Below are 57,671 nucleotides of genomic sequence, written 5' to 3'. Positions count from 1 at the left end.
TGAACAATCCTAGTAGGGGTGGAACTCCCGCACAGTAAGTCAGCCGTGTAATCGTCGCCTATACCACTGGCAAATAATAGCAGGATTGGGAGCGTCTTAATTTGTGAAATATGTGGACTTCCGAAGAGTGGAAACTAGAAAAAACTAGGTAACGTCACAGCTAAACCATGCTAGTTTAGCCAAGTACGGTAGGGGACTTTTGACTGTCCCACAAGGTTATCCCTTGAAAGATGACTGTGGAGATTGATGGCTTTAGCCTCAATCAAAACAACAGTTTGAATCACCGTGACTTCAGTCCGGTGAGAGTCAATTACTTAAAATACAGGGTAGAAAATAAACTTTGTATTTCTACCCTGATATTGTATTTTCAAGATGAGTGAAAAGAGAATTTGGGGGAGCGATCGCAATTTCCTCAGCGTTTGGCTAATTCTGGTGTTCTTCCCTTCAAACCAATCATCAACTTGAGCATAAATACTTTTAGCGCGGGAACAGCACGCAAAAACCATAAACCCAAGCGACGCACAAACACCACTGGCGGGAATTGGTTAGAAAACATCCGGTCTAACATATCAGTGAAGCCTAAAATTGTGAGGTTCTCTATTTGTCGCCAGCGTTCATAACGTTTCAACACGCGGATTTTACCGATATCTTCACCAGCTTGATGGGCTTTTTGGATGACCTGCGCCAAAGCAGCGACATCTCGAATACCCAAATTTAAGCCTTGTCCACCTACAGGATGACAGTTATGTGCTGCATCACCAACTAATGCTAAACGGGGGAGGACATAGCGATCGCTTTGCATGAGTTGCACTTGAAAAACGAAGCGATCGCCGAGTAATTCCAACTTACCCATTTGATTACCAAAGCGTTGGCTGAGTTCTTGCAAAAATTGCTCGTCATTCAAGGCACACAAAGCTTTTGCTTCTTCGTGGGGAGCTGTCCAAACGATGCGGCAACGGTTCCCAGGTAATGGTAAAATCGCAAAGGGGCCGCTCGGCCAAAATCTTTCGTAGGCGGTGTTATTGTGGGGTTTTTCTGGCTTGACGAAGGCGACGATACAAGATTGCCAATATTTCCAGCCATGTGTTTTAATACCCGCAGCTTGACGAATTGGCGATCGCGAACCATCGGCGGCTACAAGTAATTTACTGCGGACTGTGCTTAATTGGTCGGCAATTTTGATTTCGATAGTTACTACGTCTTGGTGGTAGCTAGTACTTACCACCTCAGCCGGACAAAGATAAGTGACATTTGGGCAATTCTGGACAAATTCCTGCAAAGGTTCCAGTAAGGCTTGATGTTCGGCTACATAACCTAATTCTGGTGTGCCTATATCGTTGGGTTCAAACTCCACCACACCAGGATAATCAGCGTCAGAAAGGCGAATTTGGCGATACTTGGCAATCTGCGGCAGAATTTTATCCCAAATACCGATTCCTTTGTAGATTCGCGCTGACAGCATATGGACTGCATAGGCTTGTCCTTTAGCTACGGCTGCTGATGCGACTTTCGCCTCAATCAACAGTATATTTAAGCCAGAATCCTTTAATGCTGAGGCTAAAGTTAACCCAACAATTCCACCGCCGACGATGACCAAATCATAGTCGTATCCTCGCTGGTCTGGCGGTGTCGGTTGAGGAGAAATAGTTTGATTAAGCTGCGTTAGCGCCATTGTTAAGAGAAATTAAGCAATCTTAATTCTTATTCTTACGCGATCGGCTGTGTTTGGGCAAGGGGAAGGGGGAAGGGGGAAAGGGGAAGGGGGAAAGGGGAAGGGGGAAAGGGAAAAGACTATCTCCCCTGCTCCCCTGCTCCTCTGCTCCTCTGCTCCCCTGCTCCTCTGCTCCTCTGCTCCCCCACTCCTCTGCTCCTCTGCTCCTCTGCTCCTCTGCTCCTCTGCTCCTCTGCTCCCCTGCTCCTCTGCTCCTCTGCTCCCCCACTCCCCCAGTCCCCAGTCCCCAGTCCCCAGTCCCCAGTCCCTCACCCTAATCCCAATTCTCGCTTGAGTAGATTAATCGAATTTGTCCCTATGTAATTTTCTACCTTGATTAGTTTTGGTGGACGGATGATGTCTTCTGAGGCGGCTTGGACGGCGACTTGTACTGTGGTGTAACAGGCTTGGTCACAGATAATGACTTCGGCTCGCTTGACGATCGCCTGCATTTTGTAATTATCTTTTGGTTGGGCGGTCATGACTAATAATTCGTCACCGCGTAAGCCGTGGAGGATGACTTCGGCTTGGCGACCAATTCCTGAACTTAAGCTGACTATCCCAACACAGTTATCTTTGGGTAGGGTTTTCAGCAGGTTGATTTCTTTGTTGTAGTCGTAGATATCTAAGGGGATGACGCGGATGGCTTTAGGGGCGGCGATCGCTTCTACATCGTTGATAAAATAGCGACTGGTGACAACCGTTGCTGAGGTAGTCTTATCTAGTACAGAGGCTAATTCACCTATCGCTACTATCTGCACTGGGATTTTTAATTCTTCTTCTAACTCATAAGCCATTAATTCCCCGACACCCATATCTTGAGATGGTGATGCTACTAACACTCTGGCACTACAACGTAAGCGCCAGTCAATTTCCGCCAAGAAGATTTCCCTGGCTTGGCTGAGTGAATAGCCTTGATTTAGCAGTTCATCCAAGGCTTGCTGTAAAACTTTTGAGGCTTCGGGATGTTGTGTCAGAATTGGCGATTGTAGCCTGCTACCGCCTTCATGACCTTGAGCGCGGACATAAATCCCTGAGCCTGCTAAACTCTCAACAAAACCGTCTTCTTCTAGCTGACGGTAGACCTTACTAATGGTATTACGGTGTAGCCCCGTTTGCATCGCTAGCGCCCTGGTGCTGGGCAACTTGTATCCGGGTGGGTATTGGCGAGAAGCGATCGCAAACCGGATTTGGTTGAACAGTTGGGTTGATGCAGGAATCTCACTATCTGGCTGAATACGGAATTGAATCATCACCCAACCTCCTCAAAAATTCAAAATTCAAAATAAAAATACAACGTCTAATTGGGTATTTTCTGGTTTAAATTTTTTATGTGCTGACTATTAGTACTTGATTATCTGATAGAAGTAGCCTAGTTATATCAAATAATCAGAGAAATTAACCACAAAGCAAGGGTAAAAATTATTATGACTGAGCAAGCAGTAGTTACGGAGACAGTTCAACTTTCCCAAGATAATCTGCAAATAGCTGCTTACTTAGCACAACCACAAGCACCAGGTTCCTATCCCGGAGTTGTGGTATTACAGGAGATTTTTGGCGTTAATCAGCATATTCGGGAAGTAACAGAACGAATTGCTAAGTTGGGGTATGTGGCGATCGCACCAGCGCTATACCAACGCCAAGCACCAGGCTTTGAAACCGGCTACACACCCCAAGATATTGAGATTGGCAGAGATTATGCCATGCAAACCACAGCATCAGAGTTATTGGGCGATATTCAATCAGCCATTGATTATCTCAAAACTCTGCCCCAAGTCAAAAAAGACGGCTTTGGTTGTATTGGCTTCTGCTTTGGTGGTCATGTAACTTATCTTGCCGCCACCTTACCAGATATCAAAGCTGCTGCATCCTTTTACGGTGCAGGAATTACGACTCGCACCTTTGGCGGTGGAAATCCTACCGTTACCCGTACACCAGAAATTCAAGGTACAATTTACGCCTTTTTTGGTACAGAAGATGCCAGTATCCCTTTAGAACAAGTTGATCAAATCGAAAACGAGTTAGAAAAATACAACATTTCTCATCGTGTGTTCCGCTACGATGGAGCTGAACACGGATTTTTCTGTGACCATCGAGCCAACTATAATCCTCAAGCAGCAGCTGATGCTTGGGAACAAGTAAAGCAGCTATTTGGGACTGTGCTAGCAGGCTAAATCAGTGGACAGTGGACAGTGGACAGTGAACAGTGAACAGTGGACAGTGAACAGTGGACAGTGAACAGTGGACAGTGGACAGTGAACAGTGAACAGTGAACAGTGAACAGTGGACAGTTAACAGTGAACAGTGGACAGTGGACAGTGAACATAACCTGATAACTGATAACTGATAACTGATAACTGATAACTGATAACTGATAACTGATAACTGATAACTGATAACTGATAACTGATAACTGATAACTGATAACTGATAACTGATAACTGACAACTGACAACTGACACAAGAAGCGTAAATAAAAACAATTTAATTTCAATAGTCATGAATTCCGAATCGAAACTATCTCAAAAAGCCAGTTCGTCTTTCACGATGGACGACTTCGCTAAAGCACTAGAAAATCACGATTATCAGTTTCAAAAGGGACAAGTTGTTTACGGCAAAGTCTTTCAACTTGACCCTGATGGAGCTTACGTTGATATTGGTGGTAAGTCGTCGGCTTATATACCCCGCGATGAGGCTTCTTTGAGAGCAGTTACCGATTTAGCGGAAGTACTGCCGTTGAATGAGGAGCTTGAATTTTTGATTATCCGTGAACAGAATGAAGAAGGTCAAGTAACTCTCTCTCGACGGCAGTTAGAAATTCAGCACATCTGGGAAAAATTGGCGCAATTGCAGGAAAATTCCCAGACGGTGGAAGTGCGGGTGACAGGTGTGAATAAGGGTGGTGTCACCGTCGATTTCCAAACTTTGCGGGGTTTTATTCCGCGATCGCATCTCACAGAGCGTGATAATTTAGAAGCGCTCAAAGGTAAAACTTTAACGGCTGGTTTTTTAGAAGTAGACCGCAATAATAAAAAACTTGTTCTTTCTCAACGTTTGGTAGCTCGTTCTAGTAACTTCAGTCAGTTAGAAATTGGTCAGTTAGTAGAAGGTAAAGTTACTGGAATCAAACCTTTTGGTGTGTTTGTCGATTTAGATGGTCTGAGCGCCTTGCTACATATCAAACAAGTCAGCCAAAAATTTATTGAGTCTTTAGAAAAAGTCTTTCAAATTGGTCAAACAGTCAAAGCAGTTATTATTGATTTGGATGAAGGTAAAAATCGCGTTGCTATCTCTACCAGAGCTTTAGAAAACTTCCCTGGTGAAGTGTTAGAAAACTTTGAGGAAGTCATGGCTTCCGCCGAAGCACGCGCTCATCGAGCTGCTAATAAACTCAACGAGTAAGCATTTCTCTGTGTCTCTGTGGTTAACTTTCACCACAGAGACACAGAGGTATTAATTGAACGTGAGTTCGATGAACCTCACCCTCCCAACCTCCCTCTCCTAAAAGGCGTTCGCGTAGCGTCTCCGTCAGGAGAGGGAGGAGAAACGAAAAACCTCACCCCCGTCCCCTCTCCTCGTAGGAGAGGGGTTGGGGGTGAGGTCAAAACAACGCTTGTCGAACTCACGTTAATTGAGATTCTCTAAGCGATAGTTGCGACGGAGTTCTGCTAAAGCATCTTCACTAAAAGCAAATTTAATGCTCCCGACTAGTTCACCCCAACTGTGTAATACAGACTCACAAGGAGCTTGCCAAAATTCACTGAGAAAATATTCTTTCCACCATTGTGGCGCTTGCTTGCGGTGTGTCTGTTGCTTACGCCACCGTCTGCGCCATTTAATAAAATCTGCTCTGGTTGGTGGTTGTACTCCCACTGTTGGGGGAAAATCGGCATAGCTGACAAATGAACTCACTCCCTTGGCGTGGACGTAAACCACATAACGCCAACATTCTACAGTATAGATATCATCAAACCCAATCCGAAACATCAAACAAATTGCTTCTTCTGTGACAAATCTGGCTAGGGGATGAGGAGTTAAAGATTTATGAACAATTTTTGATGAGCGGATGACAATTGCTTTTGGATTAAGTGATGATACCATAAAAGATAATCCTGGTAAGAAAAAAGATAATCCTCGTAAGAAAAAATAATTCTTGCGAAAATAGATGATTCTCGCTTTTTACGGGATGGTATTTTACTACGATCGCTCTCTCAGTTTCCTAGGCCGGGGGGCGATCGTTTTATATGATACAATTATTAGGCGACTCATACAAGTCAGTTATGTAGTAATTATGGGAATGATTCGCCTGAAGATTCGCGAGTATGCGTCTGTGAGGGGTTGGACTTTGAAGGAAGTATCTGACCGTTCTGGTGTGGTTTATAGCACTCTGAGAACCTATGCGCGATCGCCTGGACTAGCGACTGTAGATTTTACCGCGATTCAAAAGTTAGCTCGCACTTTTGATGTAATGATTGAGGAGTTGGTTGAGGTGGTGCAAGAGTAGTTTATAGTTGCATTGCAGTAGGCGATCGTGATGTTATATGTCTTTTATTGATGAAATTAATGATGCCAACGTCTTGATTGTAGGAGCTAGCCAAGGCATTGGCTTAGGTTTTGTCAAAAAATTACTCCCAGATGGCAGATTCGCCAAAATTTACGCCACCTATCGCCGTATAGACTCAGCATCTGAGTTAATAGCATTGCAAGACAAAAATTCACCACAATTAACTTGTCTAGCACTAGATATTACTGATGAGTTACAGATAGCTGAAGTCTTACAAAATATCAGTAATGAAATTAATAAATTACATTTAGTAATTAACTGTGTAGGACTGCTACACGCAGGAAACTTACAACCTGAAAAGAGTTTGCGACAACTTAATTCAGAAAATTTATTGCATTATTTTCAAGTCAACAGTGTAGGTGCTGTTCTACTCGCTAAACATCTTTTGCCTTTGTTTAAGCATAATGAACAGAGTGTTTTTGCCACTATTTCTGCTAAATTGGGCAGCATAGGCGATAATCAACTCGGTGGCTGGTATGGCTATCGCGCTTCAAAAGCGGCGCTGAATATGTTTATGCGGACTGTAGCTATTGAGTATGCTAGAAGTTGTCCTAAAACTACAGTAATAACTTTACATCCAGGTACAACGGATACACGCCTTTCTCGTCCCTTTCAGAGAAATGTAGCGGCGGAGAAATTATTTACAGTTGAACGCACTGTTAATCAATTATTAGCTGTGATTGAGCAACTTCAACAAGGCGATAGTGGTCAGTTTTTTTCCTGGGATGGAACTAGATTACCTTGGTAACTGAAACTGAGGTTGAAAGAAAATTGGGACTTATTTGCAAATCACGATTAGCTATTTAGTGACATACTCCTACACTGATGCTTCGCATACAGTGTAGGCTTCCAAGACAATCCGGCTACTGCTTAGGAGACTCTTGGCTTTAAGAACGGAATGCCCTACCGCTCTATTTTTTATATTTATAGCTGCATTATGGTCACGGTCAAGACTGCACCCACAATTAGGGCAATCGTGCCAACGTTCATGCAGCTTTTTAGGAACTTTTACACCACAACTAGAGCAGTCTTGGCTAGTACCAGACGCTTTAACTGGAATAACCAACAAACCAGCTTTTTCGGCTTTGTTCGTCAGTATTGACAGAAAGCTTGACCATCCGGCATCAAGTACAGACTTTGCTAGTTTAGAGCGTGAAAGTCCTTTAACATTTAAATCTTCAACAGCTATAACGTCATACTTTTTAAGCAGATTATTAGCGGTTTTGAAATGAAAATCTTTGCGTTTGTCAGCAACTTTTTTGTGTTGTTTACCTAGTTGTTTAATGGTTTTCTGTCTACGCTTACTACCTTTCTTGCGACGTGAAACACGTTTTTGGATAACTCGTAAACGTTTCTGAGCTTTACGATAATGCTGTGGTATAGAAACAGTTTCACCATCAGCAGTAGTCAAAAACTCTTTTAACCCAACATCAACCCCTGTTATAGATTCGGAATTGAAATCAGGCTTAATTGTTGGAACTGTTGCATCTTCTAGGCTGAGAGTTAAATAATAACCACTTGACTCTTTTTTGGTTACAGACGCGGTTTTAATCTTGAAACCATCAGGGATAGCGCGGTGCAAAACAACCTTAATTTTGCCAAGCATTGGTAGACTAATTAAATTGCCTTGCAAACACCCATCTTTCATCTGAGGATAAGTAAAAGTTCTATAACGGTCACGAGATTTAAACCTCGGTCTACCGCTACGTTTACCATTACTATCCCCTTTCAAGAATCTGTCAAAAGTTACCTTAACCCGTTTGACTATATCCTGCAAAACTTGTGAATAAATCTCGCCGTAATGTGGATGAGTTTTTTTGAGGTTGGGTAAAGTTTTCTTTTGAGAATAATAGTCTGGATTGTCTCTTAATTCTGGTAAGTGGCAAACAAGGGGACAAGCGTTAATAGAGCAACGATTTTGCTCATACCAGTTGAACCTATCAGCCAGCAAATAATTATATTGAGCGCAAAGCATAGACAACCATTTATCTATGTTTTCAGCTTGTTGTTTTGTTGGACGCAGTTTGTATTGGTAAGCCGCCCTCACTTGTTTATTACCGCTTTGTTAAATCAGTGTTACTATTTTAGTATACACCAATTAATGTAAATATTCCGAAATTACTATGAAAAATGATTTTGTTTCAAAAGGCAGGTCTGTCAGCGACCTTAAGGCGCATTTGCTTTTGACAACAAAATATAGGCGAAAAGCCTTTACAGGTGAAATACTGGAACGATTACATTTCATCTTTGAGGAATTGTTAATCAAATGGGATTGCAAGCTTGTTGAATTTAACGGTGAAGACAATCACATCCACCTACTTTTTCAGTACCATCCTGACTTAGAACTTAGCAAATTAGTAAATAACTTGAAGTCTGTTTCTTCTAGGAAGTTACGTCAAGAATTTTCTGATCATCTAGAAAGGTTTTACAGTAAAGATGTTTTTTGGAATGGTTCTTACTTTATTGCTAGTTGCGGTGGTGTTACAGTATCAACTTTGAGAAAATACATTGAAAATCAAAATACTCCAGAAAGTGGCGATTCCTCATCGACCCCCTGCCCTGTTAATCCTGCGGATTAATTTGGTTGTGGGTCAATTCGTCATCGCCCAAAAATTCATCTCGTCACTCGTCCTTCGGACTGAGTGAGAGGCTTCTTTTTGTTCAAGCTAATAGTTAACACCAGGACTTATTATAATCACCACCGTAGCTGGAAAAAGAACCGTAGGAACCACTATGGCTAGAAAAGCTGTTACCGGACAATGAATTATAGCCAAAAGTTATACCGTACCAACCTCCCTCAATAAGTCCTATTTCCTCCTGAAATAGTTCATTGATGAAGTTTTCAGAGTTAGAAAACAAATCATAACCAGTAAGATGCAAAGTATCAATTATGATGTTAGCCATTAATATTTCTCCTTAATTTTTATTGACATTATATCTGAGAGTTGGTTTTGTGTCATCCTCAATCATCAACTTAGAGAAACTCTACAATTTTTCAGTCATCATAAAAAAATTACAGTTGATCAATTACAATATGTAGAACCAATTGTAATTAGACCGGGAATAATCTATTGTGTGAATCTTATTATCATGAAAGTTCCACGAATAATCACCTCTATATGTATTTTCCACTGTGTTTATACCATCACTAACATTCATGACTGAAAAATAAATAGACCCCCCCGCTACCGCCTCAGCTTGATATGGAGATAAGATATGCTCAAATAACCCTAAACTAGTAAATCTTGGTAGGGAAATTACTATCTGATTCATTGTTTTAAACTACGTGGTTAGGTTTTTTAGTCGATGGAACTTATGACATAATTATCGATGTCGTCATTCCCAATTGACTACAATAATTATGTAAATAAGTCTTGGGATTTAAGTGAAAAAATTATCAAAAACTAGTAGAATCTGTTGATAATAGACCTTGAGTAGTCTATGGTATGAATCTTATTATCATGATAGCTGACTGAATTTGTACCAGCTTCAACTGTATTCTCGTCTCCGACAGTATTGATTGATACGCTATCAGTAATATTAACTATATGAAATCCATAAGGATAAGTACCTCCTAATATATTCTCTGCTTCTTCTGGAGTTAGCTTTTGGATAAATCTCTGTCTCCAAGTAGGATGTAAGTTAAATATGATAATTTTAGACATGATTTAATTTTTATCAGGTAAATATAATAGAGTTATAATTGAATGAATTACAACTCTTTATTCCACCATTATTATACGTAAAAAATTTTAGAAAAACTACATTTTGGCATTTTTTATTAGACATAAATGAAAGTTTTTAGTCTTAGATAATCAGCTTTCATTATTAGCAAAGTATTGATAATTTTATTTACATAAAGACAATTTATGTTTGATGAATACTGAGGGTATTAAACATAAATAATGCTTATATAGCTGATGTAAGAACATTAAGATATACAGCATATTTTGGGTAAATGAGGTACAAGCGTAAAACCCAAAACCATGTAGAGATGTTCTGACTTTTCACGGGATCTGAAAGACCTCTCTCCAAACCTTTCTCCTACAAGTCCAGAGGCTTTGATTTCTCCCCCTTCCCTTGAAGGGAAGGGGGCTGGGGGGTTAGGTCTGCTGTTAACTTTTCACGAATAGCGAGACTGCTGTAATAATGTGAAACTTACCAAAAATTACAGCTTTCGGAAATGACTTCTCAACAGCTATTGCCTACAATGAACCGTAAGCAAAAAATTTGCAGTAGTTGGATAAAGTGAATCATGACAGAATTATTTGAGCTTTAAATTTGAGAGAGTAAAACAATGTCTAAAAAAATCATTTTTAACTTATATCCCATTGATGTAAGTGATTTTTTCCATGAAATACTTTCCGCAGAAGCTGAGACTGTAGTGGGAGGTGACACCATTGTTGATTTAAGTACTATTCATGATGGTGTAAATAATCTCTCAAATACATTTCCCAGCCTTGTAGGAGTAGAGAATAACAAACTTTTGACTGTTGACTTTTCCCGATTAACTATTAATTGGATAATTATGTTTCCTAACGAAGAATCATTAGTTTTTCGCTGGCTAATATAAGGAATAAAAATTGGATAACTTAATTTTTTAAGTTGATTAACTGGAAATAATTATGGTATATAAACAGAGACAGTCACCGACAAAACCTTTAGTTTGGTGGTCGATTATGTTGACGGCTACGATCGCTGTCATTACAAGTACTGTATCTTTATATAGCTTATGGCGATCGCAACTGCAATCCAAGTTAGACAAGCCAACACCCATTAGTTCACCTGTAATGACGACTGTGACTGCTTTAGGATATTTACAACCCGAAGGAGAAGTTATTCGTCTATCTGCGCCTAATTCCCAAGGGGGGGTGAGAGTAGCAAAACTCTTTGTCAAACAGGGTAGCTGGGTACGTGAAGGAGAAACAATTGCGATTGTTGATAGTTATTATCCCCGTCTTGCTAGCTTAGAGATGGCGCAAAAACAGGTATTAGTTGCTCAAGCTAGTCTCAATCAAGTGAAAGCTGGTGCAAAAGCTGGAGATATTTCTGCACAGAAAGCAACTATAGCTCGTTTAGAAGCTGATTTAGAGGGAGCGATCTCTGTAAAGGAAGCAGCGATAGTGCGCCTAGCAGCTGAGTTAGATAATGTGAAGAGCGAAAATCAGCGATATCAGCAGCTATACAAATTAGGAGCAATTTCTGCTTCACAAGCAGAAGCGAAGTATTTACGAGTTAAAGTTGCTCAACAGCAGTATCAGGAAGCAAAAGCTGCTCACGATCGCATTCTCAAAACTCTTCAACAGCAGTTAATCGAGGCGAAAGCTAAGTTGAGGAGTATCACCGAGGTTCGCTTGACTGATGTACAAGCAGGACAAGCTATGGTGGAGAATGCAAAAGCTGCGGTTAAACAGGCTCAAGCTGAGTTGGAATTAAGTTCAGTGCGATCGCCTATTAACGGTCAAATCCTCAAAATTAATACTCGTTCTGGAGAAATTATCAGCAATACAGGAATAGCGGATATAGGACGGACACAGCAGATGTATGCAGTAGCAGAAATTTATGAAACCGATATTAAAAAACTACGTCTAGGTCAGTCGGCTGTGATTACGAGTGATGCGTTACCACAAGAACTGCATGGAACAATTACAGATATTGGTTTACAACTCGGTAAACAAAATATTTTTAATAATTTACAAGCTGATACTGATAACAAAGTAGTTGAGGTAAAAATTCGCATCAATAATATGAAAGCTCACAAAGAAATTACTGCTTTGACTAACTTACAAGTGCAGGTAAGTATCAGTATATCTGAGTTTTCACGGGATCTGAAAGACCTCTCTCCAAACCTCTCTCCTACAAGTCCAGAGGCTTTGATTTCTCCCCCTTCCCTTGAAGGGAAGGGGGCTGGGGGGTTAGGTCTGCTGTTAACTTTTCCACATAACGTGAAAAGTCAGATCAGTATATAAGTTTATATATATACTTTTTATCAGATTTAATTGTTATTTTTTCAAAAAAAACTTGATTACTTATAACGATTATTAGTTAAGTGAGGTACATAGTTACTGTTTTTAAATACAGAGGAACGCAGAGGTTTTTTCCAGCGTAAATCCTGACTTTAATTTCATCTTGATAACCTGGAATTAAGAGCATGATTTTTACTATACCTATAGGTTGGCTGCAATTGGTTCGACAAAAAGTTCGCTTTTGTGTGGCGTTGACTGGAATCACTTTTATTGCCGTGTTGATGTTTATCCAACTTGGGTTTCAAGATGCTCTATATACTAGTGCTACACAGTTACATGATAATTTACAGGGCGATTTGTTTATCATCAGTAATCAATATCAATCCTTGACTTTACATCAAAGCTTTTCCCGTTGGTATTTATATCAAATATTAGGTGTTGATGATGTAGAATCAGTTAGCCCTTTATATATGCAGTTCGCTAAACTGAAAAATTCAGAAACTGGGCTGAAATCACCAATTTATGTGCTTGGTATTGACCCATGCGACGACAGTTTAAAATTATCAATTGCCCAGGAAGCATTGAGTTTATTACAATTACCAAACATGGTTTTATTTGACAGAATATCTAGACCTGGATTTGGCCCTATTGCTGAGGATTTTGATCAAGGTAAAAGCGTCATTGTTGAACTATTTAACTATGCTTCATCAGTTGGCTATAAGGTAAAAGTTGCTGGTTTATTTAGCCTGGGGCCATCCTTTGGAGTTGATGGAAATTTGATTGTGAGTGCTTCTACTTTTTTTCAAATATTCACAGACCGTTCAGGACAAAATGTAGATATCGGCTTAATTAAGCTCAAACCTGATGCTAATCCTCAAAAAGTTTTGACTAATATAACAGTGAAATTGCCTAAAGATGTAATAGTGATTACGCACCAAGATTTTATCAATTTGGAGAAAAAATATTGGCAGTTAAGAGCGCCTGTGGGATTTGTGTTTCAAGTAATGGTGATTATGGTATTTATTGTTGGTGTAGTGGTTGTCCATCAAATTCTTTATAGTAATATTGCTAGTCATTTGACAGAGTATGCAACTTTAAAAGCTATGGGTTTTAAAAACCAATATCTGTTAATTGCCGTTTTTCACCAATCTTTAATATTAGCTTTTTTTGGTTATATACCTGGGTTTGCTATATCTCTCGGTTTGTATGATGTGGCAAAAGGTGCTACTAATTTACCAATTAATATGAGTATAGATAAAGCGAGTTTGGTACTAACTTTTATCACCCTCATGTGCTTTGCATCTGGTTTTATATGTACAAATAAGTTGCGTAATGTAGACCCGGCAGATGTATTTTAGGATTTTAACTTGTGACTACTCCTATAAGAGACTTTCAAGCCTGTTCACTACTAAGTAAATGAAATTTTTGACTCAGAATAATACATACAGTTGCTACTATAAACACAACTTCAGCTAACAAAAATGCAGCTGCACCTATAGATGTGCTTCCTAGTTGTTTGACTAGCAAAGATACTATGGCGGTAGCGCCAGCACTACCGCCAAAATACAATCCTGTACCTAAACCTGCGCGACTAGGATGGATTTTACTCAATACCAGGGGAATAATACTAATAACAACTAGGCTGAAGCTGATACCAAAACCTAGTATGAAGGCGATCGCTAATTTATCGCTATCATTTAATAAGGCTAGTCCCATCAAGGCTGTCATTGTACCCAAACCCAACAGCACTGATTTATTTGCACCTAGTTGTGCTGTCCAGTCTCCCAAAGGAACTGAGACTATTGCCGATACTAATAACATTGCCGAAGTGATAAAGTCTACTGTTAGGTTGGGTAGTTGTGTCTGTAATTGTTGGGGAAATATTGATAACAGCAGATTAATTTCTACTCCTGTGGCTAAACCCATGATAAAAATCAACACGAACATTTCTACAGGAGTTTTGGCTATTTGTTGTTGATGGGCGTGAGAAAAATGCTGCGAATGTTTGGGGGTAAATAATTGTAAGATATATGCTGCCACAATTAAAGCGATCGCACCCACTAAAAAAGTAATCGATGCGCCCATGCTGTTGAGTAAAGTATTTAAAATCGGCCCAAAAGCGCCTATTCCCCCTAAGACAAACACCAACACTGCATTAGCTTGGGGTAATTCGCTTTTAGGTGCAAACTGTGTTAAAAGTGCGATCGCACTGCTGCGAAAAATCATCATGGCGATTACCCAGACGGTCATCAACATGGGTATAATCCAACGTACACCAAGGGGTAGGTTCTGCTGAATTAACAGCGACACCGCCACAAAAATTAAACCCGCCAATACTACCCCAACACTAATCATAGGTAAGCGACTACCCAAACGCTGCTGGATGCGATCGCTAAGTTCACCAATTATCGGTTCTATCACCGCTACTAATAAACTTTGCCAAATTCCTAACCAACCAACCAGTTCGGCAAAATTCAATTCTGCTAAAATTATCGGCTGATAAAATCCGTAAGCCATCCAACTAAAGATGATAGCTGCTAGTAAAGTGGCTAATCCCCAAACTTGTCGCCATAAAATTTCGGGGCGGGTATTGACCGAGTTAAGCATGATTTTGCCGAAATTTTCTAGATTGGTGGTGGAATTGTATAACAAAGTTTCTGGAAAAATCGCATTAAAAAATGCAGAATTTGTCTCTACTTCTACAATTATTTATTACGTCCTATCACATACAAGACTTACACAACTGGCACTTGGGTTAGGGTGCGTCAGATGTGAAAAATCCACAGAATGTGTACGACATTATTGGGGCTGATGCAGCCTACAGTTAATTTGATGATGACACTTGCGTAAGTCCTAACATATTCACCTTAACAATACTAGTAAAAAAGTAGTCACTCATTTATTCAATTATTTATACAAACGCCCCGGATTTCTCAATGATAGCTAATGGAAGCTTGACCGATTGTCGTCTCACTATTTTTCTAATTAGTATTAAACAATACGGTTTCTAGTACAGCCAAGATGGCTGATAGCATCATTCTAGCAAGAGAATCATATTTTCTATAAGGCATTTTTTTATATATATTTTTCTAAAAAAAGTATATTTTTCATGCTTTGTTTGTATGAAAAATAACTATTTCTTCTGTAGATAGAGCAGTCCCCCGATAGGTGAGGACAGAGATAAATCATAAAATCCTGATACCAAGCAGATTTTAAAGCTGTCACCTGTCACCTGTCACCTGGTATAACACCACTATTATCATAATTCTGTTGGAAAAGCATTTTTTTAGTAACTGTAGGGTGCTGAACTGCCGACCCTACCTATCTTTCCCAAATTAAGTATGAATCCGATAATTATAATTCTGCTTAAACAGCATTTTTTTAGATCATATTCTCAGATAGTGATGTTTATGTAGAGACTTAAGTACTAATCTGCAAATAGTAAATTATGTCTGATAGATAAAATACTAAAAACTCATATTAAATTAAGTATTTAAAACTATTAATTCATACAACAAGCAGCAAGTTGCTGGCTGAAAACAGTTAGGAATCAAGTAAAAAACTCAGTACCAGAAAAATTCTAGTATTATAAATTTCCGGACAGTTTTAGTATCGTGTTACACTTACGCCTAAATCTGACCACATCAATCTTAAAGGTATAATTTAACATCAATGGTCAATGAAAAACCGTCTAAAAAACGGTTGCATCAAAAAATGAGGCAAATTAGGGTCTTCGTTGTTGTAGTACTAGTAAGTGCGATCGCCTGGTTGCTGTTTCATCCGCGACCTCATTCAGTTACCATCAAACAAAGCAATTACGCCATTCACAAACTTCAGGATTTCCATCAATCACAGTCTTACCCTCTCCAGCAAACCATCAACCCCAACCTTTATCAACCCGTAGGCAGGTGGGTAGGTAGATTAATACTACCAAATCAGCAGCAAATACAACCGACATCAGATTGGGTATGGATGGAAGTCCAACAAGCGCCACCCGAAGCCCAAAATCTGGTCGGTAAAACTGTCCGCTTGGAATGGCAAAAGCCGATGTTACAGTCTTATGTGCCAGCAGTACAACGAAATATCAGTTTTACTGATGGCGCAAAGCAAAGTCAAGCCCAAGGGATTATCCACCCATACCGCTTAGATGGTCGTCTGCAAGTCGGGCCTTTACAATCCTTGGCGGGCGCTAGACCAAACGATGATGTGATTGTTACTCTAGATGATGCCCAGTTAGTCGCAGACAGTAATCAGCCAAGCCTGCAAATTGCCCATGAACCGATGATGACAAGCGGAAGGTTCTACGGTTTGGTAAAAATCCTCCATCCAGAACCCACCAGCAGCCAATATCCTGCACCAGCGACTTGTCCAGGTACTCCCCCCTGTCCCAGTGATTTCTTTGTTGTACGTCATTATAATCCCGCCTCTGGGGACTTTGATGGTGTGGCGGAAACCATCAGAATTCCCCAACAGGTGGTTGATACTAGAAATATTCCCCCCTCCACCCCCAGACAGATAGAGAAATCCCCAGCCGGAAAAGCAGGTTGGTATATTTATGGTGCTAAAAATACTCAAGGAATGTTTATTGTCCAGGCAATAGTACCGCGATCGCTATTACAACTGCAACCGCAATACGTAGTTTTAGGGGAACAAGCAGGGCTAACTTATATTAAATCTGAGAATTGGCAGATTAAACCCCAAGACAAAGGCACAATTCGTACTGTTTTACTTGATCCCCGCCCCAGTCCAACCCCAGTTACCACATCTACTTGGCAAGAAGGCGATCGCGCTATAGTCTTACATAACTTTGGTGGCATCGGTGGTAAAAAGAGTGAAGGTAGCACTGCATATACCATCACCGGACATTTTGCCTTTGGGCTGGCGCAAGTAGTTCATGACCCCATCACCAAGGAACTACAATTTGCCATCGAGTATCAACAAATTTATGCCAATAACCCCGACGGGATCATTTCTGGTAGACATTCCTGGGCAGAATATATGGGTAACTTACAGAGGGGATGGGCAGCTACAAGACCCATTTCTGATGTATTGATGAAGTTTCCCCCAGTCACTCAAGACTATGACTTTGACGGGATCAAGCTTTCCCCGGTGACAGAATTTCAGCGACAATTGCAAGTAATGATGGCGCGTTATCGCACAGGTGACGGTACTGGTAGCGCCACAGTTTCCCCGGCGACTTCCTGCGTCCAAGATGCTAGTCAAGCACTTTACACCGCCATACAAATAATCACTGAACAAGTCGCCGCCAACCCAGCAATTCAACAGTGGTTGAGTCAACATCCTGATGATCCCCAAACTTTGCGCTTTCAACAGTTGGTGAGTCTGACTGCATCCTTGAAACGTCAACTAACACCCTTGGGGATCGTGCGTGCAGACTGGCAAAGTAACGCAGATTATCTCATGGGGATCGGGGATGAGCAAGCACCTTTCCGCGATGGCACCCTTTGGGCAGGCTTAACAAGTTGGCGTACAATGGTTCCTAGACAAGCACAAGACGAACTCGCCTCCTTATTTTTGCGACATGGTGCTAAACTCTGGTTTTTGCGTACCAATCAAATTGGCGGAGATAACCCAGATATCGCCCCCGTAGCGCCCACACTGGGATTAGGTCTGATCACGATCCCCTTCACCAACATTGCACCCATACCCACTTTATTAAACCGACTACTAGCATCTTTGGTCATGCCAAATCTGCGAGATTGGCTGATCGTCGGGGTAATAGTCTTAATATATAGTGCGATCGCTTTACCTATAGGCTTACGTTCCGGCTTTTTGTCTTGGAGTTTCACCCCTAGCAAACCCTTGTACCAACTAGCGATAATATTACGCACCCTCATATTTCCCGCCCTAACTGAAGAAATAGCCTTCCGCGTATTACCGCTTCCCCATCCCCTAGAAGTAATTAACTGGTATGGATGGACATTATGGGCTGGTTTAATAGTCCTCCTCTTCCTCCTTTACCATCCCCTCAACGCCAAAACCTTCTACAAGGAAGGATTTCCCACATTTTTCCATCCCATATTTCTCACCTTAACCGGACTTTTAGGTTTGTCATGTACAATAGCCTATGGTTTAACAGGTTCCTTGTGGGCGATCGCCCTCATCCATTGGATTGTAGTATTAGTCTGGCTACTTGCCTTGGGAGGCAGACAAAAGTTGAGCATTGGAATTAGATAAAAGACATTTTTTAAGGTAAATATGTCAATTTTTTCAAGTTTTGATAAAGCATCAGCATAAGTAGATTAATTTGTGCTTATCAAAGGATGTAAAAATAGTATTTAATCTGAGGAAAAATCAGTACACTCCACTATTCTTCTATACCCTTCCCTGTTAAGAGTCCCCTGTCCCCTGTCCCCTCTCTACACCAGTAGATTCACTCTTTTCAAACCAAATTACCATCACTGGGAACTTATTAAATAAACATCATGTCTACTTATGTAATCTACATAACATTTTATTTGATACTGCATACTCTAAAATCAGTTGTCCGTAGAGTTTAGCTCTGAGGAAATATTGCTACAGCCTCAGCAAAAATGGTTTTTTCTGGAGAAAACTGTCTCTTAGGGTACTGTGTTGTTTATGTAAAGGAGATTTAAATTTAATATATGCGATCGCTATCTCCAGTATCAGCAATATATAAGTTAAAGAAATACCACTTTTATATTTTCTTTGTTATTTTGTATTTAACGGGACAGTTCTTACTCATCCCGTAGGATTAAATAATAATAAGATAATCCTATTTACCTACAAAATCCCTGGAATTAAACGTTTTGTGTCAGGTTTATCAATTCTCACAAATTCCTCCAAATTCAGGCTTTAAATTGTATGGTAAATATCCAAATGCTCATTAGCTAATTACCTCAAAGGAGACTAAATATTATGACTGCGCTCAAGACCAAAAACGAACATTTTGTCCTATCTGCTGTTATTAACCCCATCGCCAATCAGCAACAAAATACTCAATCTAGAATAGATTTATGGCAACCTTTACGTCAATGGATTGATGCCGTAGAAATTCAAAATCGTAAACTAGCTCACTTTATAGCTAAATTAATTCCTGCTCAGTGTCCTTTTGAGCGTGACATTACACTATTTGGTCGCAGAATTGCCCATATTCCTCCTATGTGCAAGCTTAATCCTCTATATGAGGAATTTGTGAGTTTGCGTTTTCGCGCCTTATGTTATTTAGTAGATCAATGTGGAGAAGACATCCAGTCCTACTGCTAAATAGAAAGCCGGAACAGACAACATGGAAATCAAAATTGAGCATCAACCCAGTCCAGAAATACTCCAAAAGTTAGGTGTTTACCAATGGGGGATTTGGCAAAAAGAAGCCTCCAAATTTCCTTGGACTTATGATACTCAAGAAACTTGTTATTTTTTGGCAGGTGATGTCATTGTTACGCCTGATGGCGGACAACCAGTAACAATGGGTAAAGGAGATTTAGTCACTTTTCCGGCTGGAATGTCCTGTACATGGGAAATTAAAAGCGACGTGAAGAAACATTATACTTTTGATTAGCCAAGATTTTGGCATCAGGTTGCTTCTGTTGGATTCTCATCTTCTCTGCTGTAGAATAATTTCAGTATCTCATCAATCAATTGAGAGATTTTATGGAGTTGCAGCGAGTGTTATAAGCTAAGATGGCACAATAGATAATTCGCTTATATCAGGTTTTCTCAGAACTCGTAGCGACTCCATAGCCTAAGCAATATTCTTAAAAGTAAATATCAAGCCTCTGTGGTGAATTTCTGCGTATATGGAGTTCGTATTCAGGACTTTAGTCCTGATGACAAACCTTGTCGCTAAAATTAAGAGATATAAGTCTATTTTTTAGCCTCTAGCAGAATGTTATTACAGGGATCGCCCAAACAAAAAATTAATGATGATCCTGGTCATCTATCCAATGGCTACTCTTTAATTCGAGCAGTACATACTGCTGTTAAGGGTAGAGTCAGATTTAAGGTAAATGGACTCTATCGTTGTGAAGCGCTGAAAAAATATCTCGAAATACGCCTATCAAAGTCGGAAATCATTACTCAAGCAAATGCAAATCCTTTAACGGGTAATGTCTTGGTGGTTTTTCACCCCAATTTTACCTGGGATGCGATCGCCTCCCTCCTGCAAGGTATTATCTTAGATTACAGAAAAGTTTCCCTGAATCTCCCCCTCACAAAGCCTGTAGTCCAGCCACAAGACAAATTTGATTCTCAAGTTATTCTCTGTAGCGCAACAGCCACTACCTTTGCAGCTAGCGCCGGACTATTGTTTACATACGGTCTAGACGAGAGTATTTTACTAGCAATTCAGAAAATACACAGTCCCCTGCTTGACCGGATAATGCAGTCCATCACCTTTTTAGGTGAACCACTACCCTTTGTATTAATTTCTTCAGCGTTTGGTTGGCAACTGTGGTATAATAATCGTCGTCGGGAAGCAGTCGGCTTGAGTATAACGACAGTCGGCGCAGTAGGGTTAAATTATCTGTTGAAAGAATTGTTTGCTAGAGCGCGTCCAGCATTGTGGGATTATCTAGTCCATGCGGTTCACTACAGTTTTCCTAGCGGTCATGCAATGGTTTCTACCGCCGTTTATGGTTATATCGGCTATGCTTTAGCTAAAGAATTTCCCCAATGGCGCGAACCAATTTTAGCCTCTACCGTTGCTTTAATTTTAGCAATAGGTTTTAGTCGCCTTTATCTAGGCGTACACTGGCCTACTGATGTGTTGGTTGGCTATGCAGCCGGGTTATTATGGTTAATTGTCTGCATTGCTGTTCTACAAGACGCGCTTAGGAAGGACTCAGGGGTGATGAGGATGCAGATAGGATAAAAAACCGCCGATAAACGCCGATAAACGCCGATAATGGAAATTTAGAAATTATGTGCGATGCGTTTAATTTCGACTTTGGGATTGCCAAAATTGATTAGCTTAAACCGACAGAAGCCTCTCACCTACCCGTTCGCGTAGCGTCTCGTAGGGAAGGGAGGTGATGAGATGAATGGCGGGGCGGCGACGAGTTGACCCCCGACTGTACATGGTAATATATAAATGGTCATTGACCCACCCACACGGCTGTAAACAAAACGTGTAGAGACGCGATTAATCTCGTCTGTACTAGCGGTACGACGCTTGCGGAGGTAACTAGCGTGAGCAAGGGGGAAGGGAATTTGCCACTGGGACGCATAGGCACACTCCATGTAAATTCTCGGATTAACAATTAAACTGCCTTGGGAAGCAGGGCGGCTGCCTGGGTTCTAGCATTGACTAGATAAAGGGGGTTTCCCCAGAGATGCTGCATAAGACTCGGAGCGTTTTTGGTAACGCACATTGTTTTTACAATGTTCCTAACAGAGCAGTGGCAAATGAGACAGGAAGCCTACACTTACTGCGTTCGCGGAGCGTTCCGAAGGAAAGCAGAAGTGTAGGTACTTCACATTAGTGGCTTTGAGGTAATTGTGGCATTGGGCAAAATGGTTTGTTTCCAGAGTTCTCACTGCCTTTAATTCTACTAATACAGATGACTCAACCAGTAAGTCGGCGAAAAATTGTCCAACTACAACCCCATCATATTTGACTTCTATTTCATACTGTTGCTGTACAAACAATCCAGCCTTCCGTAACTCATGAACCAAGGCATTTTCATAAACCTTTTCTAAAAACCCAGATCCCAAACTATTACCTACTATAAACGCACAACCAATTACCCTTTCCGTGATCCGCTCCAACTCCCATCGGTGTTTATCGGCGTGCATCGGCGGTTTTTTATCCTTAAAATCCATTGGGAAAGCTATTAATAAAGTAAAAATCTTACTTTATTAATATTCCCCATAAAAACACTGAAATTAAAACTTAAGCCAAAAATGTCGCCTTCCCGCTAGCTAAATCATAACGACAACCAACAATTTTCAGTTTATTTTCTTTCATCAAACCTCTTAAAATGGTCGAACTTTCTCCCAATCTTTCCGCCTGATATTGGACATTAGCAATAATAGAATTTTCTTCTAAATTGCCAGTCTTATTTCTCACTCTTTCTACAGCAGGTTTGATTTCTTCCACAAAAACGCCAATTCTCCCTGGAAGAGGATCACCTTTAGCGGCTGCTATCACTGCACCACATCTTGCATGACCGACAACGACAATTAATTGTGCGCCTAACACAGCTGTAGCAAATTCTAGACTACCTATAGCAGTTTGACTGGCAACATTACCAGCCACCCGAACAACAAATAAATCTCCTAATCCCTGATCGAAAACTATTTCCGAAGGTACTCTAGAATCTGCACAGCCCAGTATAGCTGCAAATGGATATTGCGCTTCAGCAGTTTCTTGTAAACGTAATCTTGATTGGTGAGGGTATAAGCGCTTACCCTCAACAAAGCGCTTATTTCCTTCAAGTAACCTAGCTAAAGCAGTTTGTGGATTCACTGGTTGAGGTTTTTCTGGAGGATTTGATGGTTTTTGTGCAACAGCAGTTTCTCCTTGCCAAAGTAAACTACCTACAGCACTAGCACCAATACCAATACCACCCACACCAGCTAATCTTAAGAAATTCCGTCTGCCAACAAATCCATTAATTCGGCTCATGATCCCCTCATCTTTACCAGCAAACTTTGACTAGGTTACTGTTAATAAAACTCATAAAATTTCTACCCTAAGACACCATCCAATTGAGAGAAAAGCACCTTTGGGGCAATAAAAAAGTTACGAATTATTGCAACCTAGTATTATCAAGCTTTGTTATTCTCTGGACTATACCAAAATTTTGTCTAACAATTGTACTAATTTGTTATTTAAGAAAATTATGGTAACACGAAGTATATATCATTTCCTTTTAAGTACCAGTACTATCTATGGGTTAGTAATTCATAATTGTTAAAAAATATTACTTTTTGCAGATATTTGAATTTTTCTAGTAATATGAGTGTAATTAAGAATAATAAGTTGAACTTTCTCAATTAGCCCAATTAAATACAGGACTTACGCAACTGGCACTTGGGGTAGGGTGCGTCAGATGTGGAAAATCCACAGAATATGTACGAAATTATTGTGGCTGACGCACCCTACAGTTAGTTTGATGATGACACTTGCGTAAGTCCTATAGATATTATATTGGTGAGCAAGTTTTTACTTACCCACATATCCTATTAGGAAATAACAGATATTTGTCCTGTGTTGATGTTGTAAGCAGCTCCAACAATTGTGAGTTTGCCTTGATTAATTAATTGCTCTATGACCGTTGATTTTTCTTTGAGCTTTTCTGCTTGGTATTGAATATTAGCTTGAATTGCGGCTTGAGCAAAATTTTTGCTGGTAGATTTTACCATTGTCAGGGCGGGTTTGATATCTTCCACAAAGTCCCCAATTTTGCCGGGAAGTGGTTCATTTTTGATAGCAGCTGCCACAGCACCACAGTTTTCATGACCCAACACCACAATTAACCTTGTACCTAATACAGATGTAGCGTATTCTAAGCTAGCGATCGCCATATCACTAGCAATATTACCCGCAACTCGCACCACAAATAAATCCCCAAGTCCCTGGTCGAAAACAATTTCCGCAGGGACTCTAGAATCTGCACATCCTAATATTGCTGCAAAAGGATACTGTGCTTTGGCGATCGCTTGCAACCGTCGCCGTGATTGGTTAGGATATTTTGGTGTACCTTTAACAAACCTTCGATTACCATCCAGTAAAAGTTTTAAAGCTTGTTGTGAATTTACTGGATTAAGATTGATTGATTTAGCATCAGCACTAGCTGGTTGTTTACCGATAAGCTGATTACAACCGCCAACAGCAACAGCCAAGCTAGCCGTACCTGTCAAGCTTAAAAAATGACGACGACCAATAAATCCATTAATGCGACTCATTCAACTACCCAACAACAGTTTTCCCGTTGCCAGAAAGATACCAAACTTAACAAAGGCGGGAGAGTACCTTCGTATACGGTTTAGTTGACAGTTGACAGTTATCAGTTATCAGTTATCAGTTATCAGTTGTGCCTTTCCCCCTTTCCCCCTTCCCCCTTTCCCCCTTCCCCAGTCCCCAATTAATGCCCTTTCCCTGCACCCAAATACAATTCGGCTACCTTGGGATCATTCAACAACTCTTGTCCGGGGCCGGATATTGCATCGCGTCCTGACTCTAGTACATAACCACGGTTTGCCATTTCTAGGGCTTTGCGGGCATTTTGTTCTACTAGAATAATCGCTGTTCCCCCTTGGTTGATTTGTTTAATCTGTTCAAATACTTGTGTTACGAGAATTGGGGATAGGGCGGCTGAAGGTTCATCTAAAACTAGTAAACTGGGTTCTAACATTAGGGCTTTACCCATCGCTAGCATCTGACGTTCTCCACCGGAGAGAGTACCGGCGCGTTGACGACGGCGATCGCTTAATCTAGGAAACATGGTAAATATTCTGTCTTTCAATGGTTGCAAGCTATCATTGCGAATAAAAGCCCCCATCTCTAAGTTTTCTTCCACACTCAAGGAAGGAAAGACATTAGCAATTTGTGGCACATAGCACATTCCCAGGCGCACAATTTGATTTGATTTGAGTCCAGCAATATTCTTACCTTTAAAATTAATTGTGCCTGTGTGGGGAGTCAAAAGTCCAAAAATGGTTTTTGCTAAGGTAGACTTACCAGCACCATTAGGGCCAATTACTGTGACTAATTCCCCTGCTTCAACCCGGAAATTAACACCTTGCAAGATATCCACATCCTTGATGTATCCTGCATGAACGTTCTCAACTTCTAGCAGAGGAGGGAAATTTGGTGCTGAACCTGACATAAAATCCTTTATTTTTAAAATGATAAAACATAGGTGATCAACCTATGTTTGCGAAAAAACTTAATTATAATTTATCAACTCTGCTGCTAAACGATTTTCTTTTTTTCTTGATACCTGTTGTTAAGTAGAGTCCCAGCAAAGACAAAGCACCCAAGCCACTAGGTTCTGGAACCCTCCTTTTTCTGCCAGTCGCAGTTACCCGGCCTCTTAGTCTTTCATTATCACCCACTTCGGCAGCGTAAAAATATAATGGTTGCTGTTCATAGGTCGAGACTGTTTGGGTAAGGTTCAATATAAGTTGTCCACCGTCGCCAAAACTCATAAATCCTCTAGCGGTGTTATCAGTTATGGCATTGGCATCGAAATTACCTAGTGTGGCAATATCGTTATCAACACAATATTGATTATCACCACATTTTTTAGTCCCGAATAAATGGTCGCCCTTAAACAAGTCCCTGAACTTTGAGTTGCCAGGATCACGCTGAGTTCCTGCTACAAATTTAGTATGCTCTGAGTTGAAATCAAATACACTTAATCCAGTAAGATTCTTGATATCTTCGGCATTTGTAATTAACTTATCACTGATTTTAACTGCATCTAAATCCAAACCAGTAAATCGGCCTGGAGAACCTCCTATGCCTATGATGTCGCTAATTTGAATTGCAGTAATATCATAGCCAGTTGGCAAACTAGCTCTATAAATCGCGGTTCCGGCTCCATTTCTGATATTTTTATTGATTATTCCTTCTAACCGTGTAAAGGTAAGCTCAAATGTTGCTGCTGTGGCTTTTGGCAATCCTAGCAAGTTAATTGCTGCAAAAGATAGACTCAAGACGCAGAACTGAACAAGAGGTAAGATACTTAGCCTTTTCATGATTTCTTATGATTATTTATTATGTACGTATTTTTACTACTTTGGATGAAGTAGTCTAGTTAATAAGCTGTTACGATTTTAATTCACATCCATCAATAATCAAGTTAGTTGTTGGTTAACTTTTAACAGCTGATAGTTAACAGGCAATACATGATGTACAAGTTAAACTCATGACAGTATAGTCACTGTTAAATTACTAGATAGCTTTCTATTTTTTACAATAAATTGAGTAATCTTTGATATTTATTTGATAATTTAGTAATAATTTCGTACATTCATATAAAAAACAGGCACTCTCCAAGTTGAGGAGATGCCTGTTAATATAAGTAAGTTCCCTGAGTACCTAATCTGTCAAGAAACACAGGGGTGTAGGTTACAGGTTACAGGTTACAGGGAATAGCAGGGGAGCAACCCACCCCTAGCCCCTCCCTGGAGGGGAATGGAGCAGGGGAGCAGAGGAGAATAAAAACTATCACCTATCACCTGTCACCTGTCACCTGTCACCTGTCACCTGTCACCTGTGTTTCTTAAAAGTAATTGTAATTACGGAGTTTTTTGCAAATCAGGTCTTTCTTCTGGGACGATCGCATTTTCTACGGGACATACTTGCAAGCAAATACCACAATCAATACAAGTAGAAAAATCAATCCAATACCAATCTGTTCCCTTAACATTTTTACCAGGGCCTTCATGAATACAAGCCACTGGGCAAGCATCTACGCAGTCGGCAACACCTTCACAGACATCAGTAACAATAGTGTGTGGCATATTCCCTCTCTTTAGTCAATAGTCAATAGTCAATAGTCATTAGTCAACAGTTACAAGATTTTTAAACTGTGGACTATGGACTATGGACTCACCTTTTCAATTATTGGTGATCCATCGGCTTTAATCCAAGCGATCTGGGCAATACCGCGATCGCGGGCGTATTCTTGAATAGCTGGCTGATCTTTTCCACCCAGGTCTATTTCTACTCTTACCAAATCAGCAGATTCACGTAGTTTTTGGGCGTAGGCAAAGGCTGCACCTTGGGCTGTGGGTGTTTCTGGGACAACTAACCAATCACTCGCCGGGGTTTCTTGTGGTAATTGCTGAGTAGATAACAGAACTTGATATAAATCTTCAATGTTGAGGACAAATCCAATCCCCGGAATGTTTTCCCCTTGGGGATGATATAGCCCTAAAAGCTGGTCGTAGCGTCCACCACGTCCTAAAGTTCTGGCTTGTGCATCAATGCTGCTGACAATCTCAAAGACAATACCAGTGTAGTAGTCTATGGTTTGAATCAGGCTCAGGTCGAGAATTATGGGAAATTTGCCCCCAGATTCTAATAACTCTACCAAAGATTTGAGGTTATTGACCGCCTCTTGTTGTTCTGCATCTAAATTGAGGCTACTGACTTTTTGCAACACATCAGCGCTGTTTCCGCGCAAGTCTAGCATGATTCTGGCACGATCGCGCAGTTCGTCAGTTAGGGGGAGAGTATCTATAGTAATGCGGTCAAGATGGGCGATCGCACTCCGCACTTTGGCGCGTAAATTCACCGGGAAAGCATTGAGGAGCGATCGCGTGATTCCCGCTTCGCCTAAAATTAAATGCCAATCCTGTAAACCTAGTGCTGTCAAGCAATTACCTACCAACAGCAAAACTTCTGCATTTGCCAAAAGTCCGCCACCACCCAACAATTCCACACCAGCTTGATAAAACTCTTGCTGACGATTATGGCGATTTTCCCAGATGCGGCGAAAGACATTGGCATTGTAGTACAGGCGCTGCGGATAAGTAACGCTTGCCATGCGCGTAACAACAGCACGAGCAATAGAAGCCGTCAACTCTGGACGCAGCCCTAATTCTTCATCTTCCGAACTTTGCAGTTGAATCACCATCTGACGTTGAATTGCTTCACCCGCCATCAAGGTGTCCATGCGTTCCAACGTTGAGGTGATGATTCTGTGATAACCCCAACGGTGAAACACTTGTTGTAACTTATCTTCAATCCAGCGTTTTTGAGCCACATCTAGGGGTAGTAAATCCCTCGCTCCCGCTGCTGGTTGATACACCATTAATCCTCCGTTATGTGATTCCCCACGCTGATTTACTATATTTGTCTCAAACACCTTGTGGTTGGTAGTAATTTGCTAGTGGCGTGGTCAGCTGGTGTATCATAACATTTTGAAGGTTAGAGTCCTCCGCTAATGTGCAACAGCACTTAGCATCAGTCACCGACTATTTTTTCTTCCCACCAAACAAACCACCGAACAAACCACCGCCAGATTTTTCCGGCTGTTTATCGCCAGTATTGGCAGGTGTCTTGACATTAGAACTACTAGACTGTTGACCTAGAACTTTATCTATTTTAGGTTTCCATGCCAATGCTGTTGCATCTTTGGGGTCTAATTTTAGTGCATTATCAAAATGAATTTTAGCCATTTTCAATTTATTTTGTCGCATATAAACAAAAGCCAACAAACTATGACAACGGCTACTTTTAGGTGAGATTTTCAGTGCGTCTTTTAACTCTATTTCGGCTGGGGGAAATTGGTTTTTTTCAATTAAAGTTTGAGCGCGGCGCAGATACTGTTCAACAGATGAATCTTCTTTAGGGGGTTCTGGTGGAGGTGGTGCAGGTGTTTGTTTTGGTTGGGGAGGAGCGGAGTTAACAGGAGGTTTAGCGGCTGGTGGAGCAAAATTTTTCCCAGCCGTCCGCATCAAGTAAACTAAATTCAACTCGCTGATTTGGGAAATGATGGTTATCGCCTCTTTAAGCGAGTTATATTGAGTCTCCGCGATTTTGGCGATCGCACTTTTATAAACTAGATCGATATTGGGCGCTGATGCTAGCTGTTTGGCTAAATCAGTAGTCAATTCTATCGAAGCAGATTCCTGTAATAAACGCTTACCCATTTGAGATAACACTATGATGTACTCCGAACGAGTTCGTTCTGCTGATAGTGTCTCGTAGGCTGGGTTAACCAACTTAGATAATAGTTCGCTGGCTAATTTTTTTTCTGCCTGAGTAGTGATAGAACTGCTATCGGGGTGCAAGTGACGAGCAATTTTCAGATATCTTTTGCGGATTTCTTTGACATCCGCATCAACAGACACACACAAGATTGCGTGATGGTCTATGAAATCATATTTAAATAAACCACGATCTATTCTGAGAGACATATAGCGGTTTTGCACCAAGAGAGCCGTAAGATTTTTTCTAGTTTACTGTGCTTGTGTGGCTAAACGTCAGTAGTATACAGCAATTATTTGTTACTCTTTGGCGAATCTTTAATTTATGGTTGGGGACTGGGGATCAAAGACTGGGGATTGGAGGCTGATAACAGGCTGAAGAGGTTGTTTTTATTGGGTTTTGATAATTTTCCTCTGTCCTAATTTAGTTAGCCACTGCTAAATCAAGAAGGTCAGCAAGATCCATCTCATTTCTCAGTAATTCCTCGTATACTTAAGTAAAGTAAACCATAGCCGTAAGCTATAAGGAATTACCAATTACAAGTTCGGGAGCAGAAAGCCCATCGGCTTTTAGCCGTGGGAGTGTCAACATTTTGCTCTGCCGTAACACACCCTACTTAATATTTACTTAAGATTTACTGTATATTTACTTTATAAATAGGCTCTAAGGTGTTTGGTTTTTATTTACTTAAATTATTCATGAGGTTGTTATGTTTCCTCAGATTGAAACTATATTTTTGCGTCAAATGGCTTCGGGCGATCGCCTACATTTACAAGTCTACAAGTTCATCGGCGCTCAACCTGGAAAAAAGGTCTATATTCAATCAAATCTCCACGGCGCAGAAGTCGTTGGGAATGCTGTTATTCATCAGTTAATTGAATATTTTGTATCCATTAAAGACACTGATTTAATTGGAGAAATTTGGCTGGTTCCTGTATGTAATCCTATGGGAACTAATGAACGCGCTCAACATTTTTCCCCAGGGCGATATTGTCCTTATGAATCTAAAGATTGGAATCGCATATTTTGGGATTACGAAAAGGAAGCTGATGATTTACTCAGTTTTTCTAAGTTGCAACTTGATTTGAGTTTAGAAGAAATTCGCCAAAATTATCTGCATCTAATTCAGGAAAAGTTTACTAAAAATCTCACACAAATTAACTCTGCCGCTAGTGTACCCTATACAGAAAGATTCCGCTATCAATTACAATCTCTCAGCTTAGACGCAGATTATTTAATTGATATCCATAGTTCCAATAATCAAGGTTTAGACTATGTTTATTACTTCCGCCATCGGGAAGACAGCGCCAAGTATTTCTTACTAGATTTTGGCATTTTGCTAAATAAATATGATGGTGATGCTTTCGATGAAGCGTTTATTAAACCTTGGTTAGCTTTAGAAGATTGTTTTCAGCAATTGGGTCAGGAAATTCAATTTGATATAGAAGCTTGGACTTTAGAATTGGGTGCGGGAATGCAAATGAATCCTGATTCTGTTGTTAAAGGTATTCAAGGTATCAAAAACTATCTAGCTGAGAAGGGGATTTTACAAACTGATGGCTTACCTTTACCCGCCAGCAAATCTCATGAAATGTATTTTGCCGAAAGTCGGAATCGGAAAAAATATTATGCGATCGCCGGCGGGATGATTCAATCCAGAGTACAATTAGGTACGCAAGTCAAGGCGGGGGACAAACTATATCAAATTCTCAGTTTTAATAAGGAAAATCAGCTACCCAAGCTGATCGACGTATATGCGGCTGATGATGGGTTAGTGTATGATATTTCCACTAATCAAGCTGTTAATCAAGGTGAATTTGTTTTGGGGATTGTTTACTAAAAACCTGCTTTATCTATTCATGGTCATGTATAATCACAAAATTAAATCAGGTAGCGCAGCAATAACTTAAACATACAGCACTCACGCAACTGACACTTGGGGTAGGGTGAGTCAGATGTGGAAAATCCTTGAATCTGTACAAAATTATTGGGGCTGACGCACCCTACATTTAGTTTGATTATGACACTTGCGTAAGTCCTAACATAATAAGAAGTTTTATCATCTATCGAAAAAAGTTAGTAATTGAATCTGCTCAGAAGAAAAGCATAGCATCTACATTAGATCAACCCCCTTAAGGAAAGATAATTTTTATATGTTTATGTATTCATATCTCATTTTTTTGAGAATATATCAAAATGTATTAAGTAGTAGATTAAACTGAAACAAGACAGTTCCCCCGAAAATCCCAGGGTGAATTTGTGCGGGTTATGTGTCTGAAGAAAAAACTAACTTATCCCAGCTAGAAAATATGACGGCGGAACTAACAGTGGCTAGTATTGATAATTACATTTCTCCCTTCTCAGGCGAAGTATCAATCCCCCAAGCTCCACCTGAATTTAAATCGGGTTTTATCGGCATTATCGGTCGTCCTAATGTCGGTAAATCTACTTTGATGAATCAATTAGTTGGACAAAAAATTGCCATTACCTCGCCAGTAGCCCAAACAACACGCAATCGTTTAAGGGGAATTGTCACTACACCAGAGGCGCAGTTAATTTTCGTGGATACACCAGGAATTCACAAACCCCATCATCAATTAGGTGAAGTGCTGGTGCAAAATGCCAAAATCGCCATCGAATCTGTAGATGTAGTGTTGTTTGTAGTTGATGGTAGCGTAGCTTGTGGAGCAGGCGATCGCTTCATCGCTGATTTACTCACCCGCAGCCAAACCCCAGTCGTATTAGGTATCAACAAAGTAGACCAACAACCCGCAGATTTCCAATATATAGATGATAGCTACCAACTCTTAGCAGGTGCATATCAATGGCCGATTGTCAAATTTTCCGCTAAGACTGGTGCAGATTTACCCCAGTTACAAAAATTATTGATAGAACATTTAGATCATGGGCCGTTCTACTATCCCCCAGACTTGGTAACAGACCAGCCAGAACGGTTTATTATGGGAGAATTGATTCGTGAGCAGATTTTGCTATTGACCCGTGAAGAAGTACCTCATTCAGTAGCGATCGCTATCGACTTAGTAGAAGAAACACCAACTATCACCCGCGTCTTGGCGACAATTCACGTCGAGCGTGATTCCCAAAAAGGTATCCTTATTGGTAAAGGCGGCTCAATGCTCAAATCAATTGGTAGCGCCGCCCGCGAACAAATTCAAAAGCTAATTGCTGGTAAAGTCTATTTAGAACTATTCGTCAAAGTCCAACCAAAATGGCGACACTCCCGCATCAGATTAGCCGAGTTAGGCTATCGCGTGGAAGAGTAAAAAAGGGACTGGGGACTGGGGACTGGGGAGATGAGGGAGAACTGTTGACTATGGACTATGGACTATGGACTATGGACTGTTGACTAATGACTATGGACTATGGACTATTGACTATTGACTCTTGACTAAATAAATGTCACTAAATACTGGCTATCGTTTAAATTTACCTAATAATGCTTCCCAGTTGCGAGTGTTGATTGTAGAAGATGATCCAATGATGCAACTGGGGTTAGAACAGTCGTTGATGGCGCATCCGCAAATAGAAATTGTCGGACAAGCAGAAGACGGCTACTTGGGTGTGCAAGCAGCACTGAAACTTAAACCAGATTTGGTGGTGATGGATATTGGCTTACCAAGACTTGATGGTATTGCAGCGACACAGCAAATCAAAGCTGCATTACCAGAAACTCATGTGGTGATGTTGACATCACACAAAACAGAGACAGAAATCATTGCGGCACTTTCTAGTGGTGCTGATGCCTATTGTATCAAAGGTGCAAGTGTAGAGCGATTGTTAAATGCGATCGCCTCCGCCGTTGATGGTGCAACTTACCTCGATCCGCAAATTGCGCGTCAAGTGATTGAAAATCTCAAACCCCCCTCACCCAAGGGAAACAGCGCGAATTTATCCGCACGCGAGTTAGAAGTATTAAAACTCATGGTAGAAGGATTGAGTAACCCAGAAATAGCCGAGAAATTATATCTCAGTCCCAATACAGTTAAAACCCACGTCCGGGGGATTATGAATAAATTAGCAGTTGACGATCGCGTACAAGCCGCCGTTGTCGCCTTACGTTCCGGTTTAGTTTGAATTTGTCATTGCTTATTAATCCATAGTTATTTGTGTAGAATTGTAAAAGTTTTGAATCGTTACATTTCTATACCTTTGTGCAAACCCTTGATTTTTCGTTTTTAGGACTTACGCAAGTGTCATCATCAAACTAACTGTAGGGTGCGTCAGCCCCCATAATTTCGTACACATTTAAGTATTTTCCACAAGTGACGCACCCTACCCCATTTGCCAGTTGCGTAAGTCCTGGTTTTCATACGTAAGTAATAAAGCGACAGATATATAGGTAGAAATAGGTAGGGGCGCACAGATGTCATTAGTGTCAACTTAACGTGAAATGGGCGGTTAGAAACCGCATCTACACAAACAAAACCTGCCTACGCAGGTTGAAAAACCCTAATTTCTCGTTAAGTCCGCGCAGGCGGACTTTGCTTGTATAGCCGCGAATTACATTCGCCTGGGCTTAAGTTGACACCTATGCACAGCTGTGCGCCCCTACAGATAATCGATTTGTTGCAAATATTTTTTGAATGGGTATAATTAACCCTGAAAAATTTTACAAAAATAAATTGATTCCCTAAGAAAAATACATATATTTTGGTAATTATAAGGATACTATTTGATTTCTGAAACAATCTACGTATATACGTATTCTTTAAAAATCAAGTATGAATCTTATATACCCTTAATTGTTCACTAATAACTCTTTATGCTCCAACTAATACCTGTAATCATTACCTTAGCAATTGTAATTCTAGGTTTCGTATCTCCCGCTCAAGCGGCGACACCTCGTCCAAGTTGGGTAGAAAATCAAATCTATCAATATAATCATCAATTTGCTGCTCAATTACCTCAAGAACTCGCCACAAAAATGCAAAAGATGACAGCTAACCCTTTTGCTTTTTATCGGGGGACTGCACATATCTTTTACGATGATATGCAAACCTTACCAACTTCAGCATTTGTCAATTCTGCAACCTCAGCTATTTGGTTAGAAGGTGATATGCACATACAGAATCTTGGGGGAATGAGAGATAGTCAGGGTAACAATGTATTTGATACCACCGACTTTGATGAAGGCTATCTCGGCCCCTACATTTGGGACTTGCGCCGAATGGCAGTTTCAATTCTTTTAGCAGCTAAAGAAAATGGTATTAGCGCAAATGATGCTCAAGATGTTGTGCGGAATTTTCTCGATACTTACCTCAACAAAATGAGCGATTTCAAGGGAACTAATGATGAATTATCTTATCGTTTAGAATCTGGTAATACAAACGGTATCGTTAATGATTTAATTCAAAAAGCTGCTAGTAAAACTCGTTCCAGTTTATTAAATCAGTATACTTCTGTTGGTAACAGTGGCAATCGCACCTTCCAAACAACCTCTGAACTTAAAGCCATATCTAGCAGTGACTATTCCAATATTACTGCTGCTATGAATGATTATATAGCTTCAATTCCCAGCAGTAAGCGCTACAGCAATAGTTACTACAATCTCAAAGATATTCATCAAAAACTAGGTTCAGGGACTGGTAATCTCGGCAAGTATCGCTATTATCTCCTAATTGAAGGCCCTACTTCTGCAAACGATGACGATCGCATTTTAGAAATGAAGCAAGAAATAGACAGTGCTGTGGCGATCGCATCTCCCGGTTTGTTACCCAGTTCTTTCTACGATAACAATCAAGGTGCAAGAGTGACAATAGCCACAAAGGCGATGCTATCCAATACTGACCCTTTAGTAGGCTACACCAAAATCAACAATCTTTTCTTCTTGCTTCATGAAAAATCACCTTACCAAGTAGACTTTGATTATCCAAAGCTCACAAGCAAAACAAAATTCCTGGATGCAATGGGATATGCAGGTAAAGTCGTAGCTAAAAACCATGCTATCTCAGACAAAGATTACAATGAGGCGATCGTTCCTTCTAGTGTAGATAAAGAAGTAACCGATATTACAAGCGGTAACAAATCTGCATTTAAAAATGAGATAGTCAACTTCGCCTTAGATTATGCCACTCAAGTTGAGCATGACTATGGCAGTTTTGTCAATGCGTATAAACAAGGTGTGCCACTATATTAGGGAATAGGTAATAGGTGAGGGTGACAAACTGCAAATATTTTCATAAAAGTTGCCTAATACAAATTTTCGATAAAGTTTCGGCAAATAAATGATGTAGAAATCAGTATATTAATTTCTCTATTCAATGAAGAATAAAGTGCATCTTTACAGTTTCTTTGTAAAGGTGAAAAATTAGGCGATCGCCTACAGGGGCGCACATCTTTGCGTCCCTGTAGATCATCCATGTGTTGCCAATCTTGTTGGGATTGGTATTAAAACATTGATGAATTAGAAAATCCTTATAGGAAGCAGCTTTCCTTGCCTTTCTCCTGCTATCACTGACGCTTCTCTTTAGGAAAAATATTATATTTAACCACATTTTATTTCTAAAAACAAAATTTAAGTACATAAATTAATTAAAGAATTAAACCTCATTAAATCTTCAAAAAACACATCAAAAGTTTATCTAATAAAAACTATTTCTTTAAAGAAAATTCGAGGAAAATATCTAATCATAAATGATAAATAAGTAAATCCATGTAAACGCGCAGTATAAAGATTTAATAGATAATGAGTCATTCACCTATATTTCAAAGATTAGTCCGCACAGTGGGAATTGTTCGCTATTGCCAAAAACATCATGTTTCTACGAGCGAAGGATTTGAACTTATTCATCAACTGGAAGAATCGATATCATTGCGTAAGACTAAGCGTCGAAAATTTCTGACTGATTTAGGTAAATTAACAATAGCGGGTGGAACAATTGGTGTAGGGTCTGGTTACTTGCATCGCACCTTTGCAGCACCTTCTTTGATAGATGCAAAGATAGCTATTGTCGGGGCTGGTTTAGCAGGACTCGCTTGTGGTTACGAACTCCAACGTCGAGGAATTAGAGCTACTATATATGAAGCTAGCGATCGCGCAGGAGGACGCTGCTACTCACTTAGTCATATCTTCCCTGGACAAGTAGCCGAAAGAGGCGGAGAATTTATAGACAGTCTCCATAAAACGATGCTGGGATATGCAAAGGAATTTAACTTAGAGTTAGAAGACCTATCCAAAGAACCTGGAGAAGTATCTTATTACTTCAATGGTCAACGTTATCCTGAATCAGCAGTGGTAGAGGAATATCGAGATTTTGTCAGCGCCATACAGGCTGATTTACGTACCATTAAACAACCTACTGCCGATAACTTCACTGTAACAGAGCAGCAATTAGACTGGATTAACCTCCAAGAATATCTTGATAGTCGTGGGGCTGGGACATTGCTGAAAAATATCATCAAAGCTGCATATATTAGTGAGTATGGTCGAGAAATTGACCAACAAAGTTGTTTGAGTTTTCTGCTATTTGCTCATGCAGATAGACGTTCAAATTTTCGCCCTTTTGGTGTATTCAGTGATGAACGATATCATGTAATTGGTGGAAATCAACAGATTGTCGAAGGGCTGAAAAATCGTTTAACAGGGCAGATTCAGTATGGAAGAAAGCTCATTGCTGCTAGAAAAGATAGTGCAGGCCGAATTGAATTAATATTTAACAATGGTTTGATTGCTAAGTTTGATGCTGTTGTATTTTGCCTGCCTTTCTCAACTCTGCGAGAAGTCGATGTAAAAGGGCTGCAACTACCACAATGGAAACTAGATGCTATCAATAATTTAGTTTATGGAACTAACTCCAAACTGATGGTAGGTTTTAATGGTCGTCCTTGGACTACCCTGAATAGTAAGGGTACTGCTTATGCTAAACTCTCCAATATTCAAGGTACTTGGGAAACTAACCCCAGCAAAGCCACATATAACCGAGCAGTATTGACAAATTACACAGGTGGAAATTTGGGTGCAGGACTTGACCCAAAAAATCTTCAAAGGGAAACAGCTAAGTTTATTAATGATCTGAAATTTATCTTTCCTGGTGCAGACATCGCGGCGACAAAAGTCAAAAATAGCGAATATTTAGCTTATTTAGAGAACTGGTCATTAAATGGACTAACAAAAGGCAGCTATACCTGCAACCAACCAGGGTACTTTACAACAATAGCTGGGAATGAAGGCAAATCTATAGATAATATTTACTTTGCAGGAGAACATACTAATTCATTTTATGAATGGCAAGGCTTTATGGAAGGTGCTGCACTCTCAGGGGTGAATGCGGCAAAGCAAATTCTCAAACTCTTTCACAAATAAAACCACAGTATCCAACCAAAAATCTTTCCTTCCCAGTCCTCCATCCTACCGATTATGACTACGCTCTAGTTCCAAATCATCCCAAGATGCTGGGTCTTCTAAAGGTTCAAGATGAGTAATAACATTGCTCCCAGGCAAGGCTTCAATGATTCTCAACTCAATAGTTTCACATAAATCATGCCCTTGTCGCACCGTCCAAGCACCTGGGACTAGAACATGAAACGAAATAAAACGTCTTGTTCCCGCCATCCGAGTCCGCATAGCATGAAACTGAATCCCTTGGTCAGCGTAATCATCCAGTATCCGCCTGATTAACTCCATTTCTTCATGTGGTAAAGTAGTATCAAGTAAACCAAAAAAAGTTTCCTTCAATAACTTAAACCCCGTCCAAACAATATTCACCGCCACCAAAAAAGCAATAACAGGGTCAAGCACCAACCAACCCGTTACTTTCACCAAAAAAATCCCCACTATCACACCACCAGAAGTCCAGACATCAGTTAATAGATGGTGAGCATCTGCCCGTAAAGTAATAGAACGTAAGCGTCTTCCCGCTTTGAGTAGCACAAAAGCCACCCCCCCATTAACTGCTGTCGCCAATAATGACAACATCAGACCTAAACCCAGTTGAGTGAGTGGTTCTGGATGCTGCAACCGTTCCCAAGCTTCCATTGCAATACTCACAGCCGCCACCACAATTAAAGCCCCTTCCGCCCCGCTAGAAAAATACTCTGCTTTAGTATGGCCGAAAGTATGTTCTGCATCGGCTGGTTTAGCAGCATAAGTTAACGCCCACAGCGCCACAAGCGCCGCCACAAGATTGACAAATGATTCAATAGCATCAGACAGCAACCCTACCGACCCCGTGAGTAGGTAAGCCCCCAGCTTTAAACCAATAGTTACAACTGCTGCGGCGATGGACAGATAAGCATAGGAACGTGCTTTTGCACTACTCATCAAAACTACTCAAATGTGATTTATCAATAACCGTATCCAATCTATCTTGTTTCTTAATCTACCCTGAGATTTTTAGTTTTTTTTAAACAATATAAAGTGAGTTCAATTTCTAGACTTTAAGATACAGCAAAATCCGTATATTGACGCAGTTCTATAGGATGGAAACCTAATACTATATCTTCATGTGGAACACCAGCTTCCAGCAACGCCTCCGCTACAGGCTCAGAAGTACCATCATATTGAATCCAGACCTTATTATTAATAATATCTATATGCACCACCGAACCATGTACCCGACGCACCCCATCCCAACCGACGTGTACAACCTCGTAATGGTCGCGTTCTGAGTCAATCACCGCTTCTGTTTCGATTTGCCCGTTAGCAGGTTTATGAGTAGCGTATGTAAATATCAACTGACGAATAATTTCCCGATAGCGAGTTAATTTATCCATCTGATAATCCTCTGAAGTTGTTCGTCAAAGACAATTATATTTATTCCTATGCTACTGATAATTAACTGACCAAAGCGTTCAGAAAATATTCCTTCGTAAACACGCTTGGGAACTGCTAAATAAATTTGCCGTTGTGGTTCTAATTCTTTCAGCACAGTCCGGTAAATTTCATACTGTCCCACAGCTTCTTGCAGGTCACTTACGGGAGAAGGTTTCAAAAAACTTTTGATTTCCACAGCTATTTTTTCATGACCTCTTTCAGCAGCAATAGTAACTTTCTCAGCCCCAATATCAATGTAAAGTTCTCTACCACCATAGGCGATATAAAAAGGGTCATCTGTAATTGTCCAACCATCTGCTATTAGTGCTTGGATGACTGTAGCATGATAGATATCCTTGGCAGGCATGAGTCAAAGAGATATAGAATAACACAGCTTTAATTTAGCAGGTGCGATCGCCCCCACAACCGCCTGACTAAATCCAAATATAAAACGCCAAAATCACCCACTTTTTCTTAATAACTTTGCGCCTCTGCGCCTTTGCGTGACACATAGTAGGGTGGGCATTGCCCACCACCACCCGCTTATCACAAAAGTGCAAAATTCCCCACAACCTCAAAAACCCCCATCACCTCACAAAACCAAATCACAAACTTGACCACTACTCCCCTAGTTCCACAGCCCCCAACGCCTTCAAACTTAATATCTCCGCCTGGGTTAACCCCTTCACCCCCTTAATCTTCAACCCCGCATATAACTGATGGCTGAAAGTAGCAATACATTCACCAGTCAGCACATCCCACAGCTTAACTGTACTATCACTACTGCCACTAGCCAAAGTCAGACCATCCCCACTCCAGACTACTGACCAAACCGAACCCTTATGACCAGTCAAAGTCAGGCGACAATCCCCAGTCAGCACATCCCACAGTTTCACTGTATTATCAAGACTCCCACTAGCCAGAGTCAGACCATCTCCAGTCCAGGCTACTGACCTAACCCAATCGTTATGACCAGTCAGAGTCAGGCAACAATACCCTGTCAGCACATCCCACAGTTTCACTGTATTATCAAGACTCCCACTAGCCAGAGTCAGACCATCCCCACTCCAAGCTACTGACCAAACCGAATTGTTATGACCAGCCAGAGTCAGGCGACAATACCCTGTCTGCACATCCCACAGTTTCACTGTTCCATCACTACTACCACTAGCTAGAGTCAGACCATCCCCACTCCAGGCTACTGACCAAACCGAATTGTTATGACCAGCCAGAGTCAGGCGACAATACCCTGTCTGCACATCCCACAGTTTCACTGTTCCATCACGACTCCCAGTAGCAATAGTCAGACCATCTCCACTCCAAGCTACTGATTGAACCCAATCATTATGACCAGCCAAAGTCAGACGATAATACCCTGTCTGCACATCCCACAGTTTTACTGTCTGATCATAACTACCACTAACCAAAGTCAGACCATCCCCACTCCAAGCTACTGAATGAACCCAATCATTATGACCAGCTAGAGTCAGGCGACAATACCCTGTCTGTACATCCCACAGTTTCACTATATTATCAGCACTACCACTAGCAATAGTCAGACCATCCTCACTCCAGGCTACTGAGTTAACCGAACCGTTATGACCAGCCAGAGTCAGGCGGCAATCCCCTGTCTGCACATCCCACAGTTTCACTATCCCATCACGACTCCCACTAGCCACAGTCAGACCATCTCCACTCCAGGCTACTGAGTTAACTGAACCGTTATGATCAGCCAGAGTCAGGCGACAATACCCTGTCTGCACATCCCACAGTTTCACTGTCTGATCATAACTACCACTAGCCAAAGTCAGACCATCCCTACTCCAGGCTAGTGACCTAACCCAATCATTATGACCAGCCAGAGTCAGGAGACAATCCCCTGTCTGCACATCCCACAGTTTTACTGTTTTATCACCACTACCACTAGCAATAGTCAGACCATCCCCACTCCAGGCTACTGAGTGAACCCAATCATTATGACCAGCCAGAGTCAGGCGACAATACCTGGTCTGCACATCCCACAGTTTCACTATCCCATCACGACTTCCAGTAGCAATAGTCAGACCATCCCCACTCCAAGCTACTGAGTTAACTGAACCATTATGACCAGCCAGAGTCAGACGACAATACCCTGTCTGCACATCCCACAGTTTCACTATCCCATCACGACTCCCAGTAGCAATAGTCAAACCATCCCCACTCCAGGCTACTGAGTTAACTGAACCGTTATGACCAGCTAGAGTCAGGCGACAATCTCCAGTCTGCACATCCCACAGTTTCACTGTATTATCACGACTACCACTAGCCAAAGTCAGACCATCTCTACTCCAGGCTACTGAGTTAACCGAACTTTTATGACCTATTAAGGTTAGCAACTCCTTACCACTATTAACATTCCACAGCATCACCCTGCCATTTTCCTCTCCTGTTGCCAACAGTTTCCCATCAGGACTAAAAGCAACTGTATAAAGACTGCTCAACACCTTAGCAAAGACAGACTCCTGTAAATCTGCCCCAGTCAAATCAACACTATGCAGACTCGCTCTGCTAAAATCTACACCTGGAAGCACAGTCTGACTCAAATCCTGTCTTTCTAATGCAAAACGATTACCTTTAATTAGTAACTGCACCGCATTACTACCACAGTAACCAGCCTCTACCTCAGTCTTACCTTTCGTTCCTTTAACTACCTCCAACAAACGTTCATTAGCTGACTTTGACAACATCGGACACATCAAATCCAACACAGCTTTTGCTAACAGAGTTTTACCAAAAGTCTGAGTTAAATCAACATCACTAATCCCCTGGTCATAGGGCATAACATCAACAATTTCCCGAAAATCATCAGCTAAAATCCCCAATTCCCTAGCAAATTTATAAGCAACAAAAAACTCTAACAAAGACCGATGAGCCGGATAATAATCACCATCCGCATTACGAATTAACATGGTTTGCCCCATCATGTCATAATGCCAATGGTCTAAATCTTTTTGTTCCTGCACTTCCTGACCGAAACAACGCCGAATGCGGTCAGGAAACTCCTTATAATTGAGAGTCATCGTCTCAGTAGACAGCATTTCCCAAGATAACTCACACAGAAAATATAACTTCTGTGCCATTGAAGTAAAAGTGCGTACAGATTTAATATCCCGTTCCATCTTGTGACGCACAGCATAAAGATAAACACGGGAAATATCTACAGGTTTTCCCGCTTCAATCTCCGGTAAAGCCTCAATAATTAAATCAATCATCACCGGACGACGCGCCAAATCTAATAATTGTTGATTGTGCGTAATATATTCGACAGTTTCCGGTTTAGTTTTAAAGCTGATAACTTGCCTAATTTGTTCATCGTCCAATTTTTCTAATTCCAAAACCTCAAACTGCGGTGGTTCTCCCGTTAAATTTGCAGTCGAAGCCTTTAACTCAGCATTTAATAACCTACGTCCCTCCAAAGCTTCAGGAAAATGTTCTGTGCGACAAGTTAAAATCGCCTTTGCGCCAGGAACAACCACCTTAGCTAGTTCCCAAAAATTATTAATCATAGCTTGACGATCTACCCTTGCAGCCATTTCGTCAAAGCCATCAAAAATTAATAATAATTTACCCATGCGGTTTAGCTGTTCAAAAACAGAATAGTTTGCTAGACGAACTTGATGTTTGCGGAAAAAGAACTCAGAAAATAGAGATTGAATAGTCACCGCTTTTGCATAATCCCGCAAAGGAACGACCACAGGAATACGCGGTAAAGGCGAACCCTCTTGTTTAGCCTGACGATATTTTTTCAAAGCCTCCCAGGCGTAATGAAAAGCAAACCAAGTTTTACCAGTACCAAATTCTCCTAAAATTGATAAATGTTCCTTCACTGGATCAGCCAACCAGATATTAACATAGCGGTCAATCCAACCATCTTCTCTGCCATAGTGACTAATACCAATGCGCCGCTTCGTGGCTAAATCAACCTCTTCCTTAACACAAGCCAACGGCACATAATATTTATCAATGCCCTTTTCTATTACCTGTTGTTCCAACCATTCAAAATAACCAGTAAAATCAGCATCAGCCTCTATTAATTCATCCAAAGTATAACAATAAACACCTGAGTCCTGAAATTTTTCACATTCCTGTCTAGCCAACTTACTGACTCTCCGAGGTGCAACCACCCACCCTTCATCAGTGTTATGTTTTTCTACCCCTTGCTTAACAGCATTCACATCATTAATATTTGCTTCTCCCTCAACCCCCCGAATCAAAATCCGGTCATAACCACGGCGTTTAGGGATATTAATAATCCATTGAAAATATTCAGCTTCTAAAACTTCAGGCTGTTCAAATTTATAACCAAGTGCATTAAACCAATCCCGCAAACTTCGAGCCAATTCCGTCTCCCTCGCTGCTGGTGACGTTGGTAATAATTGCTGATAACTTTGGGCTAATTTATTAATTTGCTCTTGAAGTGCTACTAAATTAAGATTATTAAACTGTTTGCGAATTTGATTTAACGTACCTTGTAAATTATCAATTTTATGGTCTTGTAGAATTTCTGTAGGTGTTCTAGCTCGTTGAGCAACTTCAATAAATAAACGAATAAATTCAGCCAATTCTTGATTATAATCAATATTTTGTCGTTTAATTTCATCACCAATAGCAAAACTGTCAATATAATTATCTAATTTCTGAAAATCAAAATTTTTATTTCCACTAAATGCTTTTTCAAACTCAGTCTGAATCTCATTTTGTCTAAATAACTCTAAAATAACCTTGGGTTTTCCCAAGCCATATTCAATTAAAGTATAAACATAAACACCCTCAAAATCATTTGGTGGTGCATCAGGCTTAAGTCCAAATCTCGGCAAAAGCTGTAACACTTTTTCGCTGTGCCAAAGCTTATCTTGCACATTCTCAACACCCTGACCCACTAACGCACTAATAATGTCATCAATGATAAACATACATCTTATCAATATTTATTAATACAACCCCGACCATAAAATTCGTTATAGGATTCATACTTGATTTTTGAAACATACTTAGGGTGGGCAGTGCAGCGCCAAAACCATGATAAGGTGGGCAATGCCCACCCTACATGTACTGAGATTTTCTCAAAATTCAAATAGGATTCCTACATAACCTAGTATTACTTAGAAAATACATAATAACTAATAATTTATACAAATTCAAAGCCTCTCCCCCCGTGGGGGAGAGGTTTGGAGAGGGGTCAAAATCTCTGCCGCAAAACGATAAATCAGAACTTATATTTTTCTTTCTTTGGACGAAACAACCCTACTGCTTTTTAAGGAGGGTTTAAGGGTATTTAAAATATTTGATACATCATCAAATATTTTAAAACATTCAATAACAAACACTGCAAGGATTTTTTATATTTAATTTTTATTTAGTCATGTAAATAAATGTTTACTGGTCATTCTTGATGATTAAAAAAAGTAAACGCACCTTGCCAATAAGAACAAAGTGCGATATCTGCAATAATTTTCTATCGAGACTCAACTAAACAGAGAAAACTAGACAAAAAGCAGATTGTAATTTACACATCCTGTTCGCTTAACTCACGGGTGATGTGGTCAAATGGCTCATCAACAAAAGTGGTGTTGGTAATACCAGCACCCACAACTTGAGCCTTAACCAAATCCTTGAGAATTTGCACACCACGCACTGTAGGGCCAATGGGTACACCTAAAGAATTGTAAGTTTCCCGCAAGCCTTGCAGCACTCGCTCATCTAAAACATTGGTGTTACCAGCAACTAGCGCATAAGTAGCGTAGCGCAAGTAATAGTCCATATCTCGTAAACAAGCAGCCAGACGACGAGTAGTATAGGCATTACCACCGGGACGTATCAACTCTGGTAGTTCTTCAAACAACTTAGAGCCTGCTTGCTTAACAAGTGCTGCTGCATTCGAGTTAATTGCTGCTGCTGCTTGTACACGAGCAGTACCACTATCAAAATACTCTTTGAGGGTATCGATCGCATTCCGGTCAAAATACCGACCAGCAACGTCATAATTCTTAATTAAGCTTGTTACCGCATCGCGCATTCCATCTTCTCCCAATCGTTGCTATCTATGGTTTGATATTAATTTGGTGGCACTACGCACCAGTAATATATTTTTGTGCTATTAAAAATAGATTCGGCACAAAAACCATCTATCTGTTACTTATGGATTCTATGCCAAAGTTGACCCCTATGAGATTAACTTTCCCCATTTGTGTAGATATCGAAAGAAAGGTTAATATTACCTGTAATCGAGACGTTCTGTAACAAAGGCTACAAAAAAGACCAATGTTTAGAATCTAGGATATTTCAGGTGTGTCATCAACTTTGTTCCGCTCAGTAGGGTTTAGATGCTTTGGCGATTCTGGTTTGACTTTAAGAAATTGGCAGAGAAGGAGTAAAAATGACAACTGCACAAGAAATCTTGAAAAAAATTCAAGATGAAAAAATTGAGCTGATTGACCTCAAATTCATCGATACAGTAGGGACTTGGCAGCATCTCACCGTCTACCAAAACCAAATCGATGAAAGCTCCTTCACCGACGGCGTACCCTTCGATGGTTCCAGCATCCGGGGTTGGAAAGCAATCAACGAATCTGACATGACAATGGTTCTCGATCCTAACACTGCTTGGATCGACCCATTCATGGCAGTACCCACCCTCAGCATAACTTGTAGCATCAAAGAACCCCGTACAGGCGAATGGTACAACCGTTGCCCAAGGGTTATTGCCCAAAAAGCAATTGACTACTTAGTTTCCACTGGCATTGGTGATACAGCCTTCTTTGGCCCTGAAGCTGAATTTTTCATCTTTGATAGCGCCCGCTTTGCCCAAAGCGCTAACGAAGGCTACTACTTCCTCGACTCGGAAGAAGGTACTTGGAACGCTGGTAAAGAAGGTACACCAGATAAACCCAACCTGGCTTACAAACCCCGGTTTAAAGAGGGTTATTTCCCCGTTGCACCAACAGACTCTTTCCAAGATATTCGGACAGAAATGCTGTTGACGATGGCGAAATTAGGCGTACCCATCGAAAAACATCACCATGAAGTAGCCACTGGTGGTCAGTGTGAGCTAGGCTTCCGCTTTGGTAAATTAATCGAAGCTGCCGACTGGTTGATGATTTACAAATACGTCATCAAGAACGTAGCGAAAAAATACGGCAAAACCGTTACCTTCATGCCCAAACCATTGTTTGGTGATAACGGTTCCGGTATGCACACCCACCAGTCTATCTGGAAAGATGGCAAGCCCTTATTCGCGGGTGATAAGTATGCAGGTTTGAGCGAAATGGCGTTGCATTACATTGGTGGTCTGCTCAAGCACGCACCAGCGCTGTTGGCTCTGACCAACCCCAGCACTAATTCCTACAAGCGTCTCGTTCCTGGTTATGAAGCACCTGTTAACTTGGCTTACTCCCAAGGAAACCGTTCCGCCTCTATCCGTATTCCTCTGTCTGGGACTAACCCCAAAGCCAAACGCCTAGAGTTCCGTTGTCCTGATGCTACCTCTAACCCCTACTTGGCATTTGCTGCCATGTTATGCGCCGGTCTTGATGGCATCAAAAACAAAATTGACCCAGGCCAGCCCTTAGATAAGAATATCTATGAACTATCTCCAGAAGAACTGGCGAAAGTTCCTTCCACACCTGGTTCTTTAGAATTAGCTTTGGAAGCACTAGAAAACGACCACGCTTTCTTAACAGAAACAGGCGTATTCACTGAAGACTTTATCCAAAACTGGATTGATTACAAACTGGCTAACGAAGTTAAACAGTTGCAATTACGTCCTCATCCTTACGAATTCCATCTCTACTATGACGTTTAATTAATAAGCGTATCTAAGAGTATAAATTGCCACCCGCAGGGGTGGCTTTTTTTTGACTCTCATGAAAATTCACAAATTGTAATTTTCCTAGCTCATAGAGGCATTGCTGCTGCCATAAATAGCGCGTGTAGTAGGGTCGATTTTTCCTTGCGTGGGATTCCAGTAATGGGATAGTTCTTCAGCAGGAAGACCGAGTTCTTGTGCTGCACGCATCAGCATTGATTGTTGACGATTCTTCACTTGCTGATATTGGCGCATCATAATTGCACGAGATTTTTCTTGAATAGACATACCACAGTCCTCCAGTGATATTAATTTGATTTAACTCCAGACATAATCAATATATCAAAAATTCTGTAGCTTATGCTACGGAATTGAGTTTTTATTACAAATCTTAATATTTGTGTAATTGCAGGGGACTGGGGCGAGATGAGAAAGATCGGAAAGATGGGGTTGTTTTTTTGACTTCAACAACGATTGGTAAAAATACCTTTCTCAAGAGCGATAATTTATTTGTTACATTAATTTACACTGTCTCATACTAGGCGATAACCGCTAATGCAGCGTAAGTGCCGGTGTTGAGACAAGCTCAATGACTACTCAAGCCATCAAACTTTAACAAACTCACTGAAACTTATGACAGTTGTTTATCCAAAGAAATTCCAGAATAGTTTGAGTGCGAGGGATGTTCTCAAACAGGTAGTGGGGAATCGCGAGATGCACCTGATCACCCTCAACCGTTATCGTTATAGTGAGCAACGCAGTTGTAAAGACCTGACAGATATCATTGAACGGCTAAATGGAAAACCACCGGAACTGATTAGAGATTTATCGCACCACATTTCCGATGAAGCGCGTCATGCCATGTGGTTAACTGATTTGTTGGTGGACTTGGGGGTAAATGTGGGAACTCCCCCTGGAAATTCCTACATTGATGAATTTGAAAGGTTGCTTGATGACGAACAACAAGATCCCACTCAAGCGCTAGAAGAATTTGTAATTTCTGCCCTAGCTGCAATTAACGTTACAGAAAAACGCGGTTGTGAGTATTTCTCTGCTCATATTTACGCCCTTAAACAAGCACCCCAAACAGAGGAAAATATGAGAATCCGCGAAACCATTGAAAAAATTCTGCCAGAGGAAGCTGGACACGTGCGTTGGGGTAATCGTTGGTTAGCACAGATAGCAGATAAAAGTCCAGAACATCGCCAAAAAGTTGAGCAAGCCAAGCGTAAGTATGCTGCTATTGAACAAGCAGCTTTTGAATCAGGAATGGATATAACGCTAGGTGCAGAACTGCGACGAGTTGCTAACTTGATGGAAGTAGCCAATACTATGCCAATGTGGCAACGGCCCCAGTATCTGATGGAACGCTTACCACAAACTTTGTTAGCGCCCCAGTTGCAGTTTACCAGACTTCAGATTGCACAAAAAGCTTGGCAACGCGACCCGCAAGCTTTTATGGAAAAATTTGTCCCAATGTTTATCAATGGGCTGAAAAAGCCAGAAAATAACTTGAACAACTAGGGATTAGGTAGCAATTGTTTTTCAATTCTACTAGGTTGGGTTAGCTGCGGGTTTATATTCCTCAACCCAGGTTGCTTCTAAGTGAAAAGTCTTTTAGTTGATGATGGGGTAAGCATTATGTCTGCCCCATCTTTGTTATTAAATCAGTTATCAGTCAGCCAGGGCGTATGGTGGGGGATAAAGAAGCGCCTCCCTACGCCTTACACCAATTGCTGTGGTGTTTCACCAAGGTATTTAAGTACGGGCGGGTTTAACGAACATATCTGTTTTTAACATGAATTACTCAATGAACCCGCCCCTACAACTGATAACATTGTGTTTTTGACATACTCCCCACCCTAAAAGGGCAGAGATTCTGGGTTCAAACAACAGCTGCGGGCATACCCGTCTTAATACTATCTCGCCCAACAGACAATGCCCTGCCTGTTTGCATTATTGTATCAAAAAGCCGTCCTTAAAGGACGGGGCTTTAAACCCAATTTTTCGGTAACAGCAGCGTTTAAAGTGGCTGGTGGCTGCCAAAAAGGCTATTAAATGTTGGGAAAATGGGGATTTGCTGGTTAGACAACGCTGATTGCCTATGAAAGATATACCAAGTTGTGTTTAAAGATGTTTGTTTGAGCAGGAAAGGAAGCAACCCACCCCTAGCCCCTCCCATGAGGGGAAGCAACCCACCCCTAGCCCCTCCCATGAGGGGAACGGGAAGTAGCACAGAGTAAGATACTATCTTTGACTGCAACTTAGTATCAGGCGATCGCCATCACGCATTCTGGATATTTTCAATCATAGTTTTACGTCCTGTACCCCGATGAGGTATGGGAGTTTCTGGTTGATTATGCTTGTGTTTGGAGTTTAATGAGAGCATATATTCTGAATTAGAAGGAGAAAAGGTTAAATTGCGATTAGCCATTCCCTGGTCATCAAAAATGAGGGAACCAAATACCAGACTCGAAACTAACATCGGAACAGCAGCACGCATTTTTAAAGCCTCTTTGTAAATTCTCTTATCTATTGCTACTGAGTTTATGTGACGAATCCGGAAAATATTAAAAAAAGTAGTGCTTTTTACTGAAAACTAATAAAAATGTGCTTCTATCTCAGGTCATCTACCAATAACCAGTGACCAGAATGATTTAGACGACCCCAAACCCTGATATGTTGCTGATTTGATAAAGCTTGTAATTGCTCATCTATGTGCGATCGCCAGCTTACAAGCTGCCAAACCTGTCCCAGGGTAGCAGGTGGTGTAGCAATCTCGAATCTGTAATCTTGCGGATTTAGAATATGAACAACTCCTGTAAAACAATCAGATCTACGTGGAAATACTAGATTGTGTTTTTGGCGATAATATGTATTGACAGAATCTGGGCAATTGCCACTATCTGGATATAGTTGAGGCTCCTTGATGTAAGACAATTGCCAATGCAACCATTCTGGATGGTCGGGTGGTAGATTAAACAGAGGTGCGATCGCCGCAGGAGCGCGATGGTCTTGTAGTAATGCTTCCTGTAATCCTTGTACAGGTAAATCTCGCGGCTGACAGTCCAACTCGACACACATAGCCGCCGCCATTCCCGCAGCTTGACCGATACCCAACACCACAGGTTGTAATCTAGTCGCCCCGTTGGCTATGTGAGAAACAGAAATATTCTTTTCACAAACCAAAAAACCATCTATAGTAACTGGAACTAGACAACGATAAGGAATTGTGAAAGGTGTCCCCGTCCAACGTCCGCCCCAACGGATAGATTTAGGTTGTAGGGGTAAGTCAAACCCCGGATAATGATGGTCATTGGCATAGTTACCAATAGCAATGGTATCGGGAAATAAAGATGCTACCCTACCGCCTGGAACTGGCAAAATATCCTGTTCTGTAATAGTAGTTAGTCCTACCAAACGGCGACTTTCTCTGTAGTATGGGTGCAGTGCAAAAGCTGGTGAGTTGTGAGGAAAAACTTGCTCTGCCAAACCGTAACGCTTACCTAGCTGAGTTTGGATAAAATGAGCAAAATTTTGGCTATGCCAACGAGATTCTTGCAGAAAATCACTCTTAGCTGCTGCTGATTCTATCAGTCGCCCTACTCCTTCACCGTAGTCATTACCACAAATTGGCCAGTTAATCATAAATAGATTACCAGGCAAACGTCCATAATTCAAGAACTGCTCCGCACCGTAGTTTTTCCAAGCATCAGCAAACAGCGCCGCATCATAATTAGGTGCAGGAGGAATATCAGGTGCGACTGGTTCGCCAAAATCCTGCATCACTACCACCCAAGTAGGGGACTGTACAGGATATTCTTGGGTGATATGATTAAAGCTAGTTGGGGAGCTGGGTTCTCCCCAGTGCGATCGCAATTCCCAACCCCAACGGTGAGGGATATCTGCTAAAGCGAGTAAATCCCCTAACTCTGTACCATCAATTGTTATATTGGCTTGTACGGTAAAGTCTGCAAACCTGACACCAGTAATACAATTCCCTTGACGCAGAACCTCTAAGGGTACTTGTCCAGAAATCCAGTGCAGATTAGATAATTCCTTCACCCAATTAGCAAAAATTTCCGCTCCAATACGCGGATCATAACTGAAAAAGCTCACCCAACTATTATCTAAACCCCCCGGCTGTCGCTGTTGCAACTCTTGTAAAAACGCACCCCATAACCCCGTTTGAAACGCAATCAATTCATTTCCATCGGGTGCAGATACCCCAGCCGCAGTTAACATTCCCCCTAACCAAGAAAACTCACTCACCAAAATAGTTTTTGCACCCCTTCGCGCCGCTTGAATAGCCGCAGCCGTTCCGCCAGTTCCACCACCAACGACTAACACATCAGTTATATAAGTTTGATGAACCATAAATTTAAATTCACGTATTTTTAACCAGGATACATACAAATTCATCCTGTTTTATAGCAGGGGACAGGTAACAGGTGACAGGGTTAAAACTATTTCGCTGTCTAAGTTTTATTTCTTAATGTCCTAACTATAAAGTTAACTATCACTATCTGATGGCGCAAGTGATGCGATCGCTTGACTATGGCATATAACAACCAGGACTCTGACCGGAAAACTGATCACATCTTACCAAGGAAGAGGAAAGATTTCTCAGTTCTATAAATCGATAAGCACTAAATAAAATTGCTATTAGAGAAAGCATCATCATTATTAATAAAAATAATCTAAATACTTTTCCTGAATTACTTTTACGAACAGCCCTATATGAAATACCAGCAGATAAGGAGCTACATAAAAAACATATAATAGAAAATCCTATTCTTACACCTAGTGCATCTAAATCTACAACATATGGATATAGAGAACCACCTATATCAGTATAAGGATACAATAAAGGATTCATCTTAATTAAAAACAATAATAAGAAGAAATAAGTAATTGAATTCAAAATAGTAACTAGCACAATTGTAAATAACTTACAAATGAGTGATTCATTAAAATGAAAATTCATAATCAAAGGTTAACTATCACTATCTGATGGTGCAAGTGATGCGATCGCTACACTATGGAATATAACAACCAGGACTCTGACCGGAAAACTGATCACATATTACTAAGGAAGAAGAAAGATTGTTCAATTCTATAAATCGATAAACACTAAATAAAATTGCTATTAGAGAAAGCATTATCATTATTATTAAAAATAATTTAAATACTTTTCCTGAATTACTTTTACGAACAGTCCTATATGAAATACCAGCAGATACAGAGCCACATAAAAAACATATAATAGAAAATAATCTTATTGCAAGTAGTGCATCTAAATCTACAACATATGGATATAGAGAACCACCTATATCAGTATAAGGATATAAGAAAAAATTGTTGAAAAACAATAGTAAGAAGAAATAAGTAATTAAATTCAAAATAGTGATCAGCACAATTGTTAAAAATTTACAAATGAGGTCTTAATTAAAATTAAAACTCATAATCAAAGTTGATATTTGATAGAAATAAAAATTTACACAAAGCTTATAAGAACACCCACGACTCAGTTTGTTCGATTTCTACTTTTCATCCTAATTAATTGCTCGTTACTCATGCTCATCAACTGACATCTTCCACCTTCTCAATAAGGAGGTTGTGGGCATGAAGATAAAACTAGACATTAATAATATATGAAAGCAAATTAGACATTTTTCTGATTTTTCAACAGCAACACTAACACTGCTCCTGAAAAAATTCCCCCAAGCCAACCGAACAAAGTATTGATTAAAATCCACCAGCCAGCTTGCTTGATAACTGGGCGCATAATCCAAGACTGAATTGTTCCTACTATAGGGCCAATCCATAATAAAGTATAGTCGGCATTATTTCCTGACAAGAGCAGGGAGATACAAGCACCAGCAGTAGTCCCCCACATCCATTGTTTTTCAGATATGGGAATTTGCCGCCGCAATATTAATGCCTGCATATACCCAATTGTTAAACCCATCGTTGCGGCTAAAACTTGATCACTAATTATTGTACCAAGCGGTCGTAGCAGAGTTTGGGCGATCGCTCCAATAATACATCCTGCAATCAAGCCTGCAACATTAACTAATACCCACTGCAAATAAAAACCCAGCCCTATTGTTGCAGTTTTGGCAGGTATAGGCGGAGGAGATACAGACTGTTGAGGGATTTCTTGACGATACTGGGCGGGAACTGTTGGTGGCGGAGAATGTAAAGGCGGTTCACCTACCTGTGGAATATCACCATCTTGCCTCATCGGTAGTGTTGGCGGTATGTTTGCTGGTGATGTTGATGTTTGCGTTGGTGCGTAGCTATTTTTGGATACTTGATTTATCTATATTTCGGATATTGCGTTTATGTAATTTGGAGTATATCATTGATGTAAATAGAGTTATACCATTGGTATATCATCAATTAGAGTTCACAAACATGACTACCAAATTTAGGCATAACCAGCCTTTAGAGTCAGTTATGGCTCAGGAAAGAGAAGCTCCAGATATTAGAGAAATTGATCGCTTACTGAAAATTAAAGATTTTCAAGCAAGACTAGTAGGAGCTAACGGAGAAGTAATTACTATTCCTGATTCCGTTTATCAAGTGCTGTGCCAAGTAGTTCATGCAATGGCCTTGGGTCAAGCTATATCTATAGTTCCTCAAGAACAAGAATTGAGTACACAACAAGCCGCAGATTTTCTTAATGTATCGCGCCCCTATCTAATAAAGCTATTAGAACAAGGCGAAATTCCTTACATCACAGTAGGAACACATCGGCGTGTTCGTTTTAAAGATTTGAAAAAATACAAGGAACACAGGGATAACAAGCGTAGCCAATCTTTACAGGAATTAATTGAGATAAGTGAAGAAGCTGGTTTGTATGAGTATGATGAGTAAATACTCAGAAAAAACGTTATGGTCGGTGTAGTCTTAGATGCCTGTGTTCTATTTCCAATGTACCTACGAGATACCTTGCTATCCATAGCTGAGGCTGGTTGGTATATGCCCTATTGGTCACAGAAAATCTTGGATGAAGCTATAAGTAACCTTGTTATTAACAAAAAAATCTCTTCTGATGTGGCTAAACGTTTAGAAGGTGAACAGTATCGTATTTCTCACAATAGAGGAGTTTTAACAATTAGTGCTAAAGATGGTCGGGGGAAGATTCTACAATTTGAGTATGGGAAAGTAGAAGGTAAGCTCACCTCAGCAGATATTGAGGCATTCCAAATCTTTGAACAAACTTTAGAGCAAGAATTAGCACTGGTACAAAAACAGAAATCTAAAACCTTATAGCTTAACGTAGACGAATAATGTTAAATCTAGTATCGTTGAGCGGTGAAAAATTAGCGTGAAAGCACAGGTATTTAGAGGTGTAAATCAGCTATCTTACGAAGAAATCCCCGTACCGACTCTGGAACCGGATGAAGTGCTGGTACAGGTGCGAGTAGTCGGTTTGTGTCAGTCAGATATTAAAAAAATTCGTTATCCTCTGTATGAACCACCGCGCATTTTCGGGCATGAAACAGCCGGGACTATTGCCGCAGTTGGTTCTCAAGTACAGGGTTGGCAGGTAGGACAACGGGTAGCAGTCATGCACCACATACCTTGTATGCGTTGTGCCTACTGCTTGAATGATAACTTTTCCATGTGCAGTGTTTACAAAAACATTTCCACCACTGCCGGTTTTAACCCCAGTGGCGGCGGTTTTGCTGAATACGTCAAAGTTCCGGGTCATATTGTCCAAAATGGCGGGTTAATAGCGATCCCCGACAATATCAGTTTTGAAGAAGCAAGTTTTGTTGAACCAACCAACTGTTGTTTAAAGGCAGTGAAAAAAGCCCAAATTGCCCCTGGACAAACTGTGCTGGTAACTGGTGCGGGGCCAATTGGGTTAATGTTTGTCATGTTGGTGAAATATTTCGGGGCAAAAGCGATCGCCACCGATTTGCTACCCTCAAGAATAGACAAAGCCTTGAATGTCGGTGCAGAAGCAGCATTTGATGCCCGTGATCCCGACATAAGCGCCAAAATTCACGCCCTCACCGATGGCTTAGGTGTTGATGTCACACTCTTAGCTGTTCCTAGTGAGAAAGCTTTCTTCCAAGCTCTGGATTGTACCAGAAAAGGGGGAAAAATCTTATTCTTTGCCGAATTTCCTGATGAATTAGAAATCCCCATCAACCCCAACATTCTCTACCGCCGAGAAATCGACTTAATGGGCAGTTACAGTTCATCCTATCGCCTGCAAAATCTCTCGGCCGATATCGTCTTTAACCGCCGTATTGATGTGCAAGCATTAATCAGCGATCGCTATCCCCTCAAAGATTTATCAGCAGCCGTAGATCAAGCGATCGCACCAACACCAGAAACATACAAAATCCTCATTTATCCTTAGATTGGGGACTGGGGACTGGGGACTGGGGATTGGGGATTGGGTAATTTTCTTCTCCCCTACACCCCCACACCCCTACACCCCTACACCCTGAAACTAACATGGAAATATCAATCATCCTCGTAATAGTCGCCTTACTAGCCTTCTACGTAGCCTGGAACTTGGGGGCTAACGATGTTGCGAATGCAATGGGAACTTCTGTCGGTTCCAAAGCTATTACTTTAAGACAAGCATTAATTATTGCTGGATTGTTGGAGTTTACTGGCGCTGTCTTATTTGGGCATGAAGTGACACAAACCCTAGCAACAAAAGTTGCTAACCCTGAATTATTTGCAGCTACACCCCAAATTTTAGTTACTGGCATGATGACAGTGCTGATTTCTTGTGGTATGTGGTTGCAAATTGCTACATCCCTTGGCTTACCAGTATCTTCTTCTCACGCAGTTGTAGGTGCGATCGCCGGGTTTAGTTGGGTAGCCTTGGGAGTAGGTGCGATCGATTGGTCATCAATTGGATTAATAACTATTGGTTGGATATTAACCCCAGTGATCAGTGGTGCGATCGCCGCATTATTTTACAGTCAAATCAAGCACTGGATATTAGAACAACCAAATCCAGTTGCACAATTAAGAGAGTGGATTCCCTGGTTGAGTACAATTCTCTTAGGTGTATTTGGCGTAATCGTCCTCCCCTCCCTCACTCAACCCTTAACCAAGTTCTTAATTGAAAAACTCGGTGTCAACATCCCCCCCCACGATATCCCCCTCGTAACAGGCACATTAGCCGCCGTAGGACTAACCCTAATCAATTGGCGACAGCTTGACAAGAGGCAGGAGTTAATAATTTCTTCCTCATCTCCCTCATCTCCCTCATCCCCCTCATCTCCCTCATTCCCCAACCCCATCGAAACTCTCTTCGCCCGCTTCCAAGTCCTTAGTGCTTGCTTTGTCGCCTTTGCACATGGTTCTAATGATGTGGGGAATGCGATCGCACCTTTAGCGGCGATCGTGTATATTAATCAAACTGGGCAAGTTCCTAGCGATGGGATCACTGTCCCACTGTGGATTTTAATTCTCGGTGGTGCTGGAATTGTTGGTGGTTTAGCCGTTTGGGGTGAAAAAGTTATCGCCACAATTGGCGAAAATATTATTGCTTTACAACCCAGTAGTGGATTTTGTGCAGAACTAGCCACCGCCACCACTATTTTATTAGCCTCCCGTCTTGGTTTACCAGTCTCCACCTCACACGCTCTGGTAGGTGGCGTAGTTGGTGTAGGATTGGTACAAAGCCTGAGTTCGGTAAAATTTACAACTCTCCAAGGTATTGCCACTGCATGGTTAGTAACAGTGCCTATCAGTGCCGTCCTCAGCGCTGCCATCTTTAGCATTGCTCGGATTTTATTGTTTTAGCAAATAAACTCTAGGATATACATATTGGTTTGAACTAGAAGCTAGAGGCGTATATCTGTACATCCCCACAAGGATTTTGATCCACCTTGGCAGGGCTATTTCCTACATCTACATAATAGCCAGAAGTATAGCAGTAGCCACATAGGTTAGGACATAGGTAAATATCATAAAATCCTTATATTAACAAGCTTTTAAGGCTGTCACCCTTTGGGTATGCCTCCGGCACGCCAAGGGCGAACGCAGTCGCCTACGGAGGGAAACCCTCCTACAGCGCTGTCTCACCTGTCCCCTATCCCCTATCCCCTGCTATTTTTTGGCAAAATGGCAGTTAATTAATTAGGATATGTGCAGGAGATAATTTCAATTTCCGCAAAAAGATGGCGATGAAGCCCATCTCAAAGAGATAAACTGTTATTAAAGCTGGATTCTGCATAAATTCTCTCCTAGAGATTACATCAACGTATTAATTACTGTTGCCACAAAAATTACAAGTATTTATAGTTAGTGAGTGATTCTCTTGGGAATGAATCTCACTAGGGTATCAAAGATTGAAGTCAGGCTGATGGATGCAGCCTCTGAGCTTGAAGACAACCCACTTGATTATGGGACTTACACAAAAAAGCGAAAAGTCAAGGGTTTGTCCAAGGGGTGTAAGTTCTCAGAACTCCTACGCCCGCTCACAGCAAAGAGTCTCGTTGCGTAAATCCCTAGTAGGTTGTCAGTCAAATTATATGCTTTGCCAACTTTGGGTGAGTCATGACAAAATGACTTTGAGATCCGTAAGTCCTGTTAAGATTTTCAAGTTTATCTGACAAAATACAGAAAATTAGAATTAGCGCCACGCAAATTTACAGGCAGTAGCTGTATCGTCAAGGTGTATAGAGGTTATAAGCTAATGGGGCGATTTGAGAAGCGACCAGACAACGACCCGCGAGTCCGAGGTGAGTTATCCAGGGCAGCAGAAACAGCTCTATGGGCTGTTGTAGAGGATTTAGACAGTCTAAAGCAGAATGTCCTCAGATCATTTCAGGAAGAAATCAAAAAATTAGAAACAGAAAAAGACCGTCTCAAGGATGAAATTCAACAGTTAATCGAAGAGAAAGAGCATTTACAAGAAGTACGACGGATTACTGAGCAACAAGTTCTCATCCGTCAATTATCGGAAGCTTTAGCCAAACACATCTGTTCTCAACTACAATCATCGCTAGCAAAAATAGCTAACCAAACAGAGAGCCAAATCGCTGCTCTCAAGTCAGCCCAAAGCATTGCACCCGCAGGGAACAATGAAGAAGTGGAAAAAATGCTTGGGAGTCTAGATGATAACCTGACGATCGCTTTTAATTCCCTCCAACAAGAACTCAAAAACTACCAAAGT

Annotated in this window: 51 protein-coding genes (1 of these 51 cut by a window edge); 24 read left to right on the top strand and 27 right to left on the bottom strand. The window is 40.9% G+C overall.

The window, feature by feature from the left end; translation table 11 throughout:
- Positions 1-412: 412 nt before the first annotated feature.
- Both H6G83_RS01270 and H6G83_RS01265 read right to left on the bottom strand, forming a co-directional pair.
- Complete coding sequence (locus H6G83_RS01270) at positions 413-1,672, bottom strand: FAD-dependent hydroxylase (RefSeq protein WP_190465816.1); 1,260 nt, start codon at positions 1,670-1,672, stop codon at positions 413-415.
- 308 nt (positions 1,673-1,980) lie between these two features.
- Positions 1,981-2,964: a GntR family transcriptional regulator gene (locus H6G83_RS01265; protein WP_190465814.1), complete on the bottom strand. Its 984-nt coding sequence runs from the start codon at positions 2,962-2,964 to the stop codon at positions 1,981-1,983.
- 174 nt (positions 2,965-3,138) lie between these two features.
- On the opposite strand from H6G83_RS01265, the gene H6G83_RS01260 reads away from it, so the two are divergent.
- Both H6G83_RS01260 and H6G83_RS01255 read left to right on the top strand, forming a co-directional pair.
- Positions 3,139-3,885, top strand: a complete 747-nt coding sequence (locus H6G83_RS01260; RefSeq protein ID WP_190465812.1) for a dienelactone hydrolase family protein — start codon at positions 3,139-3,141, stop codon at positions 3,883-3,885.
- Positions 3,886-4,210: 325 nt separating this feature from the next.
- Entirely contained in the window at positions 4,211-5,113 is a 903-nt protein-coding gene (locus H6G83_RS01255; protein WP_190465810.1) for a S1 RNA-binding domain-containing protein, read from the top strand.
- Positions 5,114-5,338: 225 nt separating this feature from the next.
- Here the strand turns inward: H6G83_RS01255 and H6G83_RS01250 are convergent, their stop codons facing one another.
- Positions 5,339-5,812 carry a hypothetical protein gene (locus H6G83_RS01250; protein WP_190465808.1) on the bottom strand — a complete coding sequence of 158 codons (474 nt, stop codon included), beginning with the start codon at positions 5,810-5,812 and terminating at the stop codon, positions 5,339-5,341.
- A gap of 190 nt (positions 5,813-6,002) precedes the next feature.
- On the opposite strand from H6G83_RS01250, the gene H6G83_RS01245 reads away from it, so the two are divergent.
- Together H6G83_RS01245 and H6G83_RS01240 are read left to right on the top strand one after the other, a co-directional pair.
- Entirely contained in the window at positions 6,003-6,215 is a 213-nt protein-coding gene (locus H6G83_RS01245) for a helix-turn-helix domain-containing protein (protein WP_190465888.1), read from the top strand.
- A 37-nt stretch (positions 6,216-6,252) separates the two neighbouring features.
- The gene (locus H6G83_RS01240; RefSeq protein ID WP_190465806.1) at positions 6,253-7,023 is read left to right on the top strand and encodes an SDR family NAD(P)-dependent oxidoreductase; all 771 of its coding nucleotides are present in this window, start codon (positions 6,253-6,255) and stop codon (positions 7,021-7,023) included.
- A gap of 69 nt (positions 7,024-7,092) precedes the next feature.
- Here H6G83_RS01240 and H6G83_RS01235 read toward each other — a convergent pair whose 3' ends face one another.
- Positions 7,093-8,322 (bottom strand): RNA-guided endonuclease InsQ/TnpB family protein, encoded by a 1,230-nt coding sequence (locus H6G83_RS01235; RefSeq protein WP_190465802.1) that lies wholly within the window; start codon positions 8,320-8,322, stop codon positions 7,093-7,095.
- Between the two features lie 76 nt (positions 8,323-8,398).
- Here H6G83_RS01235 and tnpA point away from each other — a divergent pair, with 76 nt between their 5' ends.
- The gene (gene tnpA / locus H6G83_RS01230; RefSeq protein WP_190465801.1) at positions 8,399-8,854 is read left to right on the top strand and encodes an IS200/IS605 family transposase; all 456 of its coding nucleotides are present in this window, start codon (positions 8,399-8,401) and stop codon (positions 8,852-8,854) included.
- A gap of 94 nt (positions 8,855-8,948) precedes the next feature.
- On the opposite strand, the gene H6G83_RS01225 is transcribed toward tnpA, so the two are convergent.
- Positions 8,949-9,179: a hypothetical protein gene (locus tag H6G83_RS01225; RefSeq protein ID WP_190465799.1), complete on the bottom strand. Its 231-nt coding sequence runs from the start codon at positions 9,177-9,179 to the stop codon at positions 8,949-8,951.
- A gap of 123 nt (positions 9,180-9,302) precedes the next feature.
- On the bottom strand, positions 9,303-9,548 hold the full coding sequence (locus H6G83_RS01220) for a hypothetical protein (protein WP_190465797.1): 246 nt from the start codon (positions 9,546-9,548) through the stop codon (positions 9,303-9,305).
- Between the two features lie 1,024 nt (positions 9,549-10,572).
- On the opposite strand from H6G83_RS01220, the gene H6G83_RS01215 reads away from it, so the two are divergent.
- The 3 genes from H6G83_RS01215 to devC all read left to right on the top strand — a co-directional run bounded on the left by H6G83_RS01215 (position 10,573) and on the right by devC (position 13,599).
- On the top strand, positions 10,573-10,848 hold the full coding sequence (locus H6G83_RS01215) for a hypothetical protein (RefSeq protein ID WP_190465795.1): 276 nt from the start codon (positions 10,573-10,575) through the stop codon (positions 10,846-10,848).
- Between the two features lie 52 nt (positions 10,849-10,900).
- Positions 10,901-12,244, top strand: coding sequence for an ABC exporter membrane fusion protein (locus H6G83_RS01210; protein WP_190465793.1), 1,344 nt, complete (start codon positions 10,901-10,903; stop codon positions 12,242-12,244).
- 182 nt (positions 12,245-12,426) lie between these two features.
- The gene (devC, locus tag H6G83_RS01205) at positions 12,427-13,599 is read left to right on the top strand and encodes an ABC transporter permease DevC (RefSeq protein ID WP_190465791.1); all 1,173 of its coding nucleotides are present in this window, start codon (positions 12,427-12,429) and stop codon (positions 13,597-13,599) included.
- Between the two features lie 34 nt (positions 13,600-13,633).
- Here the strand turns inward: devC and H6G83_RS01200 are convergent, their stop codons facing one another.
- On the bottom strand, positions 13,634-14,848 hold the full coding sequence (locus H6G83_RS01200; protein ID WP_190465790.1) for an MFS transporter: 1,215 nt from the start codon (positions 14,846-14,848) through the stop codon (positions 13,634-13,636).
- 1,065 nt (positions 14,849-15,913) lie between these two features.
- Here H6G83_RS01200 and H6G83_RS01195 point away from each other — a divergent pair.
- The 4 genes from H6G83_RS01195 to H6G83_RS01180 all read left to right on the top strand — a co-directional run bounded on the left by H6G83_RS01195 (position 15,914) and on the right by H6G83_RS01180 (position 21,095).
- Positions 15,914-18,439 (top strand): CPBP family glutamic-type intramembrane protease, encoded by a 2,526-nt coding sequence (locus H6G83_RS01195; RefSeq protein WP_190465788.1) that lies wholly within the window; start codon positions 15,914-15,916, stop codon positions 18,437-18,439.
- A 702-nt stretch (positions 18,440-19,141) separates the two neighbouring features.
- Positions 19,142-19,489, top strand: a complete 348-nt coding sequence (locus H6G83_RS01190; protein ID WP_190465786.1) for a Mo-dependent nitrogenase C-terminal domain-containing protein — start codon at positions 19,142-19,144, stop codon at positions 19,487-19,489.
- A gap of 22 nt (positions 19,490-19,511) precedes the next feature.
- Positions 19,512-19,784, top strand: coding sequence for a cupin domain-containing protein (locus H6G83_RS01185; RefSeq protein ID WP_190465784.1), 273 nt, complete (start codon positions 19,512-19,514; stop codon positions 19,782-19,784).
- Between the two features lie 327 nt (positions 19,785-20,111).
- Positions 20,112-21,095 (top strand): phosphatase PAP2 family protein, encoded by a 984-nt coding sequence (locus tag H6G83_RS01180; RefSeq protein WP_190465782.1) that lies wholly within the window; start codon positions 20,112-20,114, stop codon positions 21,093-21,095.
- Between the two features lie 122 nt (positions 21,096-21,217).
- Here H6G83_RS01180 and H6G83_RS01175 read toward each other — a convergent pair whose 3' ends face one another.
- From H6G83_RS01175 to H6G83_RS01135, 9 genes are all read right to left on the bottom strand, one after another.
- Positions 21,218-21,463: a hypothetical protein gene (locus H6G83_RS01175; protein WP_190465779.1), complete on the bottom strand. Its 246-nt coding sequence runs from the start codon at positions 21,461-21,463 to the stop codon at positions 21,218-21,220.
- Between the two features lie 147 nt (positions 21,464-21,610).
- Positions 21,611-22,018, bottom strand: a complete 408-nt coding sequence (locus tag H6G83_RS01170; RefSeq protein ID WP_190465886.1) for a GxxExxY protein — start codon at positions 22,016-22,018, stop codon at positions 21,611-21,613.
- A 97-nt stretch (positions 22,019-22,115) separates the two neighbouring features.
- Positions 22,116-22,850, bottom strand: coding sequence for a carbonic anhydrase (locus tag H6G83_RS01165; protein WP_190465776.1), 735 nt, complete (start codon positions 22,848-22,850; stop codon positions 22,116-22,118).
- A gap of 560 nt (positions 22,851-23,410) precedes the next feature.
- Positions 23,411-24,133: a carbonic anhydrase gene (locus H6G83_RS01160; protein WP_190465775.1), complete on the bottom strand. Its 723-nt coding sequence runs from the start codon at positions 24,131-24,133 to the stop codon at positions 23,411-23,413.
- A 179-nt stretch (positions 24,134-24,312) separates the two neighbouring features.
- The gene (locus H6G83_RS01155; protein ID WP_190465773.1) at positions 24,313-25,056 is read right to left on the bottom strand and encodes an ABC transporter ATP-binding protein; all 744 of its coding nucleotides are present in this window, start codon (positions 25,054-25,056) and stop codon (positions 24,313-24,315) included.
- Positions 25,057-25,120: 64 nt separating this feature from the next.
- Positions 25,121-25,930 carry a PEP-CTERM sorting domain-containing protein gene (locus H6G83_RS01150; RefSeq protein WP_190465771.1) on the bottom strand — a complete coding sequence of 270 codons (810 nt, stop codon included), beginning with the start codon at positions 25,928-25,930 and terminating at the stop codon, positions 25,121-25,123.
- Positions 25,931-26,473: 543 nt separating this feature from the next.
- Positions 26,474-26,698: an indolepyruvate ferredoxin oxidoreductase subunit alpha gene (locus tag H6G83_RS01145; RefSeq protein ID WP_190465769.1), complete on the bottom strand. Its 225-nt coding sequence runs from the start codon at positions 26,696-26,698 to the stop codon at positions 26,474-26,476.
- Between the two features lie 80 nt (positions 26,699-26,778).
- Entirely contained in the window at positions 26,779-27,993 is a 1,215-nt protein-coding gene (locus H6G83_RS01140) for an ATP phosphoribosyltransferase regulatory subunit (protein ID WP_190465884.1), read from the bottom strand.
- A gap of 163 nt (positions 27,994-28,156) precedes the next feature.
- Positions 28,157-29,101 (bottom strand): J domain-containing protein, encoded by a 945-nt coding sequence (locus tag H6G83_RS01135; RefSeq protein WP_190465767.1) that lies wholly within the window; start codon positions 29,099-29,101, stop codon positions 28,157-28,159.
- A 500-nt stretch (positions 29,102-29,601) separates the two neighbouring features.
- On the opposite strand from H6G83_RS01135, the gene H6G83_RS01130 reads away from it, so the two are divergent.
- The 4 genes from H6G83_RS01130 (at position 29,602) to H6G83_RS01115 (ending at position 35,049) form a co-directional block, all read left to right on the top strand.
- Positions 29,602-30,732, top strand: a complete 1,131-nt coding sequence (locus H6G83_RS01130) for a succinylglutamate desuccinylase/aspartoacylase family protein (RefSeq protein ID WP_190465765.1) — start codon at positions 29,602-29,604, stop codon at positions 30,730-30,732.
- Positions 30,733-31,201: 469 nt separating this feature from the next.
- Positions 31,202-32,176: a GTPase Era gene (gene era / locus H6G83_RS01125; RefSeq protein WP_190465882.1), complete on the top strand. Its 975-nt coding sequence runs from the start codon at positions 31,202-31,204 to the stop codon at positions 32,174-32,176.
- A gap of 133 nt (positions 32,177-32,309) precedes the next feature.
- Positions 32,310-32,987, top strand: a complete 678-nt coding sequence (locus tag H6G83_RS01120; RefSeq protein ID WP_190465763.1) for a response regulator — start codon at positions 32,310-32,312, stop codon at positions 32,985-32,987.
- 688 nt (positions 32,988-33,675) lie between these two features.
- A complete protein-coding gene (locus tag H6G83_RS01115; protein WP_190465761.1) occupies positions 33,676-35,049 on the top strand; it encodes a DUF2252 domain-containing protein in 1,374 nt (457 codons plus the stop codon).
- A 53-nt stretch (positions 35,050-35,102) separates the two neighbouring features.
- Here H6G83_RS01115 and H6G83_RS01110 read toward each other — a convergent pair whose 3' ends face one another.
- On the bottom strand, positions 35,103-35,273 hold the full coding sequence (locus H6G83_RS01110; protein WP_190465759.1) for a hypothetical protein: 171 nt from the start codon (positions 35,271-35,273) through the stop codon (positions 35,103-35,105).
- 325 nt (positions 35,274-35,598) lie between these two features.
- Between H6G83_RS01110 and H6G83_RS01105 the strand changes: the two genes are divergently transcribed.
- The gene (locus H6G83_RS01105) at positions 35,599-37,215 is read left to right on the top strand and encodes a flavin monoamine oxidase family protein (RefSeq protein WP_190465757.1); all 1,617 of its coding nucleotides are present in this window, start codon (positions 35,599-35,601) and stop codon (positions 37,213-37,215) included.
- Positions 37,216-37,260: 45 nt separating this feature from the next.
- Here H6G83_RS01105 and H6G83_RS01100 read toward each other — a convergent pair whose 3' ends face one another.
- The 5 genes from H6G83_RS01100 to apcB form a co-directional block, all read right to left on the bottom strand.
- Positions 37,261-38,172 (bottom strand): cation diffusion facilitator family transporter, encoded by a 912-nt coding sequence (locus H6G83_RS01100; protein WP_190465754.1) that lies wholly within the window; start codon positions 38,170-38,172, stop codon positions 37,261-37,263.
- A 116-nt stretch (positions 38,173-38,288) separates the two neighbouring features.
- Positions 38,289-38,624 (bottom strand): XisI protein, encoded by a 336-nt coding sequence (locus tag H6G83_RS01095; protein WP_190465752.1) that lies wholly within the window; start codon positions 38,622-38,624, stop codon positions 38,289-38,291.
- Positions 38,612-39,031 carry a XisH family protein gene (locus tag H6G83_RS01090; protein ID WP_190465751.1) on the bottom strand — a complete coding sequence of 140 codons (420 nt, stop codon included), beginning with the start codon at positions 39,029-39,031 and terminating at the stop codon, positions 38,612-38,614. The genes H6G83_RS01095 and H6G83_RS01090 overlap by 13 nt, the downstream gene beginning before the upstream one ends.
- Positions 39,032-39,284: 253 nt before the next feature.
- Positions 39,285-43,616, bottom strand: coding sequence for a pentapeptide repeat-containing protein (locus H6G83_RS01085; RefSeq protein WP_190465749.1), 4,332 nt, complete (start codon positions 43,614-43,616; stop codon positions 39,285-39,287).
- Positions 43,617-44,209: 593 nt separating this feature from the next.
- Positions 44,210-44,719, bottom strand: coding sequence for an allophycocyanin subunit beta (gene apcB / locus H6G83_RS01080; protein WP_190465747.1), 510 nt, complete (start codon positions 44,717-44,719; stop codon positions 44,210-44,212).
- A 360-nt stretch (positions 44,720-45,079) separates the two neighbouring features.
- Here apcB and glnA point away from each other — a divergent pair, with 360 nt between their 5' ends.
- A complete protein-coding gene (gene glnA / locus H6G83_RS01075) occupies positions 45,080-46,504 on the top strand; it encodes a type I glutamate--ammonia ligase (RefSeq protein ID WP_190465745.1) in 1,425 nt (474 codons plus the stop codon).
- Positions 46,505-46,591: 87 nt separating this feature from the next.
- Here glnA and H6G83_RS01070 read toward each other — a convergent pair whose 3' ends face one another.
- On the bottom strand, positions 46,592-46,795 hold the full coding sequence (locus tag H6G83_RS01070) for a hypothetical protein (RefSeq protein ID WP_190465743.1): 204 nt from the start codon (positions 46,793-46,795) through the stop codon (positions 46,592-46,594).
- Positions 46,796-47,140: 345 nt separating this feature from the next.
- On the opposite strand from H6G83_RS01070, the gene H6G83_RS01065 reads away from it, so the two are divergent.
- A complete protein-coding gene (locus H6G83_RS01065; RefSeq protein WP_190465741.1) occupies positions 47,141-48,031 on the top strand; it encodes a ferritin-like domain-containing protein in 891 nt (296 codons plus the stop codon).
- A 760-nt stretch (positions 48,032-48,791) separates the two neighbouring features.
- On the opposite strand, the gene patX is transcribed toward H6G83_RS01065, so the two are convergent.
- From patX to H6G83_RS01045, 4 genes are all read right to left on the bottom strand, one after another.
- Positions 48,792-49,010, bottom strand: coding sequence for a heterocyst-inhibiting protein PatX (gene patX / locus H6G83_RS01060; RefSeq protein ID WP_190465739.1), 219 nt, complete (start codon positions 49,008-49,010; stop codon positions 48,792-48,794).
- Between the two features lie 113 nt (positions 49,011-49,123).
- Positions 49,124-50,884 (bottom strand): FAD-dependent oxidoreductase, encoded by a 1,761-nt coding sequence (locus H6G83_RS01055; RefSeq protein WP_190465737.1) that lies wholly within the window; start codon positions 50,882-50,884, stop codon positions 49,124-49,126.
- 178 nt (positions 50,885-51,062) lie between these two features.
- Positions 51,063-51,386, bottom strand: a complete 324-nt coding sequence (locus tag H6G83_RS01050; RefSeq protein ID WP_190465735.1) for a hypothetical protein — start codon at positions 51,384-51,386, stop codon at positions 51,063-51,065.
- A gap of 786 nt (positions 51,387-52,172) precedes the next feature.
- Positions 52,173-52,754, bottom strand: a complete 582-nt coding sequence (locus H6G83_RS01045; RefSeq protein ID WP_190465733.1) for a hypothetical protein — start codon at positions 52,752-52,754, stop codon at positions 52,173-52,175.
- A 173-nt stretch (positions 52,755-52,927) separates the two neighbouring features.
- Here H6G83_RS01045 and H6G83_RS01040 point away from each other — a divergent pair, with 173 nt between their 5' ends.
- From H6G83_RS01040 to H6G83_RS01020, 5 genes are all read left to right on the top strand, one after another.
- On the top strand, positions 52,928-53,389 hold the full coding sequence (locus H6G83_RS01040) for a helix-turn-helix domain-containing protein (protein ID WP_242044365.1): 462 nt from the start codon (positions 52,928-52,930) through the stop codon (positions 53,387-53,389).
- Positions 53,390-53,407: 18 nt separating this feature from the next.
- The gene (locus H6G83_RS01035) at positions 53,408-53,788 is read left to right on the top strand and encodes a hypothetical protein (protein ID WP_190465731.1); all 381 of its coding nucleotides are present in this window, start codon (positions 53,408-53,410) and stop codon (positions 53,786-53,788) included.
- 55 nt (positions 53,789-53,843) lie between these two features.
- Entirely contained in the window at positions 53,844-54,890 is a 1,047-nt protein-coding gene (locus H6G83_RS01030; RefSeq protein ID WP_190465729.1) for a zinc-dependent dehydrogenase, read from the top strand.
- Positions 54,891-54,988: 98 nt separating this feature from the next.
- Positions 54,989-56,296, top strand: coding sequence for an inorganic phosphate transporter (locus H6G83_RS01025; RefSeq protein WP_199328264.1), 1,308 nt, complete (start codon positions 54,989-54,991; stop codon positions 56,294-56,296).
- Positions 56,297-57,191: 895 nt separating this feature from the next.
- Positions 57,192-57,671, top strand: partial view of an EamA family transporter gene (locus H6G83_RS01020; RefSeq protein ID WP_190465727.1) — the start only. It continues 2,022 nt past the right edge of the window; 480 of the gene's 2,502 nt are visible here — the first part of the coding sequence; the start codon lies at positions 57,192-57,194; its stop codon lies off the right edge, out of view.

Source organism: Anabaena azotica FACHB-119, from assembly GCF_014697625.1.
In the GTDB taxonomy this organism is placed as follows: domain Bacteria; phylum Cyanobacteriota; class Cyanobacteriia; order Cyanobacteriales; family Nostocaceae; genus Trichormus; species Trichormus azoticus_A.
Note: the sequence above shows the minus strand (reverse complement) of the source record. Positions and strands in the feature narration are given on the sequence as shown.

What these genes read in the sequence shown, in the direction of transcription:
- H6G83_RS01110 (WP_190465759.1), bottom strand. Translation starts at nt 35,273, where the DNA reads ATGGATGATCTACAGGGACGCAAAGATGTGCGCCCCTGTAGGCGATCG.
- H6G83_RS01045 (WP_190465733.1), bottom strand. Translation starts at nt 52,754, where the DNA reads ATGAGGCAAGATGGTGATATTCCACAGGTAGGTGAACCGCCTTTACAT.
- era (WP_190465882.1), top strand. Translation starts at nt 31,202, where the DNA reads ATGACGGCGGAACTAACAGTGGCTAGTATTGATAATTACATTTCTCCC.
- H6G83_RS01065 (WP_190465741.1), top strand. Translation starts at nt 47,141, where the DNA reads ATGACAGTTGTTTATCCAAAGAAATTCCAGAATAGTTTGAGTGCGAGG.
- H6G83_RS01245 (WP_190465888.1), top strand. Translation starts at nt 6,003, where the DNA reads ATGGGAATGATTCGCCTGAAGATTCGCGAGTATGCGTCTGTGAGGGGT.
- H6G83_RS01115 (WP_190465761.1), top strand. Translation starts at nt 33,676, where the DNA reads ATGCTCCAACTAATACCTGTAATCATTACCTTAGCAATTGTAATTCTA.
- H6G83_RS01200 (WP_190465790.1), bottom strand. Translation starts at nt 14,848, where the DNA reads ATGCTTAACTCGGTCAATACCCGCCCCGAAATTTTATGGCGACAAGTT.
- apcB (WP_190465747.1), bottom strand. Translation starts at nt 44,719, where the DNA reads ATGCGCGATGCGGTAACAAGCTTAATTAAGAATTATGACGTTGCTGGT.
- H6G83_RS01255 (WP_190465810.1), top strand. Translation starts at nt 4,211, where the DNA reads ATGAATTCCGAATCGAAACTATCTCAAAAAGCCAGTTCGTCTTTCACG.
- H6G83_RS01180 (WP_190465782.1), top strand. Translation starts at nt 20,112, where the DNA reads ATGTTATTACAGGGATCGCCCAAACAAAAAATTAATGATGATCCTGGT.
- H6G83_RS01250 (WP_190465808.1), bottom strand. Translation starts at nt 5,812, where the DNA reads ATGGTATCATCACTTAATCCAAAAGCAATTGTCATCCGCTCATCAAAA.
- H6G83_RS01120 (WP_190465763.1), top strand. Translation starts at nt 32,310, where the DNA reads ATGTCACTAAATACTGGCTATCGTTTAAATTTACCTAATAATGCTTCC.
- H6G83_RS01085 (WP_190465749.1), bottom strand. Translation starts at nt 43,616, where the DNA reads ATGTTTATCATTGATGACATTATTAGTGCGTTAGTGGGTCAGGGTGTT.
- H6G83_RS01270 (WP_190465816.1), bottom strand. Translation starts at nt 1,672, where the DNA reads ATGGCGCTAACGCAGCTTAATCAAACTATTTCTCCTCAACCGACACCG.
- H6G83_RS01220 (WP_190465797.1), bottom strand. Translation starts at nt 9,548, where the DNA reads ATGAATCAGATAGTAATTTCCCTACCAAGATTTACTAGTTTAGGGTTA.
- H6G83_RS01240 (WP_190465806.1), top strand. Translation starts at nt 6,253, where the DNA reads ATGTCTTTTATTGATGAAATTAATGATGCCAACGTCTTGATTGTAGGA.
- H6G83_RS01025 (WP_199328264.1), top strand. Translation starts at nt 54,989, where the DNA reads ATGGAAATATCAATCATCCTCGTAATAGTCGCCTTACTAGCCTTCTAC.
- H6G83_RS01190 (WP_190465786.1), top strand. Translation starts at nt 19,142, where the DNA reads ATGACTGCGCTCAAGACCAAAAACGAACATTTTGTCCTATCTGCTGTT.
- H6G83_RS01105 (WP_190465757.1), top strand. Translation starts at nt 35,599, where the DNA reads ATGAGTCATTCACCTATATTTCAAAGATTAGTCCGCACAGTGGGAATT.
- H6G83_RS01210 (WP_190465793.1), top strand. Translation starts at nt 10,901, where the DNA reads ATGGTATATAAACAGAGACAGTCACCGACAAAACCTTTAGTTTGGTGG.
- H6G83_RS01095 (WP_190465752.1), bottom strand. Translation starts at nt 38,624, where the DNA reads ATGGATAAATTAACTCGCTATCGGGAAATTATTCGTCAGTTGATATTT.
- H6G83_RS01135 (WP_190465767.1), bottom strand. Translation starts at nt 29,101, where the DNA reads ATGTCTCTCAGAATAGATCGTGGTTTATTTAAATATGATTTCATAGAC.
- H6G83_RS01215 (WP_190465795.1), top strand. Translation starts at nt 10,573, where the DNA reads ATGTCTAAAAAAATCATTTTTAACTTATATCCCATTGATGTAAGTGAT.
- glnA (WP_190465745.1), top strand. Translation starts at nt 45,080, where the DNA reads ATGACAACTGCACAAGAAATCTTGAAAAAAATTCAAGATGAAAAAATT.
- devC (WP_190465791.1), top strand. Translation starts at nt 12,427, where the DNA reads ATGATTTTTACTATACCTATAGGTTGGCTGCAATTGGTTCGACAAAAA.
- H6G83_RS01100 (WP_190465754.1), bottom strand. Translation starts at nt 38,172, where the DNA reads ATGAGTAGTGCAAAAGCACGTTCCTATGCTTATCTGTCCATCGCCGCA.
- H6G83_RS01265 (WP_190465814.1), bottom strand. Translation starts at nt 2,964, where the DNA reads ATGATTCAATTCCGTATTCAGCCAGATAGTGAGATTCCTGCATCAACC.
- H6G83_RS01035 (WP_190465731.1), top strand. Translation starts at nt 53,408, where the DNA reads ATGGTCGGTGTAGTCTTAGATGCCTGTGTTCTATTTCCAATGTACCTA.
- H6G83_RS01165 (WP_190465776.1), bottom strand. Translation starts at nt 22,850, where the DNA reads ATGAGCCGAATTAATGGATTTGTTGGCAGACGGAATTTCTTAAGATTA.
- H6G83_RS01050 (WP_190465735.1), bottom strand. Translation starts at nt 51,386, where the DNA reads ATGAATCCTTTATTGTATCCTTATACTGATATAGGTGGTTCTCTATAT.
- H6G83_RS01130 (WP_190465765.1), top strand. Translation starts at nt 29,602, where the DNA reads ATGTTTCCTCAGATTGAAACTATATTTTTGCGTCAAATGGCTTCGGGC.
- H6G83_RS01185 (WP_190465784.1), top strand. Translation starts at nt 19,512, where the DNA reads ATGGAAATCAAAATTGAGCATCAACCCAGTCCAGAAATACTCCAAAAG.
- H6G83_RS01090 (WP_190465751.1), bottom strand. Translation starts at nt 39,031, where the DNA reads ATGCCTGCCAAGGATATCTATCATGCTACAGTCATCCAAGCACTAATA.
- H6G83_RS01175 (WP_190465779.1), bottom strand. Translation starts at nt 21,463, where the DNA reads ATGGAGTGTGCCTATGCGTCCCAGTGGCAAATTCCCTTCCCCCTTGCT.
- H6G83_RS01150 (WP_190465771.1), bottom strand. Translation starts at nt 25,930, where the DNA reads ATGAAAAGGCTAAGTATCTTACCTCTTGTTCAGTTCTGCGTCTTGAGT.
- H6G83_RS01140 (WP_190465884.1), bottom strand. Translation starts at nt 27,993, where the DNA reads ATGGTGTATCAACCAGCAGCGGGAGCGAGGGATTTACTACCCCTAGAT.
- H6G83_RS01160 (WP_190465775.1), bottom strand. Translation starts at nt 24,133, where the DNA reads ATGAGTCGCATTAATGGATTTATTGGTCGTCGTCATTTTTTAAGCTTG.
- H6G83_RS01195 (WP_190465788.1), top strand. Translation starts at nt 15,914, where the DNA reads ATGGTCAATGAAAAACCGTCTAAAAAACGGTTGCATCAAAAAATGAGG.
- patX (WP_190465739.1), bottom strand. Translation starts at nt 49,010, where the DNA reads ATGCGTGCTGCTGTTCCGATGTTAGTTTCGAGTCTGGTATTTGGTTCC.
- H6G83_RS01155 (WP_190465773.1), bottom strand. Translation starts at nt 25,056, where the DNA reads ATGTCAGGTTCAGCACCAAATTTCCCTCCTCTGCTAGAAGTTGAGAAC.
- H6G83_RS01055 (WP_190465737.1), bottom strand. Translation starts at nt 50,884, where the DNA reads ATGGTTCATCAAACTTATATAACTGATGTGTTAGTCGTTGGTGGTGGA.
- H6G83_RS01170 (WP_190465886.1), bottom strand. Translation starts at nt 22,018, where the DNA reads ATGCACGCCGATAAACACCGATGGGAGTTGGAGCGGATCACGGAAAGG.
- H6G83_RS01070 (WP_190465743.1), bottom strand. Translation starts at nt 46,795, where the DNA reads ATGTCTATTCAAGAAAAATCTCGTGCAATTATGATGCGCCAATATCAG.
- tnpA (WP_190465801.1), top strand. Translation starts at nt 8,399, where the DNA reads ATGAAAAATGATTTTGTTTCAAAAGGCAGGTCTGTCAGCGACCTTAAG.
- H6G83_RS01225 (WP_190465799.1), bottom strand. Translation starts at nt 9,179, where the DNA reads ATGGCTAACATCATAATTGATACTTTGCATCTTACTGGTTATGATTTG.
- H6G83_RS01040 (WP_242044365.1), top strand. Translation starts at nt 52,928, where the DNA reads ATGACTACCAAATTTAGGCATAACCAGCCTTTAGAGTCAGTTATGGCT.
- H6G83_RS01145 (WP_190465769.1), bottom strand. Translation starts at nt 26,698, where the DNA reads ATGCCACACACTATTGTTACTGATGTCTGTGAAGGTGTTGCCGACTGC.
- H6G83_RS01260 (WP_190465812.1), top strand. Translation starts at nt 3,139, where the DNA reads ATGACTGAGCAAGCAGTAGTTACGGAGACAGTTCAACTTTCCCAAGAT.